The 56318-nt window shown below is 69.0% G+C and carries 56 protein-coding genes (2 of these 56 only partly in view); 33 read left to right on the top strand and 23 right to left on the bottom strand.

The genetic code is table 11. The features are described 5' to 3' along the window. Positions 1–979 carry the 3' end of a DUF3320 domain-containing protein gene (locus tag KF889_11115; protein MBX3499986.1) on the top strand. The gene continues 3794 nt to the left of window position 1, outside the view, so 979 of the gene's 4773 nt are visible here — the last part of the coding sequence; the start codon falls outside the window, past its left edge; its stop codon occupies positions 977–979. A gap of 55 nt (positions 980–1034) precedes the next feature. Continuing rightward, positions 1035–1838, top strand: coding sequence for an alpha/beta hydrolase (locus tag KF889_11110; protein MBX3499985.1), 804 nt, complete (start codon positions 1035–1037; stop codon positions 1836–1838). A gap of 99 nt (positions 1839–1937) precedes the next feature. On the opposite strand, the gene KF889_11105 is transcribed toward KF889_11110, so the two are convergent. After that, complete coding sequence (locus KF889_11105) at positions 1938–2909, bottom strand: tetratricopeptide repeat protein (protein MBX3499984.1); 972 nt, start codon at positions 2907–2909, stop codon at positions 1938–1940. Positions 2910–3070: 161 nt separating this feature from the next. On the opposite strand from KF889_11105, the gene acnA reads away from it, so the two are divergent. From acnA to KF889_11080, 5 genes are all read left to right on the top strand, one after another. Next, positions 3071–5761 (top strand): aconitate hydratase AcnA, encoded by a 2691-nt coding sequence (acnA, locus tag KF889_11100; protein MBX3499983.1) that lies wholly within the window; start codon positions 3071–3073, stop codon positions 5759–5761. 243 nt (positions 5762–6004) lie between these two features. Continuing rightward, positions 6005–6997: an NADP-dependent oxidoreductase gene (locus KF889_11095; GenBank protein ID MBX3499982.1), complete on the top strand. Its 993-nt coding sequence runs from the start codon at positions 6005–6007 to the stop codon at positions 6995–6997. A 3-nt stretch (positions 6998–7000) separates the two neighbouring features. Continuing rightward, on the top strand, positions 7001–7294 hold the full coding sequence (locus KF889_11090; GenBank protein MBX3499981.1) for a hypothetical protein: 294 nt from the start codon (positions 7001–7003) through the stop codon (positions 7292–7294). A gap of 73 nt (positions 7295–7367) precedes the next feature. Continuing rightward, positions 7368–8510: a S9 family peptidase gene (locus KF889_11085; protein ID MBX3499980.1), complete on the top strand. Its 1143-nt coding sequence runs from the start codon at positions 7368–7370 to the stop codon at positions 8508–8510. Between the two features lie 587 nt (positions 8511–9097). Continuing rightward, on the top strand, positions 9098–9766 hold the full coding sequence (locus KF889_11080) for a nitroreductase (GenBank protein ID MBX3499979.1): 669 nt from the start codon (positions 9098–9100) through the stop codon (positions 9764–9766). Positions 9767–9879: 113 nt separating this feature from the next. On the opposite strand, the gene KF889_11075 is transcribed toward KF889_11080, so the two are convergent. After that, positions 9880–10338, bottom strand: coding sequence for a DUF1203 domain-containing protein (locus KF889_11075; protein ID MBX3499978.1), 459 nt, complete (start codon positions 10336–10338; stop codon positions 9880–9882). A gap of 109 nt (positions 10339–10447) precedes the next feature. On the opposite strand from KF889_11075, the gene KF889_11070 reads away from it, so the two are divergent. The 6 genes from KF889_11070 (at position 10448) to KF889_11045 (ending at position 20111) form a co-directional block, all read left to right on the top strand. Then, complete coding sequence (locus KF889_11070) at positions 10448–11500, top strand: aryldialkylphosphatase (protein ID MBX3499977.1); 1053 nt, start codon at positions 10448–10450, stop codon at positions 11498–11500. A gap of 25 nt (positions 11501–11525) precedes the next feature. Then, complete coding sequence (locus KF889_11065) at positions 11526–12746, top strand: cytochrome P450 (GenBank protein MBX3499976.1); 1221 nt, start codon at positions 11526–11528, stop codon at positions 12744–12746. 217 nt (positions 12747–12963) lie between these two features. Then, positions 12964–14664: a glycosyltransferase family 4 protein gene (locus KF889_11060; GenBank protein ID MBX3499975.1), complete on the top strand. Its 1701-nt coding sequence runs from the start codon at positions 12964–12966 to the stop codon at positions 14662–14664. A gap of 182 nt (positions 14665–14846) precedes the next feature. Then, positions 14847–15827 carry an adenosine kinase gene (locus tag KF889_11055; protein MBX3499974.1) on the top strand — a complete coding sequence of 327 codons (981 nt, stop codon included), beginning with the start codon at positions 14847–14849 and terminating at the stop codon, positions 15825–15827. 175 nt (positions 15828–16002) lie between these two features. Beyond that, entirely contained in the window at positions 16003–17409 is a 1407-nt protein-coding gene (locus KF889_11050; GenBank protein MBX3499973.1) for an MFS transporter, read from the top strand. Beyond that, on the top strand, positions 17406–20111 hold the full coding sequence (locus tag KF889_11045) for a bifunctional acetate--CoA ligase family protein/GNAT family N-acetyltransferase (protein MBX3499972.1): 2706 nt from the start codon (positions 17406–17408) through the stop codon (positions 20109–20111). The genes KF889_11050 and KF889_11045 overlap by 4 nt, the downstream gene beginning before the upstream one ends. Here KF889_11045 and KF889_11040 read toward each other — a convergent pair. Next, the gene (locus tag KF889_11040) at positions 20052–20825 is read right to left on the bottom strand and encodes an SDR family oxidoreductase (GenBank protein ID MBX3499971.1); all 774 of its coding nucleotides are present in this window, start codon (positions 20823–20825) and stop codon (positions 20052–20054) included. The genes KF889_11045 and KF889_11040 overlap by 60 nt on opposite strands. Before the next feature lie 231 nt (positions 20826–21056). On the opposite strand from KF889_11040, the gene KF889_11035 reads away from it, so the two are divergent. The 4 genes from KF889_11035 to KF889_11020 all read left to right on the top strand — a co-directional run bounded on the left by KF889_11035 (position 21057) and on the right by KF889_11020 (position 23563). After that, positions 21057–21275, top strand: coding sequence for a hypothetical protein (locus KF889_11035; protein MBX3499970.1), 219 nt, complete (start codon positions 21057–21059; stop codon positions 21273–21275). A 92-nt stretch (positions 21276–21367) separates the two neighbouring features. Next, positions 21368–21520 (top strand): DUF1127 domain-containing protein, encoded by a 153-nt coding sequence (locus KF889_11030; GenBank protein ID MBX3499969.1) that lies wholly within the window; start codon positions 21368–21370, stop codon positions 21518–21520. A 122-nt stretch (positions 21521–21642) separates the two neighbouring features. Further along, positions 21643–22857 carry a Bcr/CflA family multidrug efflux MFS transporter gene (locus KF889_11025; protein ID MBX3499968.1) on the top strand — a complete coding sequence of 405 codons (1215 nt, stop codon included), beginning with the start codon at positions 21643–21645 and terminating at the stop codon, positions 22855–22857. A gap of 37 nt (positions 22858–22894) precedes the next feature. Continuing rightward, positions 22895–23563, top strand: coding sequence for a DUF1028 domain-containing protein (locus KF889_11020; GenBank protein ID MBX3499967.1), 669 nt, complete (start codon positions 22895–22897; stop codon positions 23561–23563). Between the two features lie 4 nt (positions 23564–23567). Here the strand turns inward: KF889_11020 and KF889_11015 are convergent, their stop codons facing one another. The 3 genes from KF889_11015 to KF889_11005 are packed head-to-tail and all read right to left on the bottom strand — an operon-like array spanning position 23568 to position 26359. Beyond that, complete coding sequence (locus KF889_11015; protein ID MBX3499966.1) at positions 23568–24290, bottom strand: sulfite exporter TauE/SafE family protein; 723 nt, start codon at positions 24288–24290, stop codon at positions 23568–23570. Between the two features lie 15 nt (positions 24291–24305). Then, positions 24306–25328 (bottom strand): WD40 repeat domain-containing protein, encoded by a 1023-nt coding sequence (locus KF889_11010; protein ID MBX3499965.1) that lies wholly within the window; start codon positions 25326–25328, stop codon positions 24306–24308. Further along, positions 25325–26359 (bottom strand): GTP-binding protein, encoded by a 1035-nt coding sequence (locus tag KF889_11005; GenBank protein ID MBX3499964.1) that lies wholly within the window; start codon positions 26357–26359, stop codon positions 25325–25327. Before KF889_11005 ends, KF889_11010 begins: the two co-directional genes overlap by 4 nt. A gap of 133 nt (positions 26360–26492) precedes the next feature. On the opposite strand from KF889_11005, the gene KF889_11000 reads away from it, so the two are divergent. From KF889_11000 to KF889_10990, 3 genes are all read left to right on the top strand, one after another. Further along, entirely contained in the window at positions 26493–29207 is a 2715-nt protein-coding gene (locus tag KF889_11000; GenBank protein MBX3499963.1) for an ATP-binding cassette domain-containing protein, read from the top strand. Between the two features lie 18 nt (positions 29208–29225). After that, complete coding sequence (locus KF889_10995) at positions 29226–29678, top strand: cyclic nucleotide-binding domain-containing protein (protein ID MBX3499962.1); 453 nt, start codon at positions 29226–29228, stop codon at positions 29676–29678. Positions 29679–29754: 76 nt separating this feature from the next. Next, a complete protein-coding gene (locus tag KF889_10990; GenBank protein MBX3499961.1) occupies positions 29755–30312 on the top strand; it encodes a hypothetical protein in 558 nt (185 codons plus the stop codon). Between the two features lie 11 nt (positions 30313–30323). Here the strand turns inward: KF889_10990 and KF889_10985 are convergent, their stop codons facing one another. Continuing rightward, on the bottom strand, positions 30324–30575 hold the full coding sequence (locus tag KF889_10985) for a GlsB/YeaQ/YmgE family stress response membrane protein (GenBank protein ID MBX3499960.1): 252 nt from the start codon (positions 30573–30575) through the stop codon (positions 30324–30326). 145 nt (positions 30576–30720) lie between these two features. Between KF889_10985 and KF889_10980 the strand changes: the two genes are divergently transcribed. Next, positions 30721–31932, top strand: a complete 1212-nt coding sequence (locus KF889_10980) for a CoA transferase (GenBank protein ID MBX3499959.1) — start codon at positions 30721–30723, stop codon at positions 31930–31932. A gap of 99 nt (positions 31933–32031) precedes the next feature. On the opposite strand, the gene KF889_10975 is transcribed toward KF889_10980, so the two are convergent. Next, positions 32032–33609, bottom strand: coding sequence for a hypothetical protein (locus tag KF889_10975; protein MBX3499958.1), 1578 nt, complete (start codon positions 33607–33609; stop codon positions 32032–32034). Between the two features lie 112 nt (positions 33610–33721). On the opposite strand from KF889_10975, the gene KF889_10970 reads away from it, so the two are divergent. The 3 genes from KF889_10970 to KF889_10960 all read left to right on the top strand — a co-directional run bounded on the left by KF889_10970 (position 33722) and on the right by KF889_10960 (position 35973). Continuing rightward, positions 33722–34258 carry a response regulator gene (locus KF889_10970; protein ID MBX3499957.1) on the top strand — a complete coding sequence of 179 codons (537 nt, stop codon included), beginning with the start codon at positions 33722–33724 and terminating at the stop codon, positions 34256–34258. 79 nt (positions 34259–34337) lie between these two features. Next, a complete protein-coding gene (locus KF889_10965; protein ID MBX3499956.1) occupies positions 34338–35102 on the top strand; it encodes a DUF3883 domain-containing protein in 765 nt (254 codons plus the stop codon). Between the two features lie 55 nt (positions 35103–35157). Continuing rightward, complete coding sequence (locus tag KF889_10960; protein MBX3499955.1) at positions 35158–35973, top strand: N-acyl homoserine lactonase family protein; 816 nt, start codon at positions 35158–35160, stop codon at positions 35971–35973. Between the two features lie 114 nt (positions 35974–36087). Here KF889_10960 and KF889_10955 read toward each other — a convergent pair whose 3' ends face one another. After that, positions 36088–37383, bottom strand: coding sequence for an FAD-dependent oxidoreductase (locus KF889_10955; protein MBX3499954.1), 1296 nt, complete (start codon positions 37381–37383; stop codon positions 36088–36090). Between the two features lie 88 nt (positions 37384–37471). On the opposite strand from KF889_10955, the gene KF889_10950 reads away from it, so the two are divergent. Continuing rightward, on the top strand, positions 37472–38092 hold the full coding sequence (locus KF889_10950; protein MBX3499953.1) for a LysE family translocator: 621 nt from the start codon (positions 37472–37474) through the stop codon (positions 38090–38092). A 171-nt stretch (positions 38093–38263) separates the two neighbouring features. Here KF889_10950 and pcaF read toward each other — a convergent pair whose 3' ends face one another. Beyond that, the gene (gene pcaF / locus KF889_10945) at positions 38264–39466 is read right to left on the bottom strand and encodes a 3-oxoadipyl-CoA thiolase (protein ID MBX3499952.1); all 1203 of its coding nucleotides are present in this window, start codon (positions 39464–39466) and stop codon (positions 38264–38266) included. A gap of 222 nt (positions 39467–39688) precedes the next feature. Between pcaF and KF889_10940 the strand changes: the two genes are divergently transcribed. Continuing rightward, entirely contained in the window at positions 39689–41113 is a 1425-nt protein-coding gene (locus KF889_10940) for a malonyl-CoA decarboxylase family protein (protein ID MBX3499951.1), read from the top strand. Positions 41114–41232: 119 nt separating this feature from the next. Here KF889_10940 and KF889_10935 read toward each other — a convergent pair whose 3' ends face one another. The 5 genes from KF889_10935 to KF889_10915 all read right to left on the bottom strand — a co-directional run bounded on the left by KF889_10935 (position 41233) and on the right by KF889_10915 (position 44465). Beyond that, complete coding sequence (locus KF889_10935) at positions 41233–41856, bottom strand: hypothetical protein (GenBank protein ID MBX3499950.1); 624 nt, start codon at positions 41854–41856, stop codon at positions 41233–41235. Continuing rightward, positions 41853–42803 carry an SMP-30/gluconolactonase/LRE family protein gene (locus KF889_10930; protein ID MBX3499949.1) on the bottom strand — a complete coding sequence of 317 codons (951 nt, stop codon included), beginning with the start codon at positions 42801–42803 and terminating at the stop codon, positions 41853–41855. Before KF889_10930 ends, KF889_10935 begins: the two co-directional genes overlap by 4 nt. Before the next feature lie 39 nt (positions 42804–42842). After that, positions 42843–43268 carry a PIN domain-containing protein gene (locus tag KF889_10925; protein MBX3499948.1) on the bottom strand — a complete coding sequence of 142 codons (426 nt, stop codon included), beginning with the start codon at positions 43266–43268 and terminating at the stop codon, positions 42843–42845. Then, positions 43265–43597: a type II toxin-antitoxin system Phd/YefM family antitoxin gene (locus KF889_10920; protein MBX3499947.1), complete on the bottom strand. Its 333-nt coding sequence runs from the start codon at positions 43595–43597 to the stop codon at positions 43265–43267. Before KF889_10920 ends, KF889_10925 begins: the two co-directional genes overlap by 4 nt. A gap of 64 nt (positions 43598–43661) precedes the next feature. Further along, entirely contained in the window at positions 43662–44465 is an 804-nt protein-coding gene (locus KF889_10915; protein ID MBX3499946.1) for an enoyl-CoA hydratase/isomerase family protein, read from the bottom strand. A 140-nt stretch (positions 44466–44605) separates the two neighbouring features. On the opposite strand from KF889_10915, the gene KF889_10910 reads away from it, so the two are divergent. Further along, positions 44606–45052: a flavodoxin domain-containing protein gene (locus tag KF889_10910; protein MBX3499945.1), complete on the top strand. Its 447-nt coding sequence runs from the start codon at positions 44606–44608 to the stop codon at positions 45050–45052. Between the two features lie 67 nt (positions 45053–45119). Here the strand turns inward: KF889_10910 and KF889_10905 are convergent, their stop codons facing one another. Next, positions 45120–45785 (bottom strand): nitroreductase, encoded by a 666-nt coding sequence (locus KF889_10905; protein MBX3499944.1) that lies wholly within the window; start codon positions 45783–45785, stop codon positions 45120–45122. Positions 45786–45881: 96 nt separating this feature from the next. On the opposite strand from KF889_10905, the gene KF889_10900 reads away from it, so the two are divergent. The 5 genes from KF889_10900 to KF889_10880 all read left to right on the top strand — a co-directional run bounded on the left by KF889_10900 (position 45882) and on the right by KF889_10880 (position 51795). Continuing rightward, positions 45882–49046 (top strand): hypothetical protein, encoded by a 3165-nt coding sequence (locus tag KF889_10900; GenBank protein MBX3499943.1) that lies wholly within the window; start codon positions 45882–45884, stop codon positions 49044–49046. A gap of 10 nt (positions 49047–49056) precedes the next feature. Then, positions 49057–49311: an RNA-binding S4 domain-containing protein gene (locus KF889_10895; protein MBX3499942.1), complete on the top strand. Its 255-nt coding sequence runs from the start codon at positions 49057–49059 to the stop codon at positions 49309–49311. A 132-nt stretch (positions 49312–49443) separates the two neighbouring features. Then, on the top strand, positions 49444–49779 hold the full coding sequence (locus tag KF889_10890; GenBank protein MBX3499941.1) for a ferredoxin family protein: 336 nt from the start codon (positions 49444–49446) through the stop codon (positions 49777–49779). A 598-nt stretch (positions 49780–50377) separates the two neighbouring features. Next, positions 50378–50875 (top strand): CarD family transcriptional regulator, encoded by a 498-nt coding sequence (locus tag KF889_10885; GenBank protein MBX3499940.1) that lies wholly within the window; start codon positions 50378–50380, stop codon positions 50873–50875. An 89-nt stretch (positions 50876–50964) separates the two neighbouring features. Further along, entirely contained in the window at positions 50965–51795 is an 831-nt protein-coding gene (locus KF889_10880; protein MBX3499939.1) for a hypothetical protein, read from the top strand. A 124-nt stretch (positions 51796–51919) separates the two neighbouring features. On the opposite strand, the gene KF889_10875 is transcribed toward KF889_10880, so the two are convergent. After that, the gene (locus KF889_10875; protein MBX3499938.1) at positions 51920–52270 is read right to left on the bottom strand and encodes a DUF1801 domain-containing protein; all 351 of its coding nucleotides are present in this window, start codon (positions 52268–52270) and stop codon (positions 51920–51922) included. A 250-nt stretch (positions 52271–52520) separates the two neighbouring features. Between KF889_10875 and KF889_10870 the strand changes: the two genes are divergently transcribed. Continuing rightward, positions 52521–53393, top strand: a complete 873-nt coding sequence (locus KF889_10870) for a DUF2189 domain-containing protein (GenBank protein ID MBX3499937.1) — start codon at positions 52521–52523, stop codon at positions 53391–53393. 172 nt (positions 53394–53565) lie between these two features. On the opposite strand, the gene KF889_10865 is transcribed toward KF889_10870, so the two are convergent. The 6 genes from KF889_10865 to KF889_10840 all read right to left on the bottom strand — a co-directional run. After that, positions 53566–54057, bottom strand: coding sequence for an SH3 domain-containing protein (locus tag KF889_10865; protein ID MBX3499936.1), 492 nt, complete (start codon positions 54055–54057; stop codon positions 53566–53568). Positions 54058–54485: 428 nt separating this feature from the next. Beyond that, the gene (locus KF889_10860; protein MBX3499935.1) at positions 54486–54779 is read right to left on the bottom strand and encodes a hypothetical protein; all 294 of its coding nucleotides are present in this window, start codon (positions 54777–54779) and stop codon (positions 54486–54488) included. Continuing rightward, on the bottom strand, positions 54772–54984 hold the full coding sequence (locus KF889_10855) for a hypothetical protein (GenBank protein ID MBX3499934.1): 213 nt from the start codon (positions 54982–54984) through the stop codon (positions 54772–54774). The genes KF889_10860 and KF889_10855 overlap by 8 nt, the downstream gene beginning before the upstream one ends. Positions 54985–55252: 268 nt before the next feature. Further along, on the bottom strand, positions 55253–55648 hold the full coding sequence (locus KF889_10850; protein MBX3499933.1) for an Hsp20/alpha crystallin family protein: 396 nt from the start codon (positions 55646–55648) through the stop codon (positions 55253–55255). Positions 55649–55677: 29 nt separating this feature from the next. Then, entirely contained in the window at positions 55678–56103 is a 426-nt protein-coding gene (locus tag KF889_10845; GenBank protein MBX3499932.1) for an Hsp20/alpha crystallin family protein, read from the bottom strand. Between the two features lie 143 nt (positions 56104–56246). After that, positions 56247–56318 carry the 3' portion of a hypothetical protein gene (locus tag KF889_10840; protein MBX3499931.1) on the bottom strand. It continues 378 nt past the right edge of the window, so the window shows 72 of its 450 coding nt (coding positions 379–450); the start codon falls outside the window, past its right edge — the gene reads right to left on this strand; it ends in the stop codon at positions 56247–56249.

The raw sequence follows: 56318 nt of genomic DNA, 5'->3' as shown, positions 1-56318 counted from the left end.
GGTGATGGGCGCGCTGGCGGCGCGCGGCTATCAGGTCCGCGCGCAGGTCGGCGTCGCGGGCTTCTTCATCGACCTCGCGGTGGTCGATCCGCAACGGCCGGGACGCTATGTGCTGGGCATCGAGTGCGACGGCGCCTCGTATCATTCGGCGCGATCGGCGCGCGATCGGGACCGGCTGAGGCAGACGGTGCTTGAGGATCACGGCTGGCACCTGCACCGGATCTGGAGCACCGACTGGTTCCGCGATCCCGCTAGGCAGATCGAGCGCGCCGTCGCCGCCATCGAGGCCGCACGGCGCGAGCTCGCCGACATGGGCGAAGAGGAGGGAGAGGCGGAACCGACCACCCAGGACCTGCTCGCGGCGGCCACGCTGCCGCGCGAAGCGACACCGGTCGAGGCGCCCGCCGGGAAGGTCTCGACTCCCTATCGCGAGTCGACTCTGGCCGCGCCCGGCACATTCGGCGCGATTCTCGACGCCGATCCTGCCGACCTGCGCAAGGCCGTCGTGTCCGTGGTGGAACAGGAAGGCCCGATCCACGAGGACGATGTCGTCACCAGGCTTCGCACTAGCTGGGGCGCGAAGCGGTCGGGACCAAGGATCCAGGCCGCGGTCACGACGGCGATCAAGGGCGCCCTGCGCGCCGGGCAGGTCTCCGGCGAGGGACGCTTCCTGCTGCCGGTCCAATGGACACCGGCGTGCCGCGACCGCTCCGGCGTCTCTCTGGCGAGCCTGCGCAAGGCCGAGTCGATCCCGCCGATGGAAGTCGACCATGCCATCATTGCCCTGGTCCGCGCGAACCACGGGCTTCTGGACGAGGAGGTGCCGCGCGCCGTGGCACGGACGCTCGGCATCACGCTGACGTCGAGCGTCCGGGCACTGGTCGACCAGCGGACCCGCGAGCTGATCAGGGCCGGCCGCCTGGTCGTGCGCGACGAGATGATCGTCGCCACCGACAGGAACGCGGCCGCGGCCAACTGAGGCCGGCGAGGGGCAAACGCTGGCGACCCGCCAGGCGAGGCGCTACACCGGCGCGATGGAGTCCGACGACCTGTTCCTCGACCTGCCCGACCGCCGCATCCGTGGCCGCTGGATCGCGCGCGCCGCGCGCGACGACGGCTATGCGCGCCCGACGCTGGTGTTCCTGCACGAGGGGCTGGGCTGCATCGAGATGTGGCGCGACTTCCCGGCGAAGCTGTGCGCCGCGACCGGCTTCGCCGGCTTCGCCTACGACCGCACCGCCTACGGCCAATCCTCGCCGTGGCCGAAGCCGCCGGGCATCGCCTACATGCATATCGAAGCCGAGGCGGTGCTGCCGCGCGTGCTCGAGGCCGCAGGCATCGGCGAGCACATCCTGATCGGTCACAGCGACGGCGGCAGCGTCGCGCTGATCAGCGCCGGTCACGACCCTGAATCACTCCGGGCCGTGGTCACCCTGGCGGCGCATGTCGTCTGCGAGGCCGAAGGCGTCGCCTCGATCCGCAAGGCGCGCGCCGCCTATGACGGCGGCGACCTGCGTGCGCGGCTGGCGAAGTACCATCGCGACGTCGACGGCGCCTTCAACCTGTGGGCCGACGCCTGGCTCGATCCCGCCTTCATGGACTGGTCGATCGAGGACCGGCTGCCCGGCGTGCAGGTGCCGGTGCAGGCGATCCAGGGCGAGGACGACGAGTACGGCAGCGAGCTGCAGCTCGGCCTGATCGCCGGCAAGGTCTCCGGCTACAGCGAGACGCGGCTGATTCCGGCCTGCGGGCATTCCCCGCACCTGCAGCAGCCGCAGCGCACCCTGGCGGAGATCGCCCGCTTCATCGGCCCGTTCGCGACGATAGCCGAGGGCTGACGGGAACTGTCATCCCGAGCGTAGCGAGGGATCCAGGGAAACCGCCTGGATCCCTCGCTGCGCTCGGGAAGACAGGATGATGCTTCGACAGACGCAAGGCTACATCCGGCCCAGCTCGGCCGCGGCGGCGAGGTTGGCCGAGCTGTTGGGGCCACAGCGCGCCTGGCTGAGCCGAAACAGCTCGCGCGCGCGGTTGCGGTTGCCGCCGCGCAGCGCGTCGAGGCCCTGGAACAGCGCCGACAGGCAGCGGCCATTCGTGCGCCTGGCACCGGCATCGGTCTCGGCGGCGACATCGAGATCGCCCGCCGACATGCGGCCCAGCAGATGACGCACGATCGGCGCCGGCCATTCCGCAGGCTCGCCGTGGGCGCGGTAGTCCGCAGCCAGCGCACGCCGCGCGTCGCGCCGCAGCTTCACGTTGTTGGCGAAGCGCCAGAGCATCGGCAGCACCGGCGCCGCCCCACTCCAGTCGCGCATCAGCGCCTCGATATCGTCGGACGATTCGCGATGGCTGCCCTTGTTGTAGTAGGCCTGCACCCTGAGCCAGCGCGCGTGGGGGCTGCCGTCGACCAGCGACGACAGGTCGGCGATCGCCAGGTCGTTGTCGCCCAGCATGAGCCGCACCTGGGCCCGCGCCGTCAGCAGGGTCGGCTGGCCCGGGCGCTCCTGCAGCGCCTTGTCGAGCTGGTCGATGGCGGGCTGCGTGCGGCCGGCATTGGCATCGACCATGGCCGTGGCCGCGAGGATCCTGAAGCGGATGTCCGGCCAGACGCGCAGCGCCTCCTGGAAGTCGCGGCGCGACGCGGACTCCCGCCCCACCGACCGGAACAGCATCGAGCGCAGGACCAGGAGGTTGGCGCGGTTCTGAGGCGCGAGGTCCGTCCGCGCCAACTCCTTGTCGAGGCCGGCCATCGCGCCGCCGCCGATCTCGCCTGATGGCGGCGTGCCGCCGGGCTTGCGAAAATCGCGTCGCGCTGGATCCCAGTCGAGGCTGTCGCCATCGGATTGGGCACATGCCGTGCCGGCGGACAGGACCACCACCGTCAGCAAGGCTGCGAAGACCGACCGCATCCCAACTCCTCCGCGCCACCGCGCCACCGGCGAGGGCGGGCGCACATTATCGCGGTCTGGTCGACGACGGAATGTCCCTCGCGTTGCCTTCGCCCGGAGCGCGGCCTATGTTCCGGCCGATCTTTCCCGCGCCTCCCGCGCGCACGCCGGAGCATCACGACATGGCCGCCCATCCCAACAGCTTCAAGGCCCGCAAGACCCTCAAGGTCGGCACCAAAAGCTACACATATTTCAGCCTGGCGGCGGCCGAGAAGAAGGTGGGCGACCTGAGCCGCCTGCCCTACTCCTTGAAGGTCCTGATGGAAAACCTGCTGCGGCACGAGGACGGTACCTCGGTGCGCGCCGCCGACATCGCGGCCTTCGCCGGCTGGCTCAAGGCCGGCAAGTCCAGCCACGAGATCAACTTCCGCCCGGCGCGCGTGCTGATGCAGGACTTCACCGGCGTGCCCGCCGTCGTCGACCTCGCGGCGATGCGCGACGGCATGGCCAAGCTCGGCGGCGATCCCAGGAAGATCAATCCGCTGGTGCCGGTCGATCTCGTCATCGACCACTCGGTGATCGTCGACAATTTCGGCAACACCAAAGCCTTCGGCGAGAACGTCAAGCTCGAGTACGAGCGCAACGGCGAGCGCTATCGCTTCCTGCGCTGGGGCCAGCAGTCGTTCGACAATTTCCGCGTCGTGCCGCCGGGCACCGGCATCTGCCACCAGGTGAACCTCGAGTACCTGGCGCAGGTCGTGTGGACCCGCAAGGAAGGCAAGGAGACCGTCGCCTATCCCGACACGCTGTTCGGCACCGACAGCCACACCACCATGGTCAATGGCCTGGGCGTGCTGGGCTGGGGCGTGGGCGGCATCGAGGCCGAGGCGGCCATGCTCGGCCAGCCGCAGCCGATGGTGATTCCCGATGTCGTCGGCTTCAAGCTCACCGGCAAGCTGCCCGAGGGTGCCACCGCCACCGACCTCGTGCTGACCGTGACGCAGATGCTGCGCAAGAAGGGCGTGGTCAACAAATTCGTCGAGTTCTACGGCCCCGGCCTCGACGAGATGCCGCTGGCCAACCGTGCCACCATCGCCAACATGGCGCCGGAGTACGGCGCCACCTGCGGCTTCTTCCCGATCGATGACGAGACGCTGAACTACCTGCGCATCACCAATCGCGGCCAGACGGCCAAGCTGGTCGAGGCCTACGCCAAGAAGCAGGGCCTGTGGCGCTCGAGGAAATCGCCCGATCCGGTGTTCACCGACACGCTCGAGCTTGATCTCGGCAATGTCGAGCCCAGCCTCGCCGGCCCGAAGCGGCCGCAGGACCGGGTGCCGCTGGCCGCGGCGGCGTCCGAGTTCAAGGCCAACATGGAGAAGGAGTTCGGCCGCCGGGACGACGGCAAGCGCGTGCCCTGCGCCGGCGCCGAGCACGACCTCGGCCATGGCGACGTGGTGATCGCCGCGATCACCTCGTGCACCAACACCTCGAACCCCTACGTGATGCTGGGCGCCGGGCTGGTGGCGCGCAACGCGGTGAAGTACGGGCTGAAGGTCAAGCCGTGGGTCAAGACCTCGCTGGCGCCCGGCTCGCAGGTCGTCACCGAGTACCTCGAAGCCGCAGGCGTGCAGAAGGACCTCAACAAGATCGGCTTCAACCTGGTGGGCTATGGCTGCACCACCTGCATCGGCAATTCCGGCCCGCTGCCCGAGCCGGTGTCGAAGGCGATCAGCGACGCCGACCTCGTGGTCTGCTCGGTGCTGTCGGGCAACCGCAACTTCGAGGGCCGCGTCAACCCGCAGACGCGGGCCAACTACCTCGCCTCGCCGATGCTGGTGGTGGTCTATGCGCTGGCCGGCTCGATGAAGATTGACATCACCCGCGATCCGATCGGCCACGACAAGAAGGGCCGGCCGGTCTACCTCAAGGACATCTGGCCCACCAACATGGAAGTCGCCAAAGTGGTCGACAAGTGCGTGACGGCCAAGGCGTTCAAGAAGCGCTACGCCGACGTGTTTGCCGGCGACAAGTACTGGCGCTCGATCAAGACCAAGCCGAGCCTGACCTATGGCTGGGACAAGGATTCGACCTACGTGCAGAATCCGCCCTATTTCGAGGGCATGGGCCGCACGCCGGGCAAGCTCGGCGACATCAAGGGCGCGCGGCCGATCGGCCTGTTCGCCGACTCGATCACCACCGACCACATCTCGCCGGCCGGCTCGATCAAGAAGGACAGCCCGGCCGGCCAGTACCTGCTCGACCACGGCGTGGCGCCGGCCGACTTCAACCAGTACGGCACGCGCCGCGGCAATCACGAGGTGATGATGCGCGGCACCTTCGCCAACATCCGGCTGAAGAACGAGATGGTGCCGGGCATCGAAGGCGGCTTCAGCAAGCATCACCAGTCGGACGAGGCGCTGCCGATCTTCGATGTCGCCATGCGCTACAAGGCCGAGAACACCCCGCAGATCCTCGTGGCCGGCAAGGAGTACGGCACCGGTTCGTCGCGCGACTGGGCGGCCAAGGGCGTCAACCTGCTGGGCGTCAAGGCGGTGATCTCCGAGACCTTCGAGCGCATCCACCGCTCGAACCTCGTCGGCATGGGCGTGCTGCCGCTGCAGTTCAAGGAAGGCATGACGCGCAAGTCGCTGAAGCTCGACGGCAGCGAGACCTTCGACGTCGCCGGCATCGAGGGCGGGCTCAGGCCGCGCATGGACATCCCGGTCACCATCCACCGCCGCGACGGCTCGAGCGAGCAGATCATCGTCACCTGCCGCATCGATACCCTGGAGGAGATCGAGTACTTCAAGAACGGCGGCGTGCTGCACTACGTGCTGCGCAACCTCGCCGGCGAGCAGAAGGCGGCGTAGGCTCCTTCTGTCGACAATGACGGCGGGGCGGCTGCGAAGCCGCCCCGTCTTGCTTGCAAGGCCGTCGCATATGCCTGATGTGACTCGATCCTCCCTTCCCCCGGAGGGGGAAGGTGCCCGAAGGGCGGATGGGGGATGTCGAAGACGAACACCGATTTCGTTGAGACATCCCCCATCCGTCGCGCTGCGCGCGCCACCTTCCCCCTCCGGGGGAAGGCAAGAGACTTGCTTGGGAGGCATGACATGAACCGGCAATGGATCCTCAAGGAGCGCCCCTCGGGCATGGTCGGTCCGCAGCATTTCGAGATGCGCACGGTGCCGATGCCGACGCCGGGCGCTGGCGAGGTGCTGGTGCGCACGACTTTGCTGTCGCTCGACCCGGCCAACCGCGCCTGGATGGCGCCGACGCCGACCTACAAGGCGCCGGTGCTGCCGGGCGAGATGATGCACGGCTTCGCCATGGGCGAGGTGCTGGAGTCGAAGGCCGAGGGCTTCGCCAAGGGCGACCTGGTCGACGGCATGATCGGCTGGCAGGACCACGCGGTGATGAAGGCGGCGGACCTGACCAGGCGCGATCGCCGGCACAAGCCCGAGCACCTGATGGGCGTGCTCGGTGTCACCGGGCTCACCGCCTATCACGGCCTGCTCGATGTCGGGCAGCCCAGGGCCGGCGAGACCGTGCTGGTCTCGGCGGCGGCCGGCGCGGTGGGCTCGATCGTCGGCCAGATCGCCAGGATCAAAGGCTGCCGCGTCGTCGGCACCGCCGGCGGGCCGGAGAAATGCGCCTGGCTGACGCGCGAGCTCGGCTTCGACGCGGCGGTCGACTACAAGGCCGGCAATGTCCGGCGCGCGTTGCGCGAGGCCTGCCCCGACGGCGTCGACGTCTATTTCGACAATACCGGCGGCGAGGTGCTGAACGTCGCGCTGTTCCTGATGAACCTGAAGGGCCGCGTGGTGTGCTGCGGCAACCTCTCGCAATACAACGCCGAGAAGCCCGAGCCGGGTCCGGCGGCGGTGCCGGGCCTGCTGGTGGTCAAGCGCCTGCGCATGGAAGGCTTCATCGTCATGGATTTCGCCGACCAGCACGACAAGGCCGTGGCCGAGCTGGCGGGCTGGCTCGCCGCCGGCCGGATCAAGGCGGCCGAGGACATCGTCGAGGGCTTCGAGAACGCGCCCAAGGCGCTGGCCGAGCTGTTCCAGGGCCGCAACCGCGGCAAGCTGCTGGTGAGGGTGTAGTCGATGGCAAGTGAGCAGCTGTACTGGTTCATTACCGGCTACGAGGACAACCAGGTCATCTTCCAGTGCGGCATCGAGCAGGAGCGGTTCACGGACGACGGGATCATTGCTTCGCTCCGCTGCCTGGTGTCGCGGCATCTCGGGCCCGAGGACATCGTGGTCGCGAACATGGGCGGCAACGCCCTGCTGGAGGTCCGCCAGCACGAGGCCAATCCGCAGCGCGTGAAGTACTCCTGCGGCGGGAGGCACCAGTACACGGCCTCTCTCATACCCGCCGACAAATTCCCGCAGCCTTGAGGTTCGCCGATTTGACGCCATGTTTGTGTGGTGATTCACTGCCCTCGCGGCCGGCCGGCCGCCAACGGCTGACATGGCCAATCCGAGCTCTTCCCCCTTCGCGCGGCCGCCGGCGTCGTTCATCGGCGCCACCATCGAGGTCGCCGACCTCGCCGCCTCGACGGCGTTCCATCGCCGCTGGCTGCCGCTGCTGGGCTTCATGCGCATCGGCGCCGACGCCGATCGCGTGCTGTGGGCGCGACGCGACCAGCATCTGATGCTGCGCGAGGCGGCGGTCGATGCCGCCACCGGCGGCGCGATCCTGGCGCTGGCCGCCCAGGACCGCGCCCAGGTCGATGCGCTGCACGTGCACCTGCAGGGCATCGGCGCGGAGATCACCCAGCCGCCGGCCGAGCAGCCCTACACCGCGCCCGGCCACTACGGCTTCGCCTTCCGCTGCCCCGACGGCACGCGCTTCGAGATCGCCCATCGCTGGCAGGACCTGCCCGAGATCGAGGGCGTCGAGCATGTGCGCCTGCCGGGCGATGGCGTGATGCTCGGCGGCTATCTCTACAAGCCCGAGGCCGGCCAGCCGCCGCATCCGGCGCTGCTGCTGCTGCACGGCTTCGGCCGCAACGCCTGGACCGACCGGCATCTCGCCGAGCTGGCGGCGAATTCCGGCTACAAGGTGCTGTCGCTGTCGCTGCGTGGCTGGCTGGGCTCCGACGGCGACAACGACCAGGGCGGCCGCCAGGTCGACGACGTCATCGCCGCCATCGACTGGCTGCGCCGCCTGCCCTCGGTCGATCCCGGCCGCATCGGCCTGATCGGCGCCTCGATGGGCGGCCAGGTGGCGCTCCTGGCGGCGGCGCGCCGGCCGGCGATCCGCTGCGTCGCCGCGCTCTTCCCGCCCACCGACCTGCCGGGCTGGTACGAGGCCAATCCCTTCGTGCGGCCCTATCTCGACGACCTCGCCGACGCCGAGGGGCTGGCGGCGCGCTCGCCGATCAACCATGCCAACGAGATCGACGTGCCGGTGCTGATGATGCACGGCGACAGGGACGAGAACGTGCCGCTCGACCAGAGCCTGCGCATGACCGAGACCCTGCGCGGCCTGGGGAAGGAGGCCGAGCTGCTGATCGTCTCAGGGGCCAGCCACTTCTTCTCGATGCGCGAGAACACCATCGCGCGCCAGCGGCTGTTCGCGTTCCTCAGACAGAGCCTGGTGCGGCGCTAGAGGACGATCCGGACACCTGTCATCCCAGGCGCAGCGAGGGATCCAGGCGCACTCCCTGGATTCCTCACTGCGCTCGGGATGACGGCGGAGATTCAACGCGGCCGGATCTCGATCCGACATCCGTAAGGATGGCAAAAAAACCTTGTGCCATGGGCATCAAACCGCCCTTTTCGACAACCGTAGAGGTGGAAATCGACGGGACACGGCTTTCGTGGCTTGCTGGGCGCGAACCGAGAAAGGAGCGCGCATGAGTGACGATGGATGACGATAGTGCCGTTAGGGACGGTACCGCCCGGCGATTTACTGGCTGAGACGGCGCCGAACTCCGACCGCCGGTACCCCGCTGCGCCTGCACGGCGCGGCCGGTCCCCTCCCCCTCAAAAGTAAAAGAGGGCGACGTAACGGCACAAACGGCACAAACGGCACTAGCGTCACGACGAACGGCGGCCGCACGGCGCACTGGATGCGCGACAGCAGATCGCCCCCTGCTCCGCATCCCGGAATGACGCGGTCCGGATGCTTGCCGCTCAGGAGGTGGCGGGCAAGATGCGGTCCATCCATCGCCATCCGTTCGCAGGACAGCAGTCATGAAGGTCTCCGACGCCATCCTCTCGCGCCGCTCGATGCGCATCTTCAAGCCCGACCCGGTGCCGGAGGACACCATCCGCCGCATCATCGAGGTATCGAAGCGCGCCGCGTCGAACGTCAACCTGCAGCCCTGGCGGCTCTATGTGACCATGGGCGCGGCGCGCCAGCGGCTGAGCGCGGCGGTGCTGGCCGCGCTGGAGGCGGGCGAATCGCCGGGGCCGGAGTATCACGTCTACAAGCGGCCGATCCCCGAGCCCTATCGCGGCCGGCAGGTCGCGGTCGGCAAGGCGCTGTACGGCATGCTCAACATCCCCAAGGGCGATGCCGAGGGCATGGCGCGCCAGCACCGGCGCAACTATGTGTTCTTCGATGCCCCGGTCGGCCTGATCATGACCGTCGATCGCGCCCACGGTCAGGGCCAGTGGCTCGACTGCGGCGCCTTCCTCGCCAACCTCATGCTGATGGCGCGCGAGGAAGGCCTGCACACCTGCCCGCAGGCCGCCTTCGCCAACCATCACCCCGCGATCCGCCGCGAGCTGAAGATCCCCGACAACGAGATCGTCATCTGCGGCCTGGCGATCGGCCACGCCGACGAGAACGCCGTGCCCAACAACCTGGTCACCGAGCGCGCCCCGCTCGAGGACTTCGTCGCCTGGCATCGCGCGTAGCGCGCGCAATCGCAGACACGACACGACACTTCTGTCATCCCGAGCGCAGCGAGCGATCCAGTCGCCTTCCTGAATCCCTCGCTGCGCTCGGGATGACAGGTCACGGATCACCCTCATGCCCGCACCACCTTCGCGGCGTAGCAGCCGGGCGCGGCGAAGTGGATGTGCAGGTAGGACGCGGCCTGGTTGGCGAGCAGTCGCTCGATCGCCGTCTCGACGGCCGTGCCCTTGGACAGCTCGAAGCCGACCATCATGCCGTTGCTGTCGAAGGCACGGACGGCGAGCATGCGGCCGCGCAGCTGCTGCGGCACCGTGTCGACCTCGTCGAACGTGGTTTCGCCCGCCCGCACGAAGATCGCGAAGCGCATGCGATAGGGCGAGTCGACGGCGTGGTGCTCGTAGTTGACGAGGATCACCTCCTCGCCCGGCGTCGCGTCGGTCAGGCTGACCCGGCACGGGCTGCCGTTGTCGGCGACGCGCCGCACCGCGGCGTGCGCCGAAAGCTCCGCGTCGGACATCGCGAACAGGTGGGTGAAACTCTCGGCCGGCAGGCCCTGGATGCGGAAGCTCATGGCGTCACCTCGTGGTCAACGGCGCGAACATGAGGTTCGCGTGAGGCACGCGATATCCGTGTCGCGGCGCCGAATTGATCGGGCATGATGGCGGCACGAAGGAGCATCCATGACCCGTCTCACCCGTTCCGACCTCGGCGGCAAGGTCCAGACCGTGCTCGGCCCGATCGCGCCCGAGAGGCTCGGCCGCACGCTGATGCACGAGCACGTGCTGTGTGACATCCGCCCGCCTTCGACGCGCAACGAGAACGATCTCGGGCCGGAGATCACGCTGGAGAATGTCTGGCAGCTCAACTACGGCCACGGCATCGCGCGCGCCGGCCGCAAGTACATGCTCGACCTCGAGGACGTCGCCGTGCGCGAGGTCGAGGCGATGAAGCGCGAGGGCGGCGACGCCATCGTCGAGCTGACCTGCGGCGGCTTGAGCCCCGATCCGAGGGGCCTAGCGCGCATCGCCGCGGGCACCGGCGTCAGCATCGTCATGGGCTGCGGCTACTACGTGAACGACTACCAGGACCCGCGCAATCAGGGCCGGTCGGTCGACGATTTCGCGCGCGAGATCGTCGACCAGGTGCAGGTCGGCGCCTGGGGCACCGAGGTGCGCGCCGGCATGATCGGCGAGATCGGCTGCCAGTCGCCATGGACCGGGCTGGAGAAGCGCGTGATGAGCGCGGCGCTGATCGCCCAGAAGGAGACCGGCGCCTCGATCAACGTCCATCCCGGCCGGCACGAGGACCAGCCGCAGGAAGTCGCGGACTTCGTCGTGGCCAATGGCGGCGATCCGACCCGCATCGTCATCAGCCACATCGATCGCACCGTGTTCGACGTCGAGCGCCTGCTGAGGCTGGCCGATACCGGCGTCACCATCGAGTTCGACCTGTTCGGCCAGGAGGCCGCGTACTATGGCCTGTCGGACATCGACATGCCCAACGATGCGACGCGCCTGAAGCTGATCCGCGCGCTGATCGAGCGCGGCCATCTCGAGCGCGTCGTGATCAGCCACGACATCTGCTACCGCACGCGGCTGACCACCTTCGGCGGCCATGGCTACGGCCACATCTTCCGCAACGTCGTGCCGATGATGCGCAAGCGCGGCTATTCGGATGCCGAGATCGACGCCATCCTGGTCGACAACCCGCGACGGTTGCTGACATTCGTGTAGGATCGCGGCCGGGAGGACACGCGCGATGATGATGGCGGAGAAGACTTTCGATCCCGGCACGGTGTCGCGCCTGCCTGATCCGCTGCCGGCGCTGCGCGACCTGCAGGAGCGCGATCGCGTGCACTGGTCGCCGCGCTACAAGGCGTGGCTGGTGACGCGTTACGACGACGTGCGCGCCGGCCTGCACGATCCGCGCATGACGCCGGGCCGCGCCATGCCCGATCCCGGCGTCTTCGAGCCCGGCTTCCGCGAGGTCTTCGCCGACTATCGGCGCCTGCTCGATCCCTTCATGCTGTTCCGCGACCCGCCCGATCACACCCGCCTGCGCGGCCTGGTCAATCGCGGCTTCACACCCAGCGCCATCGAAGGCCTGCGCCCGCGCGTCGACGCCTTCGTCGAGGAGCTGCTGGCGGCGATGCCGGCCCACGGCACCTTCGACTTCGTGCCGGCCTTCGCCTATCCGCTGCCGGCGCGGGTGATCGCCGAGCTGATCGGCGTGCCCGAGACCATTCTCGATGATCTGAAGCGCTGGTCCGACGGCTTCGCCACCTCGACCGCCGGCACCGGTGAGGATCTGTTCCGCCGCGCCGCCGTCGCCACCAGCGAGATGGGCGCCTATCTGCAGGACTTCCTGGCGCGTCGCCGCGAGAACCCGGGCAATGCCATCATCGACGCCCTGATCGACGCGCGCGACGGCAAGGACCGGTTGAGCAACGACGAGCTGGTGGCCAACCTGATCCTGTTCCTCTTCGCCGGCCACGAGACCACGACCAACCTGCTGTCCAACGGCCTGCGCACGCTGCTGCGCAACCCCGACATGCTGGCCGACCTGCGCGCCAACCTCGACGACCGCGACCTGGTGCGCAACACGGTCGAGGAGATGCTGCGCCACGACGGCGCGCTGTTCATGAGCATGCGCGTGGCGCTGCAATCCTTCGAGTGGCACGGAAGGTCGATCGAGGCCGGCCAGCGCGTCTTCCTCTACCACCTCTCGGCCAACCGCGATCCCCGCGTCTTCGACGGGCCGGACCGCTTCGACATCAGGCGCAAGGACGCCTCGCGCCACATCGCCTTCGGCTACGGCATCCATTTCTGCCTCGGCGCGCCGCTGGCACGGCTCGAGGTCGAGGTCGCGCTGCCGGCGCTGCTGCGGCGCTATCGCGACCTCGCGCTGGCCGACGACCAGGTGCGGTGGAAGACCAACTTCGTCCTGCGCGGCCCCACCTCCCTGATGCTCGGCGCATGAGCCGGGTTGTTCAATGTAGCGTCGGACACATTCCTTCTCCCCGCGCAGGCGGGGAGAAGGTGCCGAGCGTCAGCGAGGCGGATGAGGGGCTTCCTGGCGCAACACCATCGGCGATCGTCGTCGAGAGTCCGCGAAGCCCCTCATCCGGCGCTTCGCGCCACCTTCTCCCCGCCTGCGCGGGGAGAAGGGAAGACCCACAACCAACAGCCCTGCGCGCATGACGGCGAGCGCCGCGATCTACTACCGCGCGGAAGAGTTCGATCCCTACAAGCGGATGATGGGGCGCCAGGTCGCCAGCGACGCCTTCCTGCGCGCGCTGGCACGTCACGATCCCTCGACCGAGCTCTCGGTCTATGCCGCGCGCCAGGAGGACGTCGACAGCTTCCGCAAGCTGGTCGAGGCCGAAGCGCCCGCTGTCGGCGAGCGCGCGTACCGCCTGATCCGGCACGGCGACGCGCAGGGCCTGGCTCGGGCCGGCTGCCTGTTCCGGCCCGATCCGGTGCTGCACGACGAGGCCTGGACGCGTCGCTTCGGCGATGCGCGCGCCTACTCGCTGAGCGGCGTGACGCACACGCTGTCCTCGGTCGGCGCGCAGCGCGCGCTTGCCCAGTACATCACCGCGCCCTACGAGGAATGGGACGCGGTGATCTGCACCTCGCATGCCGTGCGCCGCGTCGTCGAGCGCATCGTCGAGGAGAACGCCGCCTACCTCTCGGAGCGCTTCGGCGCGACGATCCCGGCGAACGCCCGCCTGCAATTGCCGGTGATCCCGCTGGGCGTGCACCCGGATGCCTTCGACACCACCACGCCGGCGATGCGCGAGGCCCGCGTCCGGCGACGCCGCGAGATCGGCGCCGGCGACGACGACATCGTGGCGTTGTTCGTCGGCCGGCTGGCGTTCCACGCCAAGGCCAACCCGTTGCCGATGTACCAGGCGCTGGAGGCCGCCGCGAAACGCACCGGCAGATCCGTCCATCTCGTGCAGGCCGGCTGGTTCGGCTCCGATTTCATCGAGCGCGGCTTCAGGGAAGGCGCGGCGATATTCTGTCCCTCGGTGCGCTGCCACTTCCTCGATGGCCGCGACCCCGAAGTGCGCGCCGAGATCTGGGCGGTGGGCGATCTCTTCACGTCGCTGGTCGACAACATCCAGGAGACCTTCGGCCTGGCGCCGATCGAGGCGATGGCCGCCGGCCTGCCGGTGGTGGTCGCCGACTGGGACGGCTATCGCGAGACGGTGCGCGAGGGCATCGACGGCTTCCTCGTGCCCACGACCATGACCCCGCCGGGCTTCGGCGGCGTCATGGCCTATCGCCATTTCGGCGGTCTGGACAGCTACGACTCCTATGTCGGCGCCGCCGCGCTCAATGTCGCGGTCGATGCCGCGAAGGCCGAGGACGCCTATGTCTCGCTGATCGGCAACGCCGATCTGCGCCGGCGCATGGGCGAGGCCGGGCGGCGCCGGGCGCAGGAGACCTTCGGCTGGTCGCGAATCTACGGCCTCTATCGCGCGCTGTGGGGCGAGCTCGCCGAACGTCGAGCGATGGCCCCGGCGGCGGCGCGCGCGGGCAATCCGCTGCATCCCGACCCGTTCCGCCTGTTCGGTCACTACCCGACCTACGTCTTCGGCGCGCGCTCGCGCGTGCGCGCGGTCAGCGAGGACGCCGAGACATGGCGCCGCACCCTGGCCTCGCCGCTGCTCTCGGGCGGCCGCGGGCACTTCCTGCCGGCGGCCGAGACCGAGCGTTTGCGCACGGCGGTTGCGACAACGCCCGGCGCCTCGGTCGGCGAGCTGCTCGAAACCGTCGAGCGCGGCCGGCGCGACAGCGCCATCCGGACGCTCGCGCTGCTCGCCAAGGCCGGCCTGATCCTCATCGACGACCGCGTCGCCGTGCCCGACCGGCCCGAGCCGCTCGGCTGAGAGTTGCCTTCCCCCGGAGGGGGAAGGTGCCCGAAGGGCGGAAGGGGGATGTAGAAGACGAACTGAGGAGTCGGTCTTCGACATCCCCCATCCGGCGCTCCGCGCCACCTTCCCCCTCCGGGGGAAGGTAAGTTAAGACTGAGCCGCCCCGCCCCTCTGCTCCCACGGACAAGACAATCCCAATGACCGCTTCCGCCACCCACGACGTGCTGGGCATCGGCAATGCCATCGTCGACGTCTTCGCGCAGACCGACGACGAGTACCTGCGGCTCAACAAGATGGCCAAAGGCAGCATGTCGCTGATCGACACGGCGCGCGCCGAGGCGCTGTACCGCACGATGAAGGACGCGGTCGAGGTGCAGGGCGGCTCCTGCGGCAACACGGTGGCCGGAATCGCCTCGCTCGGCGGCAGGGCGGCCTATATCGGCAAGGTGCGCGACGACGCGTTGGGCTGGACCTTCCGCCACGACATCCGCCAGGCGGGCGTGACCTTCGACACGCCGCCGGCAACGGAGGGGCCGCCGACGGCCCGTTCGCTGATCTTCGTCACGCCCGACGCGCAGCGCACCATGAACACCTATCTCGGCGCCTGCATCACGCTGGGGCCGGAGGACATCGACGTGCAGCGGGTCGCGGGCGCCAGCGTGACCTATGTCGAGGGCTATCTGTGGGACCCGCCGCGCGCCAAGGACGCGGTGCGCAAGGCCTTCGCCGCCGCCCACGCCGCCGGCCGCAAGGTCTCGATCACGCTCTCGGACGCCTTCTGCGTCGATCGCTGGCGCGACGAGTTCAACCAGCTCATCCACGACCAGATCGACATCCTGTTCGCCAACGAAAGCGAGATCCTCTCGCTGTACCAGGTGAAGACCTTCGACGAGGCGCTGCAGCGCGCCCGCGCCACCGGCAAGATCGTGGCGCTGACCCGCAGCGCGAGGGGCTCGGTGATCGTGCACCACGACGAGATCCACGTCGTCGACGCGGCGAAGGTCGAGAAGGTGGTCGACACCACCGGCGCCGGCGACCTCTACGCCGCCGGCTTTCTCTATGGCTACACGCGCAACAAGCCGCTGGCGGAGTGCGCACGCATCGGCGGCATCGCCGCCGCGGAGGTGATCAGCCATGTCGGCGCGCGTCCGCTGGTTCCGCTGAAGACCCTGATCTGACGATGATAGGCCGCCCATGGCGCTCTTCCCTTCTCCCCGCGAAGGCGGGGAGAAGGTGCCGAGCGTCAGCGAGGCGGATGAGGGGCTTCGCGACCGAGCAACAAGCCCCTCATCCGCCCTTCGGGCACCTTCTCCCCGCATACGCGGGGAGAAGGAAAGATGGATAGGCCATGCCATGGCCGATGAAGCCGCGACAGCGCGCCGGCCAGGGTGGATCGAAGCGATCCTGTCGTATCGCCACGGCGTCGTGCGCGCCGCGCTGTTCCTCGGCTTTTCCAGTGGCCTGCCGCTGCTGCTGGTCTTCGGCACGCTCTCCGCAAGGCTGCGCGAGACCGGTGTCGATCGCACGACGATCGGGTTCATCTCGTGGGTGGCGCTGGCCTACGCCTTCAAGTTCGCCTGGGCACCGCTGGTCGATCGCCTGAGCCTGCCGCTGCTGACCAGGCTGCTGGGGCGGCGCCGCGCCTGGATGCTGCTGGCGCAGGCCATCATCATCGCCGGCCTGCTGGCGATGGCCCAGTTCGATCCGCGCAGCGAGCTGCAGCCGCTGGTGATCACAGCGGTGATCGTGGCATTCGCCTCGGCGACGCAGGACATCGCCGTCGACGCCTGGCGCATCGAGGCCACCGGCCCCGAGCTGCAGGGGCCGACCGCCGGCGCCTATCAACTGGGCTATCGCATCGCCATCCTCTCGGCGGGCGCCGGCGCGCTCTACGCCGCCGAGATCTACGATTGGACCACCGCCTATCTCGCGATGGCCGCGCTCGGGCTGGTCGGCGCCGCCGCAACCCTGCTGATCCGCGAGCCGCCGCGACCGGCGGCGGCGGAGAAGCCCCTGCTCGATGCATCCGCCGATCCGCTGTCGCGTGTCGGCGCCTGGCTGATGACGGCGGTGATCGGCCCGTTCGCCGACTACTTCCAGCGCATGGGCTGGCTCGGCCTGGCGATCCTCGCCTTCATCGCCCTGTTCCGCATCAGCGACATCACCCTGGGGGTGATGGCCAATCCCTTCTACATCGACATGGGATTCTCCAAGGCCGACATCGCCTCGGTCACCAAGCTCTACGGCTTCTGGCTGTCGGTGCTGGGCGCGCTGGCCGGCGGCGTGATCGTGGCGCGCTACGGCGTGCGCGCACCGCTGATCTGGATGGCGCTGCTGCTGCCGCTCACCAACCTGCTCTTCGCCCTGCTGGCGGGGCGCGGCACGCCCGATCTGTGGCTGCTGGCGGCGACGATCTCGGCTGACAATTTCGTCACCGGCATCTCCGGCTCGGTGTTCATCGCCTACCTCTCGGGTCTGACCAACACCGCCTATACCGCCACGCAGTACGCGCTGTTCACCTCGCTGATGCTGCTGCCCGGCAAGTTCCTCGGCGGCTGGTCGGGCGCGATCGTCGACTGGGCCGAAGCCAACAGCCGCAAGGTGCCGCTGATCGGCGATCTGCTGCTGGCGCTGTCCGTGACGCCCAAGCACGAAGGCTATGTCGTGTTCTTCATCTACACGACGCTGGTCGGCCTGCCGGCGGTGATCCTGTCGATCTGGCTGGCGCGCCGCACCATGAAGCCGGAGCCGGCGGGATGACCATCCGCAACTTCGAGGCCCTGTTCAGCCCGAAATCCGTCGCCCTGATCGGCGCCAGCTCGCGCCCTTCGGCGGTCGGCGCCCTGATCGCGCGCAACCTGCATGCCGGCGGATTCAACGGGCCTCTCTGGCTGGTCAACCGCAACGGCCAACCGAGCGACGGTCATCCGACGCTGAAGAACATCAAGGCGCTGCCTTCAGCGCCCGACCTGGCGATTCTCTGCGTCCCGGCGGCCCAGGTCGCGCCCTCGATCGCCGCGCTCGCCGCACGCGGCACGCGCGCCGCCGTGGTCATCACGGCCGGCCTCGACGAGACCACGCGCGGCGCGGCGCTGGAGATCGCTCGACCGACGACGATGCGCATCGTCGGTCCGAACTGCCTGGGCATCATGGTGCCGGCGCTGGGGCTCAACGCCACGTTCGCGCATCGTTCGGCGCTCAAGGGCGGGCTCGGCTTCGTCAGCCAGTCCGGCGCGGTGATCACGGCGGCAATCGACTGGGCCAGCGCGCGCAACATCGGCTTCAGCCATGTCGTGTCGCTCGGCGAGATGTGCGACGTCGATTTCGGCGACATGCTCGACTGGCTGGCGCTCGACGGCGCCACCAGCGCCATCCTGCTGCACGTCGAATCGATCACCAGCGCGCGCAAGTTCATGTCGGCGGCGCGCGCCGCGGCGCGGTCGAAGCCGGTGATCGTGCTCAAGGCCGGGCGCAGCGAGGCGGCGGCGCGCGCGGCGCACGCCCATGTCGGCGCGCTGGCCGGTGCTGACGCGGTCTACGACGCCGCCTTCCGCCGCGCCGGCATGCTGCGCGTCGAGGATCTCGACGGGCTGTTCGAGGCCACCGCCAGCCTGGCCTCGAGCCGGCCGCTGTTCGGCGACCGGCTGGCGATCCTCACCAATGGCGGCGGGCTGGGTGTGCTGGCCGCCGATGCGCTGATCGAGACCAAGGGTCGGCTGGCCGAGCTGGCGCCGGAGACGCTGGCGAAGCTCGAGGTGCGCCTGCCGCCCACCTGGTCGCGCGGCAACCCGGTCGACATCCTGGGCGACGCGCCGGCCGAGCACTACGAGCATGCCCTCGACGCATTGCTGGACGATCCCGGCGTCGATGCCGCGCTGGTGCTGAACTGCCCGACGGCGGTGACGCCGGGCGAGGACTCGGCGCGCGCTGTCGCCACCGCCGCTTCGCGCACGCGCAAGCCGGTGCTGACCAGCTGGGTCGGCGCCGACGCCCAGGTCGAGGCACGCAAGGTGCTGCTCGCGGCCAACCTGCCGACCTACGAGACGCCGCGCCAGGCCGTGCGCGGCTTCATGGATCTGGTGACGTGGCGGCGCAACCGCGTGGCGCTGATGGAGACGCCGCCATCGCAGCCCGAGGAGTTCGCCCTCGACATCGAAGCGGCGCGCGCCGTCATCGCCGCCGCGCGCGCGCAGGGGCGCGACGCGCTGAGCGAAGCCGAGGCCAAGGAGGTGCTCGACGCCTGCGCCATCCCGGTGGTCGACACCATCGTCGCGCGCAGCCCCGAGGAGGCGGTCGGCGCCGCCATGCGCATCGGTGCGCCGGTGGCGCTGAAGATCCTGTCGCCGGACATCGTCAGCAAGTCCGAGGTCGGCGGCGTCGTGCTGGACCTGCACGACGAGGGCCAGGTGTTCCGCGCCGCCTCCGACATGCTGGCACGGGTCGCGCGCCTGCGGCCCGGCGCGCGCATCGAGGGCTTCTCGGTCCAGCGCATGGTCGAGCGGCGCGGTGCCTGGGAACTCATCGTCGGCCTGGCCGAGGACCGCACCTTCGGACCGGTCGTGCTGTTCGGCCATGGCGGCACCGCGGTCGAGCGGCTGGCCGACCACGCGCTGGGCTTGCCGCCGCTCAACATGAAGCTGGCGCGCGACATGATCGAGGGCACGCGCGTCTGGCGGCTGCTGCAGGGCTACGGCCAGCAGCCGGCGGCGGCGATCGACGCCATCGCGCTCAGCCTGATCAAGGTGGCGCAGATCGCCGCCGAGCTGCCGGCGATCGCCGAGCTGGAGATCAACCCTCTTCTCGTCGATGCGCACGGCGTCGTGGCGCTGGATGCCCGCATCCGCCTGCGGACCGAGGATGCTCCGGCGCGCGCGCTGGCCATCCGCCCCTACCCGCGCGGGCTGGAGCGACGAGAGACGCTGCGGGGCGAGCGCGCCTTTCTCCTGCGACCGATCCGTCCGGAGGATGAAGGCGCCCTGCAGACCTTTGGCCGACGGCTCGACCGCGAAGACATCCGCATGCGCTTCTTCGCGCCGCTGGCGCATCTGACGCACGAGCTGGCCGCGCGGCTGACGCAGATCGACTACGACCGGCAGATGGCCTTCGTCGCGTTGGGCGGCGAGGGCGAGATCTGGGGCGTGGTGCGCCTGTCGGCCGATCCCGACAATGTCGGCGCCGAGTTCGCCATCATCGTGCGCAGCGACCTGAAGGGCAGCGGCCTGGGCCGCCTGCTGATGGCGCGCATCATCGGCTATGCGCGCCAGCGCGGCCTGGCGCGGCTCGAGGGCCTGGTGCTGCGCGAGAACGACGCCATGCTGGACTTCAGCCGGCGCCTGGGCTTCGTGATCGCCGGCGTCGCCGACGATCCCACCGTGGTGCGTGTCATGCTCGACCTCGGCGACTCAGTGCCGGGCGGCGAGCCCGCCATCGACGGTGAAGACGACGCCGCTGGTGTAGGCTGAGCGGTCCGAGGCGAGGAAGACCGCGAGATCGGCGATCTCCTGCGGCTCGCACGGCCGGCCCAGCGGCAGATGCCGGGTCAGCTCCGGCCAGCGGTCGGGGCTGCCCAGCTCCTTCTGCGCCTGCGAGCGCATCAGGGTCACCAAGCGGTCGGTGCGCGTCGCCGGCGGGTTGATCGCCACCACGCGCACGCCGTGCTCGATGCTCCTGGATCCCACCGTGCGGGTGAACATCATCAGCGAGGCGTTGCCCATGCTGCCGGCGGCATAGTCGTAGTTCGGCATCTCGCCGGCCAGGCCGATGACGTTGACGATCACGCCGCGCTTGCGGGCCTTCATCTCGGTGAGCATCGCACGCGTCATGTTGATGTAGCCGAAGACCTTGAGGTTCCAGACCTCGCGCCACTTCGCCTCGTCGATGCTCTCGACGTCGCCGCGCGGGATCGCGCCGGCGTTGTTCACCAGGATGTCGACGTCGGCGCAGCCCTTGACCAGGCCGCGCGCGGCATCGCCGTCGGCCAGGTCGACGGCGTGCAGGTCGACCGAGACGTTGAAGCGCTGGCGCAGCCTGTTGCGCGCTTCCTCGAGGTTCTGCCGGCTGCGCGCCGCCAGGTGGAGGTTGCAGCCCTCGGCGGCGAAGGACTCGGCGCAGGCATAGCCGATGCCCTTCGAGCCGCCCGTGATCAGGACCGATTTGCCGGTCAGCCTGAGATCCATCGCATCCTCCCCGTGAGTGGCGGCCATGATCGGGGACGCGCACCGAACGATCAACTGGTGCCCAGCCGTTGGCCAGTCATGCAAACGAAACACACATCATGACGTCTATGCATTGGTGCGATGCAGCATTATCGCTGATCAGGCAAGATGGCTGACCTATATAGTCCTCAACAACGGCCGAAGACGCCGAGAATCAATGGGAGGGGCGCTCTAACCTGGTTGGAGGTTAGTATGCACCCTGACAAGCTTTACGCTGACATCCAGAAGCGGATCGCCGATGGCAGCCTGGTCCGCTCGCCCGAGGATTTGACCGCGCTGCGCGCCCATGCCCACGCCATGCGCGCCAGGGAGATGAACCGGCTGATCGGCCTTGCCGTGCGCGGCTTGCGCGCGCGCGTCGCGGCCGCGGCCGCCGCCTTCGCCAAGACGCCCGACGCGGCCACGCGCTGACATCGGCGTTCGACACGAGGACCAGTACCATGGCTGCCACCACCGACTCATTCCTGGGCAGCGTCGCCCGGCGGCAGGCCTCGGCCTCGCCGCTGGCCGGCCTGCTCGGCACGTTGCGCCTGTGGCGTCGGCGCTCGATCGAGCGCGCGCTCCTGGCGCGCATGACCCAGCGCGACATCGCCGATCTCGGCGTCACCGAGGCCGACATCCGCTACGAGATGGACAAGCCGTTCTGGCGCGCGTGACGCCGCCCCGTTTCCCATCTGAAACCGCCAAGGCACGCGCGGCAGCAATGCCGCGCGTCCGTCTGTCTTTCGCGTCTCCAAGCCGCTAAACCCCGGGTCCCGTCATGCCGCGAGACAGCGACTTGCCCGCGCCTGCCCCAGCGATCGCCGATCGTCGTCTGACTCCCGGGCTGATCGCCGTGCTGGCGATGCTGACAGCGTTCACGCCGATGTCGATCGACATGTACCTGCCGGCGTTCCCGACCATCCGCGGCGATTTCCAGGCCAGCGCCGCCGAGATCCAGCTCAGCCTCTCGGCCTTCATGCTGGCCTTCGGCTTCGGCCAGATCTTCTACGGGCCGCTGGGCGACCACTATGGCCGCAAGCCGGTGCTGATCGCCGGCGTCGTGCTCTACATCGTCTCCAGCGCGCTGTGCGCGCTCGCCGACAACGCGCAGCAGCTGATCGCGCTGCGCGCCGTGCAGGGCCTGAGCGCCTGCGCCGCGCCGGTCATGGCGCGCACCATGGTGCGCGACCTCGCCGAGCGCGACCGCGCGGCGCAGGTGATGTCGATCCTCATGGCCTCGGTCAGCATGGCGCCGATGCTGGCGCCGCTGATCGGCAGCGTGGTGATGGAGTTGCTCGGCTGGCGCGCGATCTTCCTGACGCTGGCGCTGTTCGGCGCCGCGGCGCTGCTGGCCGCGAGCCTGAAGCTGAGCGAAACGCTGCGACCGGAGCTGCGCGGACCGCTGAACTTCGGCGGCATCATGCGCCGCTTCGGCGAACTCTTGAGCACGCGCACCTATATGGGCTACGCGCTGACCACGGGTTTCCTGTTCGGCGCCATGTTCTCGTTCATCTCGACCTCCTCCTTCGTGCTGATCGAGATCTACCAGCTCGCGCCAACGACCTACGCGCTGGTGTTCGGCTCCTCGGTGCTGGCGATGACCGCCGCCGCCACCATCAACAGCCGGCTGACGCGCCGCATCGGCGCCGACGTCATGCTGCGCCGCGCCTGCTGGCTGCCGGCGATCGCCGGCGTGCTGCTGATCGCCTATGGCCTGATCGAATCGCGCACCGGCGCGCTGGGCTGGGTCCCGATCCCCCTCCTGTCGATGGGCATGATCTCGGGCATGGCCTTCGTCGCACCCAACTCGACGGCCTGCGCGCTGCAGCGCTATCCCCACATGGCCGGCGCCGCCGCCTCGCTGCTGGGCGTGGTGCAGTTCGGCTGCGGCTCGCTGTTCGGCGCGCTCGTCGGCCTGCTGATGAACGGCAGCGTGCTGCCCATGACCGTGTTCATGGGCCTGGGCGGCCTGCTCTGCTTCGCCGCGCACCGGTTGCTCGTGCGCGAGTGAGGGCGCGATACTTCCGGCGACCGGCCGGGAGCAACGCATGACCTTCTCCATACTCGCCCGCTGTCCCGCCACGCGCATGCTGGGCATCGCCACCGCGACGCGCTCCTTCGCGGTCGGCGCGCGCGTGCCCTTCGCCGCCGCGCGGCTGGGCGTGGTGGCGATCATGGCCAAGGCCGATGCGCGGCTGGGCCACTTCGCCATGCGCCAGCTCGCCGCCGGTCACAAGGCGCAGGCGACGCTCGACGCCGTCGTGCGCAACGATTCCTGGCCCGAGTACCGCCAGCTCGCGGTCATCGACGACGACGGCGCCATCGCCGTGCGCACCGGCAGCGAGGCGGCGGCGTGGGCCGGCCACGACGCCAGCGACAACCTCGTGGTGCTGGGCAACGTGCTGCCGGGACGCGAGACCATCGATGCCATGAAGGCACGCTTTCTCGCTGTCTCCGACCAGCCCTTCGAGGATCGCCTGATGCTGGCGCTGGAGGCAGGTCGCGATGCCGGCGGTCAGATCGGCGGGCAGGTGTCGGCGGCGATCCTGGTCTACGACCAGGACCGCTTCGCGCGCGTCGACCTGCGCGTCGACCAGCACGAGGAGCCGGTGGGCGAGCTGCGCCGCGTCTTCGGGGCCTATCGCCCCTACGTCCCCTACTACGTCCAGCGCCAGCGCGACCCGCGCGTGCCGCCATGGCACGAATGGAAGCCGTAGCGCTTCAGCGGAACGCCATCCACAGCAGCGAGATGCCGGCGATCAGCATCACGCCGTCGATCAGCCGGCGGAACGTCTCGGGCCCCATGCCGAGCACGAATCGCCTGGCGACGAAGGCGCCGACCATGAGCGAGGCGCCGATGATCAGGCCGTTGACGATCGCCTCCATCGGCAGCGCGCCCGAGTACCGGAAGGTCACGACCTTGCTGAGGAAGACGAAGATCGAGGTCGCCGCCTCGGTGGCGATGAACGCGCCCTTGACCAGGCCGTAGGCGGACATCGCCGCGACGTTGAGCGGGCCGGTCGAGGCGACGATGCCGGTGAGAAAGCCGATCGCCGCGCCGATGACCGCCAGATGCCAGAGCCTGAGCCTGAAGTCGCGCGCCGCCAGCCAGCGCCGTCCCGGAATCATCAGGATGAAGAAAGCGCCCAGCACCGCATCGACGATCTGCGCCGGCAGCACCAGCAGCGTGCGCGCGCCCAGCGCAGCGGCCGGGATGCCGGTCAGCGCATAGACGGCAGTCGCCCTCCAGTCGGTCTCGCGCCACCACGCCATGACCTTGGCGACGTTACCCATCAGCGAGGCGATGGCCATGATCGGCACCGCCTGCTGCGGGCCGTACTGCGCCACCAGAATCGGGATCAGCACGATGGAAGCGCCGGTGCCGACGATGCCGCTCACCGTGCCGGCGACCAGTCCGACCGCCAGCACGAAGAGCAGCTCCAGCGTGCCAACCACCGATCAGCGCCTGAGGTCGATCATCTCGACAACGCCCTGATCGGTGCCCACGGCCAGGCTCCAGCCGCCCGGCGACCAGGCGAGCGCGCTGACCTGGCCGTCACCGGCCAGCTTGATCACCGCGCTGCGCCGCGTCTTGCTGTCGCCCAGCTGCACCTCGCCGGTGTCGAAGCCGGCGGCGATGAAGGAATCGGCGGGGTGGCCGGCGATCGCCGTCATGATGCCGGCGCCCTCGTCGCCGAACTGGATCGGCGGCTTGCCTTCCGGGCCCTTGCCGGCGAAGGACCAGCCGGTGAACAGGCTGGTGGCGGTGCCGAACAGGAAGCGCGAATCGTGCGACCAGGCGAGCTGCTTGACCTTGACCGGGTAGCCCGACATCTGCATGTCGCGCCCGGTCGCCAGGCGCCAGACATGCAGCGCGTTATCCTGCGTGCCCGTGGCGATGAACCTGGAATCCGGACTGTAGCGCACGGCGACGTGCGAGCCCTTCCATTGCAGCGAGCGCGGCGCGGCGTCCGCCGGTTTGAGCACGTGGATGGTGACGCCGCCGTAATGCGCGGCCACCAGGCGCGAACCGTCGGGGCTGAAATCGATGTCGGCCACGGTGCTGGGGTGCGGCCCCAGCACGCGCCGGCCGCCCGCGCCGTGCACGATGATTTCCTTGCCAGCGGCGACGGCGAGCGTGGCGGTCTTGGCGTGCGCGGCCAGCCTCTCGAGCCAACCTCCCTTGAAGAACTCGAGCTCGCGCGCCGTGTCGCCGTGGCGCAGCAGCCGGCCGTCGTCGCCTCCGCTGATAAAGCCATCGCCCGACGGATTCTCGACGATCGAGAGCGCCACGCCCTTGTGCGCCGGCTCCGGTGGCGACGGCGGTGCGTCGTTGGTGACGTCGATACACCAGACACGGCCATCACCGCCGGCCACGCCCAGCACTCGGCCTGCACGATCATAGGCAAGACCGCTGACCCAGGCGCCGGTCTCGAAGCGCCGGCGCGGCGGCAGCTGCTGCGCGAACCCCGGTGCGCTCATCGCGTGGCGCAAGCCGCGAAGCCGCGCCTGAGCTGCTCGGCATCGAGCTTGCGGCCGATGAAGACCAGCTTGCTCATGCGCTTCTCGCCGTCCTTCCAGGGATTGCCCCAGTCGCCATCCATCATCATGTGCACGCCCTGGAAGACGTACTTCTTCGGCGCGCCCGATATGTCGAGGATGCCCTTGCTGCGGAAGATCTCGGTGCCGAACTCGCGCAGGATGGTCGAGATCCAGCGCTGGAACTTCTGGTCATCGATCGGCTTGTCGCTGGTCAGCGACACGCTGCCGATATTCTCGAGATGGTCGTGCCCGTGATCGTGATGGTGGTGATGGTCGTGCGTGGGATCATCGCAATGCTCGTGGTCGTGATCGTGCAGATGATCATGGCCGGCTTCGAGGAAGTCCGGCTCGATCTCGAGGATGCGCTTCAGATCGAAGGCGTGGCGGTCGAGGATCTCGGCCAGCGCCACGGCGCTCTTCTGCGTGCGGTGCAGCCGGGCGTAGGGGTTGATCTGGCGCAGACGCGACTCGACCCGGACCAGCTCTTGCGGGCTCACCAGGTCGGTCTTGTTGAGCAGGATCACGTCGGCGAAGGCCGCCTGCTCGCGCGCCTCGGCGCCGTCGTCGACATGCAGCAGGAAGTGACGCGCGTCGATCACGGTAACGATGGCGTCCAGGCGCGTGCGGTTGCGCACCTCGTCGTCCTGGAAGAAGGTCTGCGCCACCGGACCGGGATCGGCCAGCCCAGTGGTCTCGACGATGATGCCGTCGAGCGTGCCCGGCCGCTTCATCAGCCCGCCGATGACGCGGATCAGATCGCCGCGCACCGTGCAGCAGATGCAGCCGTTGTTCATCTCGAAGATTTCCTCGTCGGTGCCGACGACGATGTCGTTGTCGATGCCCAGCTCGCCGAACTCGTTGATCACCACGGCGTACTTGCGGCCGTGGTTCTCGGTGAGGATGCGGTTGAGCAGGGTGGTCTTGCCGGCGCCGAGATAGCCGGTCAGCACGGTGACGGGGACTTGGGACATCGGAAACTCTCCAGGGAGGTCGACCACGAGATAGCGTTGGCCGCCGGTCCCGTAAAGACGCGATCCCCTTTCGCGGACGCCGCCGAATCGGGGTAAGCTGACGGCCGGGGACGGGAGTCACCGCGGCAGGGGCATGGACAGCAACCTTTTCAAGTACGTCTGGCGCAACAGCAGGAGTGAGCAGCTCATCATCCTGGGCCTGGTCATCCTGGCGCAAGTCTTCTACTTCGCCTCGCTCAACATCCCCAAGACCATCGTCAACGACGGCATCGAGGGCAAGGCGTTCCGGAACGTCCAGACCGTGCCCTTCCTGCGCATCGACCTGCCGATTCCGTCCTTCATCTCGGATGCCGGCTCGATCCGGCTGTTCGACGGTCTGTCCCTGGCGCAATGGCCCTACCTGGTGGGCATGAGCTGCCTGTTCCTGGTGATGGTCACCATCAACGGGCTGTTCAAGAAGACCATCAACACCCAGAAAGGTCGCATGGGCGAGCGCATGCTGCGCCGCCTGCGCTACCAGCTCTACGACCGCATCCTGCTCTTCCCACCGGCCCATTTCCGCAAGGTCAAGCAGGCCGAGCTGGCGGGCATGATCAACAACGAGATCGAGCCGCTGGGCGGTTTCATCGGCGACGCCTATGTGCAGCCCGCCTTTCTCGGCGGCCAGGCCATCACCGCCCTGCTGTTCATCATGCTCCAGAACATCTGGCTGGGCGTGATCGTGATTTCCATCCTGGCGGTGCAGGCCTTCGTCATCCCGAAGCTGCGGCGCAGGATCGTCGCGCTGGCCAAGCAGCGGCAGATCACCGCGCGCCAGTTCTCGGGGCGCGTCGCCGAAACCGTGGACGGCGTGCAGGAAGTGCATGTGCATGCCGCCTCGAACTACGAGCGGGCCGACATCGTCGACCGGCTGGGGCGGATCTTCCACATCCGCTTCGAGCTGTTCCAGCGCAAGTTCACGGCCAAGTTCCTCAACAACCTGCTGGCGCAGACGACGCCGTTCCTGATCTACCTGATCGGCGGCTATTTCGTGCTGTTCGGCGACATGCAGGTCGGCGCCGTGGTCGGTGTGCTGCTCGCCTACAAGGACCTGCCCGGCCCGGTGAAGGAGCTGATCGACTGGGACCAGCAGCGCCAGGAGATGCAGCAGCGCTACGAGCAGGTGATCGAGCAGTTCGAGCCCGAAGGCATGCTGCCGCCCGACCTGCAGACCATGCCCGACGCGGCCGCGCCGGCGCTCGGCGGCGAGGTCAGGCTCAACGGCGTGGTCGTCGCCGAGGAGGGCGGCGCGCGCGCCCTCGACGGCGTGACGCTGAGCTTCCCCCTCGGCCGCAAGGTCGCCGTGGTCGGCGGCCCCGGCGGCGGCAAGGAGGCTCTGGCCCAGGTCGTAGCCCGGGTGGTGTGGCCAACGGGCGGCGGGGTGGCGATTGGCGGCAAGGAGCTTTCGACACTGCCCGAGGCCACGGCCGGAGCCCGCCTTTCCTATGTCGGCCAGGACGTCTACCTGCTGCCGGTGACGATCCGCGACAACATCCTCTATGCCCTGAAGTTCCGGCCGCGCGGGCCGGCGGCCTACAATGGCGACGCCGCCAAGCATCGCGAGATCGAGGAGCGCGAGGCGAAGCGCGCCGGCAACCCTCCACTCGACGTCGCCGCCGACTGGGTCGACTACGAGGCCGCCGGCGCCAGCGGCCCGGACAACATCGACCAGCGCATCATCGAGGCGCTGCGCGTCGTCGAGCTCGAAGGCGACGTCTACCGCTACGGCCTGCGCGGCACGATCGACCCGGCGGCGCGACCCGCGGTGGTGTCGGCGATTCTCGAGGCGCGCCGCGAGCTGCACAAGCAGCTGGAGGACTCCGCCTTTGCCGGCCTGGTCGAGCCGTTCGACCGCAACCGCTACAACCGCAACATGTCGGTGGCCGAGAACGTGCTGTTCGGCACGCCGATGGGCCGCACCTTCGACCCCGAGAACATCACCGCCAATCCCTACATGCGGCGCGTGCTGAACGAGCTCGATCTCGCCACGCCGCTGGCCGAGATGGGCGTCGAGATCGCCAGGACCATGGTCGAGCTGTTCGCCGACCTGCCGGCCGGACATCCCTTCTTCGAGCAGTTCAGCTTCCTCACGGCCGAGGAACTCCCGGAGTTCCGTGCCCTGATCACCCGGCTCAGCGGCCGCACCGTTGGCGACCTGTCGGCTGACGAGCGCACGCGCCTGCGCTCGCTGCCGTTCCGCTATATCGAGGCGCGCCATCGCCTCGGCCTGATCGACGAGGCAATGGAGGAGCGCCTGCTCGCCGCCCGTCACGCCTTCGCCAGCGGGCTGCCGGCGGAATACGCGAGCGCCATCGAGTTCTACGACAAGGAGCGCTACAACGGCGCCGCCACCCTGCAGGACAACATCCTGTTCGGCCGTCTGGTCTATGGCCAGGCGCAGGGCGCCGATCGCGTCGGCGACCTGATCACCGAGGTGCTCGACGGCCTGCAGATGCGCCACGCCGTCGTCCAGGTCGGGCTCGACTACAATGTCGGCGTCGCCGGCAAGCGCCTGTCGGCCGGCCAGCGCCAGAAGGTCGGCATCGCCCGCGCCCTGGTGAAGCGACCTGACCTGCTGGTGCTCAACGAGCCCACGGCGGTGCTCGATGCCGCAACGCAGCAACGCCTGCTGGACAAGATCCTGGCCGCCCGCGGCGAGCGCGGCGTGCTGTGGACGCTCAGCCGCACCGCGCAGGCGGAACAATTCGACGAGGTGATCGTCATGCAGGGTGGGCGCATGACGGCACGCGGCGTGCCGTCGGAGCTGTCGAACGACAAGACCTTTACCGACCTTCTGGCGGCCGGGTGATTGCACAGGGGACGAACCATGAGCATCCACGAGGAAGTCGAGTTGCTGAAGGGCGTACCGCTGTTCTCCAAGCTCGAGCCCAACAAGCTCAAGCTGCTGGCCTTCACCAGCGAACGCCTGACCTTCTCGCCCGGCCAGGATCTGTGTCGGCAGGGCGACATGGGCGATGCGATGTATGTCGTGCTCGGCGGCACCGCCGACGTCATCATCGAAACACCCTCGGGTCCGCTCAAGGTGGCGGAGCTGGAGAAGAACGGCTTCGTCGGCGAGATGGCGATCCTGCTCGATGTGCCGCGCACCGCCACCGTCACCGTGCGCGAGACGCTGACGGCGCTGAAGATCACCAAGGAGCAGTTCTTCCGCATGGTCACCGAGATCCCGACCATGGCCGTGGAGATGATGCGCGAGCTCGCCCATCGCCTCGACGACACCAACCGCCAGCTCAGCGCCATGAGGGCCAGGGCCGCATGATTCCCCGGGACCGCCGGCGTCCCGCCGACCCATCATCAGGAGGCCGGCGGGCCGCCGCAGCACCCATCAAGAGCCCATGAGCCGCCTCGACTCCTTCATCCGCCGCATGCAGGCGCAGCGCGATTGCCTGAATCACGTGGCGCCCCTGGTCCGCGCATTGCCGGGACCGATCCTCGAGATCGGCCTCGGCAACGGCCGCACCTACGATCATCTGCGCGAGCTCTTCCCCGGCCGCGCCATCCATGTCTTCGAGCGCGAGGTGCGTGCGCACCCCGATTGCATACCGCCCGACGCGCTGCTGTTCCTGGGTGATGCGCGCGAGACCACGACGGCGGCCTGCCGCCGGCTCGAGGGCAAGGCGGCGCTGATCCACTCCGACCTCGGGACCGGCGATCACGCTGCCAACACCGAGCTGGGCCATTGGCTGGGTCCGGCGCTCGACCGGCTGCTGGCGTCCGGCGGCTATGTCGTCGCCAACCAGCCGCTCGACGTCGCGCGCTGGGTACGGCTGCCGGAGCCCGAGGGCGTGCCGAAGGACCGGTACTTCCTCTATCGCGCCGACCACACGGTATCGTCCCGAGCGCAGCGAGGGATCCGGGCGTCTTCCCTGGATCCCTCTCTGCGCCCTGAATGACGGGCGCCGATCTAGCGCCGGATCAGGCGCAGCAGCACCAGGAGCACGATCGCGCCGAGCACGGCGCCGAAGAACCCCGCCGTCTGGCCGGGGCGGTAGATGTTGAGCGCCTGGCCGCCATAGGTGGCGATGATCGAGCCCACCACGCCCACGACCGTGGTGGCGATGAAGCCGCCGACGTCCCGCCCCGGCGTCAGGAGGCGCGCCACCAGACCGACGAAGAAGCCGATGACGATCGTGATCAGAAGCGCGCCGAGATCCATGCCTTCCTCCGGTCGGTCCCGCCGACGGCTCACCCTATCATCCCGCGTCCGGCGCATCGCTTCCGTGACAGGATCGCGTGGCCCGCCCGCCGCGGGCACGGCTACAGTCGCGTCAAGCAAACGCGATGCGACGGAGATCAACGCAGTGACCGATGAAGCGCTCCCGCTGCAGGGCCTCAGGGTGCTCGATGTCAGCTCCTTCATCGCCGCGCCCGCCGCCGCCGTGGTGCTGGGCGACTGGGGCGCCGACGTCATCAAGATCGAGCCGCCGGGCGCGGGCGACCCGCATCGCCAGAGCTGGCGCAACACCAGCTACCCGCAGGCCAACGTCAACTTCACGTGGCAGCTCGACGCGCGCAACAAGCGCTCGCTGGCGATCGACCTGAAGGCACCCGAGGGCCGCGCCGCATTGCTGCGCCTGGTCGCCCAGGCCGACGTGATGCTCATCAACTTCCCGCCGCCGGTGCGCGAGCGGCTGAAGCTCGGCTGGGAGGATATCGAGCCGGTCAATCCGCGCCTGATCTACTTCTCACTCACCGGCTACGGCGAGAGCGGACCCGACCGCGATCGGCCGGGCTTCGACGTTACCGCCTTCTTCGCGCGCTCCGGCATCCTCGACGCGGCGCGCTACGAGGGCCAGCCGCCGCATTTCTCGCTGCCGGCCCAGGGCGATCGCGCCACCGCCATGACCATCGTCTCGGCGATCATGATCGGCCTGTTCCGCCGCGAGCGCACCGGCAAGGGCGGCTGGGTCGGCACGTCGCTTTATGCCAACGGCGCGTGGTCCAACGGCACGCTCACCCAGGCGGCGATGATCGGCGCCACCCTGCCGCCGCGCCCACCGCGCGAGCGGGCAAGGTCGGCGCTGGGCCAGCAGTACGTCACCAGGGACGGCCGCTGGTTCCTGCTGATCGCCAATCCCGAGGAGAAGCACTGGCCCAACATCGCCCGCGCGCTGGGCCACGAGGAATGGATCGGCGATCCGCGCTTCGTCGACCGCGCCGCGCGGCGCACCAACGCCGTGGCCCTGCTGCAGATGATCGAAGCTGAAATCCTGAAGCGCGACTGGGCGTACTGGTCGGACGTGCTGAGCCGCATCGGCGTGCCGTTCGGCGAGATCGGCCGGGTGATCGACGTGCCCGACGACGAGCAGGCGACGCACGCGGGCATCGTCGTGCCCTGCGACGGCGAGGGCATCGCGCGCACGCTGAACAATCCGATCCGCCTGGGCTTCGCGCAGCCGCGCCGCGCCGGCAAGCCGCCGGCCGTGGGCGAGCACAGCGCCGAGATCCTGAAGGAAGCGGGCTACGGTGACGCCGAGATCGCGGCGATGAAGGCCCGGGGCGTCGTCGGCTAGAGCATCGAGCGGTCAATCGGACCCACCTGTCATCCCGAGCGCAGCGAGGGATCCAGGCGCGTGGTAGATCCCTCGCTGCGCTCGGGATGACAGTGAGGATCAGCTCGAGCGCAGCGAGGGCGTCAGCGCAGGGGATGCCGCTCGCAGCACGCTTGCCTCGTCCCTGGCCGCGACAATGACCGGCGCCGCCGGCAGATAGAGCGAGATCGTCGTGCCGCGTCCGCTCTCGCTCTGGAGAGTCACGAAGCCGCCGGCGTGGCGCACGAAGTCGCGCACCATTGCCATTCCCAGGCCGGTGCCCTTGCCGACCGGCTTGGTGGTGAAGAACGGCTGGAACACCTTGGCCTGGATCTCGGGCGACATGCCGCTGCCGGTGTCGACGACGGCGACGACGACCCAGTCGCCGGGCCGCATGTCCGAAGGCAGCACCGGATCGCCGGCGCCCAGGCCGCGATTGCGGGCGCTGACGCGCAGGCTGCCGCCATTGGGCATGGCGTCGCGCGCGTTGACGACAAGGTTGAGGATCGAGGTCTCGAGCCCGGTGCGGTCGATCACCGATTCGCGCAGCCCAGGCTCGATCTCGACCGACAGCTTGACGGTGCGCGGCACCGCCGTCGCCAGCAGGTCCTTGAACTCGGCCAGCAGTCCCGCGATGTCGGTGCGGACCGCATCCTGCGGACGGCGGCGCGAGAACGCCATCATGCGCGCCACCAGGGCGCCGCCGCGCTCGGCCGCGGCCAGGGCGGCGTTGATCTTCGGCAGGTAGGGTGAATCGGGCGGCAGCTCGTCGATCAGCCCTTCCATCTTCATGCTGATCACGGCGAGCAGGTTGTTGAAGTCGTGCGCGATGCCGCCGGTAAGCTGGCCGACGACCTCCATCTTCTGCGACTGTGCCAGCTGCTGGCTGGTGCTCAGCACGCGATCGGCCGCCTCCTGCCGCAGCGCGATCTCCTGGCGCACCTTGCGGTCGAAGATCACGATCGCCAGCGCCAGCAGGATCAGCAGCACTGTGATGATGGTGGTCACCGTGCCGAAGACGCCGGGATCGAGGTCGTCGACGCCGCGGCCGCTGCCCGGCACGGCGAAGCAATAGGTCGAGGCCATCGCCGTGTAGTGCATGGCGGTGACGGCGAAGCCCAGGATCAGCGCCGCGCCCGTCTCCTGCCAGACCGTGCCCTCGCCGTTGTCCTTGATGACCCAGAAGCGGACCTTCAGCGCCACGATCGCCAGCGCCACCGCGACCACGATCGAGGCGGCGAACAGCGTCGGCTCGTAGCGCACGATGCCGTCGAGCCGCATCGCCGCCATGCCGGTGTAGTGCATGACGCCGATGCCGGCACCCATCAGCACGCCGCCGAGCAGCAGGCGGCCGGTCGACAGGGTCGGGCGCGAGATCAGGTGCAGGGCGATGGCGGCGGCGAGCATGGCCGGCAATGCCGAGGCCGCCGTGATCAGCGGATCGTAGGACACCGGCACCGGCAGGTCGTGCGCCAGCATGCCGATGAAGTGCATCGACCAGATGCCGACGCCCATGGTCACCGAGCCGGCGACAAGCCACAGGCCGCGCAGGGAGCGCATCTCGCTCAGCCGGCCGGCGAAGCGCAGGAACGTGAAGGCGCCGAACGAAGCGATCAGGAAGGACAGGACGACAAGCGATGGCCGGAACGTCGCCGGCATGGCCTGGGCAGTGTCCAAACCGATGGTGAAATAACCAGCTAGGTTCATTTGTCCCTGGCGGCCACGGGCCAAATTATCCACGGAATTTATCACAGCTACGTACGAAAGCCCCATGCCGGTCGGCAAATCAGATCGCATCCAAATCGACATGGTCAGTGAAAAGCTTCCGCACTCCCTCTGCGGAATGGCCCGGGATGTGATAGATAAGGGGCGGACGCCGGCCAAACCGGTGCGGGATGTGGTCTGGGGACCGTCTATGTCGGCTAATGCGCTGAAAATACTGGTTGTCGAGGATGAGGTCGGCATCCTCGAGGAGATCGCCGAATTCCTGCGCCGCCGACGCTACGACGTATCGACCTCCGGCGACCTGGGCGGCGCCCGCCGCGCCCTGGCCGATTCCAGCGCCTGGCCGGATGTCGTGGTCACTGACGTGAAGCTGCCGGACGGCGATGGCCTCGAGCTGGTGCGCGAGATCGGCGCCAACGCCGCGCCGCGTCCGCGCCTGATCGTCATGACCGGCCATCTCGACCAGGATTCGGCCCGCGACGCCCGCCAGCAGGGCGCCGAGGCGGTCCTGATGAAGCCCTTCGCCCTGCGCGCCCTGCTCCGGCAGATCGACGGCAGCGGGGCCGTGCCGGCACCGGCCTGACAGTTTGGTCGACGAGTCGAAGCGCGGGACGGACTGGACCGCCGACGAGCTCGACGCGATCGTCGCCGACTATTTCGCCATGCTGGCCGAGGAGCAGCTTGGCCACCGCTACAACAAGGCGCGGCACAACGCGGCCCTGGTCCAGCGCATCGGCCGAACCCGGGCCTCCATCGAGTTCAAGCACCGCAACATCTCCGCCGTCCTGCGCGAGCTCGGCATGCCCGACATCGCCGGCTACAAGCCGGCGACGAACTATCAGGACGCCATCTTCGGGGCGATCGATCGCCACCTGACGAGCCGGCCCGATCCGCTCCCGCTCGTTCGCGAGTCCGCCATGGCGCTCGCGGAGTCGACGGAACTATACCTTGAGGCGCCGCCGCCCCTGGTGCCGGCCAGGCCTCGGCCGGCCGCCCTCGAGCGGCTGGTCAGGAAGTTCGATCCGGCGCTCCGCGACGAGCGCAATCGTTCGCTCGGCAAGGCCGGCGAGCAGCTGATCTACGATTTCGAGCGCCGACAGCTCGAGCTGCAGGACCGTCCCGATCTCGCGCGCAAGGTCCGCTGGGTTGCGCAGGAGGATGGCGACGGCGCCGGCTACGACATCCGCTCCTTCGACGCCCGCGGCACCGAGCGGCTGATCGAGGTGAAGACCACGCAAGGCATGGAACGGACGCCGTTCTATCTGACGCGCAACGAGCGCACGCTATCCGACGAGCGTCCGGACGCGTTTCGGCTCTATCGGCTCTATCAGTTCTCGAAGCAACCGCGACTTTTCGAGCTGAGGCCGCCGTTGGACTCCGTGCTGGCGCTGGAGCCGCTGGTCTTCAAGGCGTCGCTGACCAGTTGACCCGTCCCCTTGGGTCGCGGGAGGCTGCGGGCGCGAGGAAACACCCGAGGACGAGATGCCCAACCTGCCGACCTACGAAGTGCACGCCTGCAAGTACGCCCATCTGCCGCGCAAGGCGCACGAGGTGCAGATCATGGCCGATCCGCACGACGCGGATCATCCCATGGACTATTTCGTCTGGGTGGCGATCCCGCTGGGCGAGGACGGCAGGCGCCTGGTCGGCGGACAGCCGATCGTCATCGACACCGGCTTCAGCGAGGCGGTGGGCGCCCAGCGCGGCCGCCAGATGCTGCGCTCGCCGGTGCTGACCCTGCGCGATCTCGGTGTCGAGCCCAACGACATCCAGGACGTCGTCGTCACCCACCTGCACTACGATCATGTCGGCGGCTGGGCGCTGTTCCCCAGCGCGCGCTACCACGTGCAGGACAAGGAGATGCAGTTCGTCACCGGCCGGCACATGACGAAGAAGCCGTTCCGCCACGCCTACGAGGTCGAGGAGGTGGTGGCGATGGTACGCCATCTCTACGGCGATCGCGTCGTGTTCCACGACGGCGACGGCGAGATCGCCCCGGGCCTGAGCGTGCATCACATCGGCGGCCACACCATGGGCATCCAGTCGGTGCGGGTGTGGACGCGCAACGGCTGGCTGGTGCTCGCCTCCGACGCGGCGCACTACTACTGGGGCGTCGAGGACGACAAGCTGTTCGCCATCGTCTTCAACGTCGCCGACATGCTGGCCGGCTACGACAAGCTGAAGAAGCTCGCCGACGGGCGCATCGAGATGGTGGTGCCCGGCCACGACGCGCGGGTGATGGAGCGCTATCCGCCCTCGAGCGAGGCGTTGAAGGGCTGGGCGGTCAGGCTGGACTAGACGCCGCGCGCACCCTGTCATCCTCGGGGCCGTCCGCGGCCCCTGTAGCGCAGCGAGGGATCCAGGGACGCCGCCTGGATCCCTCGCTGCGCTCGGGATGACAGTTCCGCTTGATTAGCCGCACGTGGCTCTCGACGCCGCGCGCAACGCCGCCCAGGTCGCAAGCTTCACGCGCGGCCGTCCCTCGCGCGCGCCGGCCTCGCCTTCGGCTTTGTCGATGCGCTGCCAGCCCGCGGTGTCGATGATCGCGATGCCGCGTGACGCCAGCAAGGCGTCGAGGCCGGCGGGTCCCGGCCTGGACGACGGCGCGAGATCGCCGACCAGCCGCTCGGCAACGGCGAAGGAGTCGGCGCGATTGGTCGGGATGGTGCCGCTGGGGCCGCGGCGCGCCCAGCCGACGACGTAGACGCCCGGCAGGCCGCGCACGCGGCCCTCCTCGTTGGCGACGCGGCCGCGTTCGGCCGGCAGGCCCTCGCACAGGATCGCATCATAGCCGATGCAGGTGATCACCAGATCGGCGGGCGCATAGGAGCCGTCGGCGAAGTTGATGCCGACGACCCGGCCGTTCTCGCCGCTGAGCGCCAGCGGCGCGCGGTGGAAGCGGAAGGCCAGCGCTACCGGCCTGGCGCCCGCCACATTGGCCGAGAAGCCGCGCAGGCTCTCGATGTTCTTCTGCTTGCGCAGCCGCTCGGGCGTGGGATCGCTGTCGGGCGCGACGGCATCGGCGACGTCGCCCGGATCAACCAGCGCCACGGCGCGCGCCAGCCGGCCCATCTCGTTGAGCTCGTTGATGGTGAAGCTTGCCTCGGCCGGCCCGCGCCGGCCGTAGAGCGTCACCGTCTGCAGCTTCATGGCGGCGATGGAAGCCTGGGCGCGCGGATCGATGTCGGATTTCGCCATCTCGTCCTGTGTCTTGGCGAAGACGCGCGCGACGTCGATGGCGACGTTGCCGTTGCCGATCACCGCGACGTGGCGCGCCTCGGCGATCGTCGCGGTGAGGTCGACGGCGTCGGGATGGGCGTTGAACCAGTCGACGAAGCGCATCGAGCCCATGACGCCCTCGAGGTCCTCGCCGGGAATGCCCAGCCTGCGATCGCGGCCGCACCCGGTGGCGATGAGCACCGCATCGTAGAGGCCGCGCAGCTCCTCGAGCGAGACGTCGCGGCCCAGCTCGACACCGCCGACAAAACGCACGCCGGGCTTGGCGAGCAGCCGGTCGAACTGGCGGGTGACGCCCTTGGTGCCCTGGTGATCGGGCGCCACGCCGTAGCGCGCCAAGCCGAACGGCGCCGGCAGGCGGTCGATGATGTCGATGCGCGCGTCGGGCCGCGCGCGGCTGAGCGCGTCGACGGCATAGAAGCCCGAGGGGCCGGCGCCGACGACGGCGATGGAGGGAGACGATTGGATCATGGCGTTGGTCGCGACCTTGGCCGAGGCGTCGGTTGACGGCAAGCGATGTCGCTGTCTTGAGTGCCGCTACCATCGACAGGAGCATGCAATGTCATTCGAGCTGTGGCTGGCCTTTTGTGCGGCGGCAATGCTGGTGCTGGTCATTCCCGGGCCAACCGTGGCGCTGGTGATCGGCTACGCGCTGGGCGAGGGCAGGCGCGCGGCACTGGCCATCGTCGCAGGCGTGGCGCTGGGCGATCTGACGGCGATGACCTTGTCGCTGCTGGGCGTCGGCGCGCTTCTCGCTGCGTCCGCTGAACTATTCACCGTGCTGAAATGGATCGGCGCGGCCTATCTGGTGTGGCTGGGCATCAAGCTGTGGCGCGCGCCGGTCGGCGCGGAAGCCGACGCGGCGATCGAGCGCCGGCCGGCCTGGACCATGCTGGCGCATGCCTATGCCGTGACCGCACTCAACCCCAAGAGCATCCTGTTCTTCGTCGCCTTCGTGCCGCAGTTCATGGATGCCGGCGCGCCGATCGCGCCGCAGGCGGTGCTGCTGGTCGTCACCTTCGTGAGCCTGGCGGCGCTCAACGCCGGCCTCTACGCCCTGCTCGCCGGTCGCGCGCGCGGCGCCATCCGCGAGCCCGCCGTGCGCCGCGCGGTCAACCGGGTCGGCGGCGGCGTGCTGATCGGCGCCGGCGTGATGACGGCGATGATCAGGCGGGCGTGAAATCGCCACTCTGTCATCCCGAGCGGAGCGAGGGATCCAGGCCAACCCTGGATCCCTCGCTCCGCTCGGGATGACAGATCACATGAAAAGAGGGCGCCTTGCGGCGCCCCCTGAGTTGGCCGGCTACGTCCCGGCGCTCTCCCGCGAGACGGGAGAGGGAGATCGTGTCGATCAGACGCGCTCGATCACCATGGCGATGCCCTGGCCGACGCCGATGCACATGGTGCACAGCGCGTAGCGGCCGCCGGTGTCCTCGAGCTGGCTGAGCGCGGTCATGATCAGGCGGGCGCCGCTGGCGCCCAGCGGATGGCCGATGGCGATCGCGCCGCCATTCGGATTGACGTGGCAGGCATCGTCGGGCAGGCCGAGCTGGCGCATGACCGCCAGGCCCTGCGCGGCGAAGGCCTCGTTGAGCTCGACGACATCCATGTCGGTGATCTTGAGCCCGGCGATCTGCAGTGCCTTGCGCGACGCCGGCACCGGGCCGATGCCCATGACGCGCGGCGGCACGCCGGCCGAGGCCGTGGCGAGGATGCGACCGCGCGGCTTCAGCCCGTACTCCTTGGCCGCCTTCTCGGAGGCGACGATGATGGCGGCCGCAGCGTCGTTGATGCCCGAGGAATTGCCGGCGGTCACCGAGCCGCCCTCCCGGAAGACGGCCGGCAGCTTGCTCAGGCCCTCCATGGTGGTGTCGAAGCGCGGATGCTCGTCGGTATCGAAGACCTTCTCGGTCTTGCCGACCTTCACCGTGACGGGGATCAGCTCCTTCTTGAAGAAGCCCTTCTCGGTCGCCTTCTTGCAACGCTGCTGGCTGCGATAGGCGAAGGCGTCCTGGTCGACGCGGCTGACCTGGTGCTCCTGCGCGACGTTCTCGGCCGTCTGGCCCATGGCGTCGACGCCGTAGCACTTGGCCATCGCCGGATTGACGAAGCGCCAGCCCAGCACCGTGTCTTCCATTTTCATGCCACGGTCGAAGGCCGATTGCGGCTTGCCCATCACGTAGGGCGAGCGGGTCATGCCCTCGACGCCGCCGGCGATCATCACCTGTGCCTCGCCCAGCCGCACGGCGCGCGCCGCCATGCCGGTGGCCTCCATGCCCGAGCCGCAGAGGCGGTTCACCGTGGCGCCCGCCACTTCGACCGGCAGGCCGGCGAGAAGGCCGGCCATGCGCGCGACATTGCGGTTGTCCTCGCCGGCCTGGTTGACGCAGCCATAGATCACATCATCGACCGCGCCCCAGTCGACGCCCGTGTTGCGTTCCATCAACGCCTTGATCGGCAACGCCGCGAGATCGTCGACCCTAACCGAGGCCAACGCGCCGTTGTATCGGCCGACGGGGGTGCGAACGGCGTCGCAGATGAAAGCGTCTGTCATGATCTCGCTCCCGGTGGTCCGGCTCTGTCGCGATACCGCCCCGATATCACTCGCTCCGGCCGGAGTCGAAGCCTCATTGGCGGCGGTTTCGCGGGGGCGGCCATGCACGGAAGTGGCGCGCTCCTTGCGGACCCCGCGACGGTCGCCCACATCGTGTCGTCGTCGCGTCTCGGCCATAGTATGGCGGCTGCATTTGCCTGGCGCGCAGGAGGGATCAAACCCATGGCTTTCACCGGCCTCGTCGATCGTGCCCTGGACCGGGTTTCGCGCACGTTCAGGGATGTCGCGACCGGCGCGCGCGAGGCGGTGGGCGCCCCGCTGCGCCCCGACCTGCCGGACGACGACCTGCCGCGCCTGAGGGCCCGCATCGAGGCCTGCCTGTCCGGTCCGGGCGGCGAGACCGCCGCCCGCGCCCGCGCCGCCGAGCTGGGCACCGCCTATCTGGCGTTGTCACAGGAAGGTCGCCGCCGCTTCCTGCTGATCCTGGCGCGCGACTACGCGCTCGATCGCGATGCCCTGGCCGCCACGGTGGCACGCTGGCAGGAGGCCGCCGACGACCGGGCGCGCGTCAGCGCGGAGGCCGAGATGCGCGAGGCGCTGGAGACGCCGGCGACGCGGCTGCTGGCGCTGTTCAACGGCCTGCCCGAGGGCGTGAAGTTCATCGTCGATCTGCGCGCCGAGCTCCTGAAGCTGGGCAGGGGCGATCCCGCCGTGGCGCGGCTGGCCGACGATCTGCGGCGCCTGCTGGCGATCTGGTTCGATGTCGGCTTCCTCGATCTGCGGCGCATCGACTGGCGCACGCCGGCCTCGCTGCTGGAGAAGCTGATCACCTACGAGGCGGTGCACGCCATCCATTCCTGGAGCGATCTGAAGAACCGTCTCGATTCGGATCGCCGCTGCTTCGCCTTCTTCCACCCCCGCATGCCCGAGGAGCCGCTGATCTTCGTCGAGGTGGCGCTGGTCGACGGCATGGCCGGCGACGTGCATCGCCTGCTCGACGAGAAGGCGCCTACGCGCGACCCTGAAGAGGCCAACACCGCGATCTTCTACTCGATCTCGAACTGCCAGGAAGGCCTGGCGGGCGTCAGCTTCGGCAATTTCCTGATCAAGCGCGTCGCCGCCGAGCTCGGGCGCGACCTGCCCAACATCAAGAGCTTCGCCACGCTCTCGCCGGTCCCCGGCTTCCGCTCCTGGCTGCTCAAGACGCTGGCAGCCGAGGGCGACACGCAGCTGTCGGCCGACGAGATCGAGCATCTCGCGTCGGTCTCGCCGCCGCCTGCCGACGCGCCCGACCTGCCGCGCGGCGCCGGCGCGATCACGCGCCTGGTGAACAGCGGAGACTGGACCAAGCAGCCGGCGGCCGAGATCGCGCTCAAGCCGGTGCTGATCCGTCTTTGCGCACGCTACCTGCTGGGCAGCAGGGACGGCCGCGCGCTCGATCGTGTGGCGCATTTCCATCTCAGCAACGGCGCGCGCGTCGAACGCATCAACTGGCTGGGCGACACCTCGCCCAACGGCCTGCGCCAGAGCTGTGGCCTGATGGTCAACTACCGCTACCGCCTCGAAGAGGTCGACGCCAACCACGAGGCCTACGCCGACGGCGCGATCGTGGCATCGGGCGAGGTCAAGAGGCTGGCGAAAGGCTAGTCTAAATCACCCACTCTGTCATCGCGAGCGGAGCGAGGAATCTACGGCTGCCCTGGATCCCTCGCTGCGCTCGGGATGACAGCAAATCAAGAGCATGAACATCCGCCCGATGAAGCAGGTCAGGCCGGCACGCCGATCACGACCCGCGTCCAGGTCGTGACGTCGAGGCGCTTCGACAGGTTGGCCTTGGCCTCCGGCGCGCCGGCATCGCCGCCGGTGTGCAGGGTGCGCAGGCGCGACTTCTCCCACACCGCCATCGACGGGTAGTTGGTCAGCAGCAGCATGCGCCGGCGCGGCGGCGAGACCGCGAGATTGCGGAAGAGGCCGTAGACGCGCGCATCGTAGGTCGGCTCGAAGGTCGGCCAGACACCCAGCGACAGGTCGCGGAAGGTGGGCCAGTCCGCTTCCGCCAGCTCGAAGGTGCGGAAGGCGTAGACGCCGGGACGGTCGGGCGGTGTCGACTCGGTCGGCCGCACCGTGGGCTCGAGCAGGTCGAGGGACGTTTCGACGATGTCGGCGCAGTCGGCCAGCGCCTTGCCCGCGTGCGCGGTCGCTTCGTTGGCGTCGGGCCAGGCCGACATCACCATGCCCTGCGTCGAGGCCAGCCCGAGCAGGCCCCACCAGACGCCGTAGAAGACGCCGCCGGCCTCGCGCACGGCCGCGCCGCCTTCCCCCTTCACCACGCGCGCCACCTCGGGCCAGCGCCGCGGCGCCGCCGTGACGGTGTGCAGCGTGTAGATCACGGCCGGTTGAGGTGCTTCAGCGCATGGCCGGCGCGCGGCCATTCGAAGCTCACCAGCTTGCCGGTCATCGACAAGGTGGCGTAGGCGGTGCGCAGGTCCTTGCCGCCGAAGCAGACATTGGTGACCATCGGATCGGGCAGCTTGAACTGATCGACGCGGCTGCCGTCGGGCCAGATGTCGGACACGGCGCCGGTGATCAGGGTGGCGACGCAGATATGGCCGTCGCCGTCGACCGCCATCGAGTCGAACATCTGGTAGCCGCCCAGGCCGACGACCACGCGGCCTTTCTCGCCGCGATAGGGACCGTTGGCCGATTCGATCTCGCCCGGACCGGACAGCTTGAACGACCAGCAGCGCGCCGTCGGCGTCTCGACCACGTAGAGCGTCCTGTCGTCGGGCGAGAGCCCGCAGCCATTGGGCCGCTCGAGCGGGAAGATCTTCTGCTCGATCTTCGAGCCGTCGGCCCTGGCGTAGTAGACGGCGCCGCGGTCGCTGTCGTGCTCGCGCGTCTTGCCCAGATCGGTGAACCAGAAGCCGCCCGCGCTGTCGAAGACCAGATCGTTGGGGCCGTTGAGCTTCCGCCCGTCGCAGGAATCGTAGAGCGTCTCGAACTTGCCGGTCTGCGGATCGACCACCTGGATCGAGCCGCCCCGATAGTCGGCCGGCTGCGTGCCGGGGAACAGCCGGCCGTCGGGCCGCTCGATCCAGTTGAAGCCGCCGTTGTTGGTCACGTAGATCTTGCCGTCCGGCCCCATCGCCGCGCCATTGGGGCCGCCGCCGAGGTTGGCGATGACGTGGTTCTTGCCGTCAGGCGCGATGCGCGTGAGCGTCTGGCGCGCGATCTCGACCAGGATCACCGATCCGTCGGGCATCGCGATCGGTCCTTCGGGGAACTTCAAGCCCGAGGCGAGCTCCTTGAACTTCGGCTCGACGGTGTTGGTCTGCATGGCGTTGTCTCCCCTGACTATTCCAAATTCTTCAGCGCCTTAGGCAGCGCTCCACGGATCGACGACACGGACGCCGTAGATGTCGAAGTCCCGGACATTCCGGGTAGCCAGCGCCAGGTCGAAGCATTTCACTGTCGCGGCTAGAACGACGTCGACGAGGTCCGGCGTACGGCCTGCGCCGACGGCCTGGGCCCAAAGGCGACCGACGGCGTCTGCGACGGCGCTGTCGAGTTCCACGATCCGCCCCTCGAACTGCACCGGAATTTCTACGTCGAGCCAGCGCGCCAAACCTTCGCGCCGTTTCCCGGGCGGCAACCGGTCGATGCCGAAGCGCAACTCGATCAATGTAACGACACTGAGATGGATGGTGTCGAACGGCTGCGCGTTCGTCCACGCGACGACGCCGCGATGCGGAGTCGCCTTCACCATCTCCGAAACGACGCTGGTATCCAGCAGATATCTCATCGCCGCCGCTTCGGCGGCATCCCGCGCGCGTCAGGTCCGAACGGATCGCGCAGAACCGCCTTCGGCCGCGAGAGGTCCAGACCTGACCGCCAAAGCGGCGAACGGCGAAAGAAGTCGCCCAGCGTCTCGGGCTTATCCTCCGTCGATGCGGCACTGCCCCGCCGCCCCATGCGCTGCTCGAATTCCTCATGCGACACAAGCACCGCAATCTGGCGGCCATGGCGCGTAATTCGTTGCGGGCCGACGTTCAATGCCAAGTCGAGAACTTCGCTGAAGTGCGACTTTGCTTCCGCCGCCCCCCAGCTCTTGCCTCCGGCTCGGCGTGCCATGGCGTTCTCCGAATTAGTCAATCTGACTACAATTTAGGGACACCTCTCCGCGCCGGCAAGCAGCTCACCGTCCGGCGAATTTCGGCGCGCGCTTCTCGCGGAAGGCGGTGACGCCCTCGATGTGATCCTCGCTGGCGGCGCAGCGGCGCTGCAGGTCGCGCTCGGCGTCGAGCTGCTGGTCGAGCGAATTGGCGGCCGACTGCTCGTAGGCGCGCTTGATTGCGGCGTAGGTGCCGGTCGGGCCGGCGGCCAGCTTCAGCGCCAGCTTGCGCGCCTCCTCCATCAGCTGCGCATCGTCGTAGACCTTCCACACCATGCCCATGCGCTCGGCGTCCTCGGCCATCACCGGCTCGCCCAGCATGGCCAGCGCCTTGGCCTTGCCCTCGCCGACCAGGCGCGGCAGGAACCAGGTGCAGCCCATGTCGGGCACCAGCGCGATGCGCACGAAGGCCTGGTCGAAACGCGCCGAACGCGCCGCCAGGATGATGTCGCAGGCCATCGCCAGGCCGGCCCCGCCACCCGCCGCCACGCCATTGATGGCGCCGACCACCGGCTTCTGCAGGCGGCGCACCGAGCGGATCAGCGGGTTGAACAGACGATCCATGCCCGGCCCCGGATCGGGCCGCTGCTGGGCGTTGCCGGCCAGCGGGCCGTCCTTGCTCGGCGCAATGTCGGCACCGGCGCAGAAGCCGCGCCCGGCGCCGGTCAGGATCACGGCGCGCACGTCGGAATCGGCGCCGGCCGCGCCCAGCGCGGCGATCAGCTCCTCGACCAGCTTCGGGTTCAGCGCGTTGAGCCGCTCGGGCCGGTTCAGGGTGATGGTCGCGACGCCATCGGCAAGCGCATAGGTCAGGGTCTCGTAGGCCATGGGATCTCTCCTTCGGCCGCGGAGAGTGGCATGGCCGCCGGGACCGGTGAAACCGCCGGTTCCGCGCTGCGACCGCTTGGCCCCTTGCGCCGGACGCCCGTCTTGGCTAATTCGGTACCGGGATACCGAATTAGATGACCATGTCGAACATCCTGATCCTGATCGGCACCGAATCGGGCAACGCGCAGATGGTGGCGGAGGCGATCGAGCCCGAGCTGGCCGGCGCCGGCCACGAGGTGAAGATCACCGACAAGGCCACCACGGCGGCGGATTTCGCCGACCACGACACACTGCTGTTCGTCTGCGCCACGCACGGCTCGGGCGACATCCCCAGCAACATGTTCCCGCTGCACGAGGCGCTGGGCCGCGAGAAGCCCGACCTGTCGTCGCTGCGCTACGGCGTGATCGCGCTGGGCGACATGACCTACCAGGACACGTTCTGCGGCGGCGGCAAGCAGATGGACAAGCGGCTCGCCGAGCTGGGCGCGCGGCGCATCGGCGAGCGGCTCGAGGTCGACGCCTCGACCCAGCCGTTGCCCGACGAGGACGCACTGACCTGGGTGAAGGACTGGGTGAAGCTGGTTTAGCGCACCCTGTCATCCCGAGCGAAGCGAGGGATCTCGAGATTCCTCGCTTCGCTCGGAATGACAGAGGTCACTCGAACCACGTCGCAAAGTCGCCGAGCGGCGCGCGTTCGGCGATCAGGTTGTTGGGCGGCTCGTTCTCGTCGGCGTAGCCCAAAGCCAGGCCGCACAGCACGATCTGGTCGTCGGGAATGGAAAGCTCGCGGCGCACCACGGCCTGGTAGCGGCCGAAGGCGGCCTGCGGGCAGGTGTGCAATCCCTTCTCGCGCGCCAGCAGCATCAGCTGGTCGAGGAAGATGCCGCAGTCGATCCACTGGCCGTCGCCCATGTCGCGCTCGATGCACAGGATCATGCCGACCGGCGCATCGAAGAAATCGTAGTTCTTGCGGAACTGCTTCTCCATGCCCGCGGAATCGCCGCGCGGCACGTTGAGCAGGGTGTAGAGCTGCTTGCCCACCGTCTTGCGCCGCGCGTCGTACACCGGCCGGAAGTTCCTGGGATAGACATCGTACTCGCGCGTGTCGGGCTCCTGGGCGTCGATCGCCTTCTGGATCGCCGCCGACAGCCGCTTGCGCGCCGCACCCATGGTCACGTACAGCTTCCAGGGCTGCAGATTGCCGTTGGACGCCGCGTGGTTGGCGGTCTCGACGATCCATTCGACGGTGGCGCGCGGCACGGCATCTGGCTTGAACACGCGCATCGACCGGCGCGAGAGAACCGCTTCGGAAACCTTCATCACGATACCCCGTTCTTCCTGCCGGCGAAGATACACAGCGCCAGGGCCGCGTACAGTGGCGCTTGCGCTTCGCCACGGCGCTTGGAATCCTGAGCCATGAACGCGACGCCCGCGCAGGGCCGCCTGACGGCGGTGCTGGGCCCTACGAACACCGGCAAGACCCACCTCGCCATGGAACGCCTGCTTGGCCACGAGTCGGGCATGATCGGCTTTCCGCTGCGCCTGCTGGCGCGCGAGAACTACGACCGCGCCGTCAAGCGCGTCGGCGCGGCCAGGGTGGCGCTGATCACCGGCGAGGAGAAGATCCAGCCGCCCAACGCCCGCTATTTCATCAGCACCGTCGAATCGATGCCGGTCGAGCGGCCGGTGCAGTTCCTCGCCATCGACGAGATCCAGATGGCGGCCGATCCCGACCGCGGCCACATCTTCACCGATCGTCTGCTGCATGCGCGCGGCCTGTCGGAGACCATGGTGCTGGGCTCCGACACCATGCGGCCGCTGCTGCAGCGCCTGATTCCCTCGATCGAGACCATCGCCCGGCCGCGCTTCTCCAAGCTGTCGTACGCCGGCACCAAGAAGCTCAGCCGCATCCCGCGCCGTTCCGCGGTGGTCGGCTTCTCGATCAGCGAGGTCTACGCCATCGCCGAGACGGTGCGCCGCCAGCGCGGCGGCACCGCGGTCGTGATGGGCGCGCTCAGCCCGCGCACGCGCAACGCCCAGGTCGGCATGTTCGAGGCCGGCGAGGTCGATTACCTGGTCGCCACCGATGCCATCGGCATGGGCCTGAATCTGGATGTCGGCCATGTCTGGTTCGCGGGGCTGCGCAAGTTCGACGGCCGCAACCTGCGCGTCCTGCGCACCGACGAGCTGGCGCAGATCGCCGGTCGCGCCGGCCGCCACATGAGCGACGGCGGCTTCGGCACGACCGCCGAGGTCGGCCCGCTCGACGGCGAGATCGTCGAGGCGATCGAGAACCACCGTTTCGATCCGGTGCGCGTCATCAACTGGCGCAACAGCGATCTCGACTTCCGTTCGCTGCAGTCGCTGCTGTCCTCGCTCAACGCGCGGCCGGCGCATGTCGTGCTGCAGCAGGCGCGCGAGGGCGAGGATCACATCGCGCTGCAGAACCTCGCCGACAAGCGCGATATCGCCGACGCGGCGCGCTCGAGCCAGCGCGTGCGCCTGCTGTGGGAAGTCTGCCAGATCCCCGACTTCCGCAAGACGATGAGCGAGGAGCACGCCACCCTGCTGGCGCAGGTCTTCAGCCATCTGACGTCGCTGGCCGAGCGCCTGCCCGAGGATTGGGTCGAGAGCCACGTCAAGCGGCTGGAGCGCTACGACGGCGACATCGACACCCTGATGGCGCGCATCGCCCATACGCGCACCTGGACCTACATCTCGCATCGCGCCGGCTGGCTCGATCGCGCGCCGCACTGGCAGGAGCGCACGGCGGCGATCGAGGAAAGACTGTCGGATGCGCTGCACCAGCGCCTCACACAACGCTTTGTCGACCGGCGCACCGCTTTGCTGGTAAAGAGATTGAACGTTTCGGAGGAGTTGATGACGGGGGTGTCGGATAACGGCGAGGTCACGGTCGAGGGAGAATCGCTCGGCCGCCTCGAGGGATTCCGCTTCGCGCCCCAGACCGCCAAGGACGAGGCCGAGCGCAACGCCGTGCTGACCACGGCGATGCGGGCGCTGCGCGACGTGATCCCGGCGCGCGTCGAGAAATTCTCGGCCGCGCCCGACCAGGAGATCTCGATCGATCCGCAGCTGCGCCTCGTCTGGGGCGGCGGTCCCGTGGCGCGCCTGATGGCGGGACCAGATCCGCTGTCGCCCAAGGTCGAGCCGATCGCCAGCGACCTGCTCGACGGCCCGCAGCGCGAGGCGGTGCGCGTGCGCTGCGCGAGCTGGATCGAGGCGCGCATCCGCGCCACCCTGCCCGACCTGATGGCGGCGCGCGACGCGGAACTCTCGGGCCCGGCGCGCGGCTTGGTCTTTCAACTCAGCGAGAAGCTCGGCGCCATGGCGCGCGAGCCGGCCGAGGAGCAGATCGCGGCGGTCAGCGACGAAGACCGCAAGGCGCTGGCGCGCGTCGGCGTGCGGGTCGGCGTCTATACCGTCTACATCCCCACCATGCTGAAGCCGGCGGCGATCCGCATGCGCGCCATGCTGTGGGCGATCGCCAATGGTCGCGAGGAGACCCCGTCGATGCCGGGCGAGGGCCGCACGTCGATGGTCATGGGTCCGGAAATGGATCGCGGCTTCCTCGCCGCCGTCGGCTACATGCCGCTGGGCGAGCGCGCGATCCGCGCCGACATCGTCGAGCGTCTGGCCTGGGCAGCGCGCCAGGCGGTGCGCGCCTCGCGCGAGGGCCAGCGCAAGGATCGCGAGCCGCCGCCGGCGAAGCGTCAGCCCAGGGCCGGGCGCAGCGAGGCGAGCGACACGCCGGTCGTCACCGAGTGGATGATCGCCGCCGCGGCGCTGGGCGAGGATCCCGGCATGGCCGCGCCGACAGCGGCGCCGGCGGCCGAGCCCGAGCCCGCGGCGGAACCGGTCGACGACGGCTCGGCGCTGGCCTCGCGCGAGACCGACGGCTCCATCCCGGTGCCGCTGGCGTGGTCGACGGCCGAACGCCGCTGGATCGAATACGACGAAAGCGCCAAGCCCAGGGCGCCGGTGCTGCAGCCCGGGCATTTCCGCGCCACGGCCGAGATGCTGTCGCTGGTCGGTTGCACCGAGAAGGAGATGACCGAGATCCTGCGCGATCTCGGCTATCGCGTGCATCAGCCGTCGGAGCAGACCGGACCGCAGCCGAGCTTCTCGATGAAGCCGCGCTTCGTGCGCGAGCGCGAGGAGCGCCGCGGGCCCGACAATCGCGAAGGCCGGCCGCAGCACCATCGTCGCCGCGAGCGTCGCGGCGATGGCGAGCGCGGGCCGCGACCGCAGGACGGCGCGCCGCGCGGCGAGCGCCCGCCGCGGGCCGAGGGCGAGCAGCGTCCGCCGCGGGCACGCGAGGCGCAAGCCGCCCAGCCCAACGGAGCGCGCGCCGATCAGCCGCGCCGGGAAGGGCCGAGGCAGGATGGCCCGCGTCGGGATGGGCCGCGCCGCGACGGTCCACGTCGTGAAGGCGCGCGCGATCGCCGCGATCCCGGCGGGCCGGAGTTCCGCCTGGTCGCCACCACCGAGAAGAAGAGCGACACGCCCGAATCGGATTCGCCCTTCGCCAAGCTGCTCGAACTGAAGCTCGGCAAGAAGTAGCGCCGGCGCGATGCGACTCGACAAGTGGCTGTGGCAGGCGCGGTTCTACCGCAGCCGCGCCATGGCCACGCGCGCGGTCGAGACCACGCCCTTCCGCATCGACGGCCGGCCGACCGACAAGCCGCATGCCACCGTTGCGCCGGGCATGGTGCTGACCTTCGCGCATGGCGGCGGCGTGAAGGTCGTCCGCGTGCTGGCGCTTGGCGAGCGGCGCGGCCCGGCGACCGAGGCGCGCACGCTCTACGAGGAGGTCGACGGGTCCTGATCGCGACGGGCCGCGGCGCTGCGCTCATGCGATCGGGACAATTCTGCGTCTGTCCGCGCCTTGCGCCTGCCCGGCCTAAAGGTTAGTAACGGCCCGCTTTTTTGCGACATCGCGCATTTTCGGGAGGGCCCGATGGCCTACGTGGTCACCGAAGCCTGCATCAAGTGCAAGTACATGGATTGCGTAGAAGTATGTCCGGTGGACTGTTTCTACGAAGGCGAGAACATGCTGGTGATCAGCCCCGAGGAGTGCATCGATTGCGGGGTGTGCGAGCCGGAATGCCCGGTCGACGCGATCAAGCCCGACACCGACGGCGATCTCGAGCGCTGGCTCGAGCTCAACCGCGAGTACGCCGCCAAGTGGCCGAATATTACCCGCAAGGGCACCCAGCCGGACGACGCCGACGAGTTCAAGGACCTCGACGGCAAGTTCGACAAATTCTTCAGCCCCGAGCCGGCCAAGCGCTGATTTGCTAGCAAGCCCTCACTTTTAGTGGGTGATCTGCGTCCTGTGCATAACGGGACGCGCCCATTGCGTTGCTTTTCTGCAACATTGCCCGCGACTCCCTATCGATCTTGTGGTAAAACTTCCCTCGCCGATGGAGGTCCATGCGGGACCCCGCCGCCCGGTCGTCAGGCTGGTTTCTGCCCAATCCCGGTACCCCGTACGCCGCTTTATCGCGGAGAGGGGTGTTTTGCCTCCTGTGAGGCGCCGGAATCGGGGCGGAAGCCGGAACCGCCGACCGGATACCGCGTAAAGGGGGCGCGGGGCGGGCGTGTCTGCGGGGGCTGCCCTGAGGCGTACGGGATATCGTACGAGGAACCGGAAGATGCCGACCAAGAGCAGCAGGAAGGCGGCGGCCAAGCCAAAGGCCGACGCCCGCAAGAAGGCCGCTGCCAAGCCAGCGCGGGTGCAAGCCCGGGCCAAGCCCGCCGCCAGGGCTGTCGTGAAACTCGTCGCGTCGAAGCCCAAGCCCCCCGCGTCCAGGCCGGAGACCCCCAGGCCGAAGGTCGTCGAGGCGCCCCCCAGGGTCGACGCCAAGCCGAAGATCGAGGCCAAGCCGAAGATGGTTGAGTTCGTGTTCGAGAAAGGTGATTTCGTGGTCTATCCGACGCACGGCGTGGGCCGTGTGGTCGATATCGAGGCCAAGCTGATCGCCGGCCAGACGCTGGATCTGTTCGTGATCTCCTTCGAGCAGGACCGCATGACCCTGCGCGTGCCGGTCGCCAAGGCGCGCACCTCGGGCCTGCGCAAGCTCAGCTCGCGCAAGATCATGGACACCGCCCTGGTGACGCTGAAGGGCCGCAGCCGCGTGAGCCGCGCGATGTGGAACCGCCGCGCCCAGGAGTACGAGGCCAAGATCAACTCCGGCGACCCGGTGTCGATCGCCGAGGTCGTGCGCGACCTGCACCGCAACGCCGGCCAGCCCGACCAGTCCTACAGCGAGCGCCAGATCTACGAGGCGGCGCTCGACCGGCTGGCGCGCGAGCTGGCGGCCGTCGAGCGCATCGACAAGGACGCCGCGACGCTCAAGCTGCAGAGCGTGCTGAAGCAGGCCGCCTAGGGGCGCCGCCCAGCGAGACCAAGCCCGAGGGGCGGCCGGCGGAATCCCGTCGCGCCGCCCCTCCTGCGTCTGGGGGTGCCATCCCGCCCATGACCGACACGATCACCGACACGATCGCGCGACTGAGAGCCGGCGGGCGGATCTGGGCGATCGCCTCGGTCCACGGCGTGGCGCCGCGACTGGCCGCCCTGGCGGCGCGCATCGTGGCGCGGCTGGAGCCGGGCGACCACTTGGTTTTCATGGGCAACCTAGTCGGCGGCCCGCCCGGCGGCGAGCCTCCCGATGTCGCCGCGACCCTCGATATCGCCCTGCGGCTGCGCCGTACCGTGCTGGCGCGGCCCGGCGCGCGCGCCTGCGACGTGGTCTTCCTGCGCGGTGCGCAGGAGGAGATGTGGAGCAAGCTCGACCAGCTGCACTTCGCGGTCAATCCGCGCGACGTGCTGCGCTGGATGCTGCATCACGGCGTGGGCGCCACCATCGAGGCCTATGCCGGCCGCGAGGCGATCGCCGAGGGCCTGCGCGCGGCGGGCGCCGGGCCGATGATGACGGCGCGCTGGACCGGCGCGCTGCGCCAGGCGGTGCGCGGCCATGCCGGCCACGAGCCACTCCACACCGCGGTCAAGCGCGCGGCGCTCAGCGAGGACGGCCGCCTGCTATTCGTCAACCACGGCGTCGATCCGGGCATGCCGCTCGAGCGCCAGGGCGATGCGTTCTGGTGGGGTACCGCGCATCCCTTCGAGCAGATCGCCGCGCCTTTCGCCGGCGTCGAGCGCGCCGTGCGCGGCTTCGACCGCGCGCATCCGGGAATCGTGAGCGGCGCCGTGGGCGTGACCGTCGATGGCGGCTGCGGCTTCGGCGGCCCGCTGCTGGCGCTGCTGCTCGACCGCGGCGGGCGCGAACTCGATCGGCTGGCGGTTTGATCGACAGCGGCATCCGACTCTCGTCGGCCACGGCACCACCTACCGCGCGGTCGGCACCTTGATCGTATCCCGGGCGGCAATACGCCAGGCAGATATGTCCATCCGTGATTCTCGGAACGGATTCTCAGCGACTTTGATCCCTTCGAGAAGCCAGGGCGAGCTTCTTGACCAGCCCGTCAGGGATTGGCTGGCTCGGCGAGAAGGTGACGCCAGTCTTGGTCGACTTGAGCCCGGCCGCGGCAATGTCGTCGGCATGTGACTTGATGGCGGAAGGAGAAACATAAAGGCCGCATTGCCTACTGAACGCTGCGTAGCCCGCGACGATGGATGGTCCGATCCTGAACCCTGGCATTCTATAGGCGATGACTTCTTCGGCGTCGGGCAGCGCGCGCGCAAGTTGAGCGCGCAATCGAGTGAGCAGCGGGCGGAGGACTTCTGGAGCCTCGGCAATGTAGGCGTCGTGATCGGCAAACATGGTCGGAGCGGCCTGTGCTGGCGTGACGTTCGAGGCAAGCGCCCATATCCCAGCGTTGACCGGTTGGATGACTGAATCAAGCCGATCGGGAGGACGGCCCACCATGGGTCGTCCCGCGCCCTCGCGGAACGCGCTCATGCCCCTCTACACGGCCGCCGAACAGGCGTAGACTCCTCGCGTGGTGGATCGCGGCACGTTCGTGATCTTTGTCGCCGCGATCCTCGAATTGCCGGTTCGAGAGGAGGCAGACATGCCCATGCAGAACCAGATCCGCAATCCCGCCGAATGGGTTTGGGATCAGCTCAAGCACACCGGCCAGGCGATGGAGACGACGGCGCACACGGTCGAAGGCGCCTGGGAAGGCGGCGACGCCGCGGCACCGGTGGTGCGGCGCATCCACGCCGCCGACATCGGCGATGCGCTCGCCCGGGGCGTCAGGGATTTCGGCGCCTGCCGCACCGACGTCATCTTCCTCTGCCTCATCTATCCGATCGCCGGTCTCGTCATATCGCGCATGGCCGTCGACTACGGCATGGTGGCGCTGATCTTCCCGCTGGTCGCGGGCTTCGCCCTCGTCGGCCCGCTGTTCGGTCTCGGCCTCTACGAGATGAGCCGGCGGCGCGAGAAGGGCATCGCCACCGGCTGGGCCGACGCCTTCGCCGTGCTGCGCGCGCCGGCGATCGGCTCGATCGCGGTGCTGGGCGCGCTGCTGTTCGCGCTGTTCTGCCTGTGGCTGTTCGCGGCCGACCTCATCTACACCCTGACCCTGGGGCCCGAGCCGCCGGTCTCGGCCGCCGTCTTCGCCCGCGATGTGCTGACGACCCCGGCGGGCTGGACGATGATCGCGGTCGGCTGCGGCGTCGGCTTCGTGTTCGCCCTCGTGGCGATGGTGATCAGCGTCGTCTCCTTCCCGCTGCTGCTCGACCGCAACGTCGGCGTCGGCACCGCCGTCGCCACCTCGGTTCGCGCCGTGCGCGCCAATCCCGGACCGATGGCGATGTGGGGCCTGATCGTCGCCGGCTCGCTCGCGATCGGCGCCATTCCCCTGCTGGTGGGCCTTATCGTCGTGCTGCCCGTGCTCGGGCACGCGACCTGGCACCTCTACCGCAAGGTGGTGGGTTAGCGCAGCAAGGAATCTCTTCTGGGAGCGCCGGCGTCCCGCCGGCATCATGAGCCGGCGGGACGCCGGCGCTCCCAGAAGAGTTGCGCATTTCCTCGTTCGCCCGGCGCCGCTCGCGCACCGCCTGCCTTGTCCGAGGCGAGCCGCTTGTATCCGGACGCGGGCCCGCCCGGCCCTACCACCCCCACAGGAGTCGCCGCGCGATCCAGCCCTTCATCTTGTTCTCGCGCTGGACCTGGACCCAGCTGTCGCGCTTCTCGAGCGTCCTGACCGTCTCGCCGTACACCGCCTGTCCGAGAACCCGGCTGCTCTCGCTCGGCGTGGCGCGCAGGTTGGCCACGCGCGCGGTGACGATGTGATACGCCACGCCGCCGGTGAGCGACCTGAGAATCCAGCCGACATCCTTCTCGAAGTCCTGAACCTTCAGCCAGTCCCCCTCGCGGCCGATGACCACGAGGGGATAGCCCTTGCTGAGCATCCATGTCGCCTGGTGGTTGGTCCCGGGGCCCGCCCGCATGTTGACCTTCTCCCGCGACACGCTGACCATCTCCTGGGCGGAAGCGGAGGCGGAGGCCGGAAGGTCGGGCAGGACCAGGGCGGTCGCGGCGAGGCCGGCGAGACAGATGCGGGCGAACCTGAGCAATGGAAAAAGGAAGTCAGCGCGCATTAAAGGCCCTCGCTCGGAACGTGACGGGAAGTCGGGACTGCCGTGATGCCGGAAGGGCGGGCCGCCGCCGATACTCGAGCGGCGCGCCCGGCCGACGCGAAGAGACGAAAGCGTGAACGTCTCTCCCATCCGGAGCGCCATCGTAGCACAACGCGCGCCGCCCTGAAGCCCCGATGGCCAGCGCTCGACCGTCGGGCCTGTGGAACCCGCAGAGCCCGGGCGTCAGGCCCCGGCCCGGGTGGCCTTGGTCGGGGCCATGGTGTCATGGGCGTTGGGCGTGGGTGTCAGGCTTGCGTTATTGCGTTGTTTGGCAACGCGGCGCTGACGGGGAACAACGCAACAACGCAAGCCTGACACGCGCGCATCACGCGCGCATGCGTGCCACGCGTGCATGCCGGACCGACGCCCTTGCCGTGCCGCGCCGCCGGTCAGGCGAACAGGTTGGGCACCCGGCGCTGCCGATGACGACGCGTCGGGGCGTGTGCCCGAACGCCGTGCCGCGCCGCGTCGAAGGCCGCCTCGGTCATCACCAGCGAACGTCCATCGAGTTCCACCCAGCCGCGCCGCTGAAACGCCCGGATGGCCTCGCCGGCATCGCGACCGTTGAGCCCGCGCTGATGCAGGCGCAACAGGAACTCGTTCTTCGGGATGTCGCGCCGGCCGAAATCGGCGATGATCTCGAGCGCGATCGCGGCGTGATCGGGCAGCTGTCGCCTAGCCATCCGAAGCCTCCTCCGCGCCGCGACCGATTTCCTGCACGACATCGCGCCCGCACTTCGAGCAGTGGAAGCGTTGCACCACGCGGTCGGGCTTGCCGATGACCGCTTCGCGACCGGCAATGATCGTGGGAATTCGGCATTCAGGACAGTCCGGCCCGGCGGCCGCGGCAGCCTGGAACAGGGGCAAAGTCGCCTTGGATGCAACCATCGCGTACTCCTGCTCTTCAGGCGGGAGCGCGCGTACCTCTCTCGGCCACCAGCGCCTGCAAACAGCGGAGACATGCTGGTGATGGTGAATCAAGCGCAGGGAACGGTGATGCTGTCCAGTGCATCGAGCAGCTTTTGCATCGGCCGCATGCCGCAGGGCGCCCGGCTGCCTTTGCACCCACCACGGCGAACGGTACGAATACACCAGTGAACACCTCCCGTCATTGCCTGCACGCGAGGCCAACGGCGCGTCACGCTGGGAACCGGCGTCATCGGATCTCGATCTGCCGCGGCTGCGCCTTCTGCACCTTGTTGAGCGTCAGTGTCAGGACGCCATCGTTGAGCGCGGCGTCGATCCGGCCCTGGTCGACCACGTGCGGGAGCGAGAACGAGCGGGTGAAGTGGCCGACATTGTACTCGGTGTAGAGCGGCTCCATGCCCTCGTACTTGGCAGGGTCGATGCGCGCCTCGACCCGCAGGACGTCGTCCTCGACCTTGACGTCGATGCTACCGCGATCGACGCCGGGCACTTCCATGGTCACGATCAGCGCGTCGCCGGTCTCGTGGATGTCGGTGGTGGGAACGTAGTAGCGGGCCGGCGTCGTCTTCTCGCCCTTCGACACCAGCTCCTTCTTCTCCTGGACCTCGAGCGGCTGGCTGGCCATGTCTGCCTCCTGTCGTTGACGGTGGATGGTCAGGCGACCGAGATGCTGCGCGGCTTGTCGCTCTCGGCGCGCGGCACGAAGAGCGCCAGGATGCCGTCGCGGCATTCCGCCTTGATGCTCTCGGCGTCGATCTCGATCGGCAGGGTGACGGCGCGGTCGAAGCTGCCGCCGCGTCGCTCCAGGCGGTGCACGCTCGCCTTGTCGTCGCGGCCGACATCCTTGGTGCCGGCGATGCGGATGGTGCGCCCCTTGGCCTCGATGCGCAGGTCCGACTTCCTTACGCCGGGCACCTCGATGACCATCACCAGGTCGTCGCCCTTGCGGAAGACGTTGAGCGGCGGATAGGCGCCCTGGGCGCTGGGCCCGCTGGCGAGCCAGTCGCTGGAGCGAAGCTGGTCGAGCGCGTTCTGGAAATCCAGCAGCGCGCCGAACGGATGCGCGTACAGACCCGCCATGACGGCCTCCTGCGATGCTCGTCCGACGCAGACCGCGCAGCCGCCGCGGGTCTGCCGGACGGATGGTGAAGACGAAAGGAACGGGACGAATGCCCCGCGAGCGACGATTTAGGCGGAGCGTCCGTCCCTTCAAGAGGCGCGCTTCACGAATCCAGACGACTGCGGGGCGGCGGCTCGCGCGTCACCCGGCGCCGCACGGCCTGATGGATCGCACG

This window comes from Alphaproteobacteria bacterium, from assembly GCA_019635875.1.
GTDB lineage: Bacteria > Pseudomonadota > Alphaproteobacteria > Reyranellales > Reyranellaceae > JAFAZJ01.
This window is presented reverse-complemented; position numbering and strand designations above follow the sequence as displayed.

Bases quoted from the DNA above. Each gene is read 5' to 3' on its own strand.
- KF889_10880 (MBX3499939.1), top strand. From the start codon at position 50,965: ATGACCGACACGATCACCGACACGATCGCGCGACTGAGAGCCGGCGGG.
- KF889_10950 (MBX3499953.1), top strand. From the start codon at position 37,472: ATGTCATTCGAGCTGTGGCTGGCCTTTTGTGCGGCGGCAATGCTGGTG.
- KF889_10875 (MBX3499938.1), bottom strand. From the start codon at position 52,270: ATGTTTGCCGATCACGACGCCTACATTGCCGAGGCTCCAGAAGTCCTC.
- KF889_10845 (MBX3499932.1), bottom strand. From the start codon at position 56,103: ATGGCGGGTCTGTACGCGCATCCGTTCGGCGCGCTGCTGGATTTCCAG.
- KF889_10855 (MBX3499934.1), bottom strand. From the start codon at position 54,984: ATGGTTGCATCCAAGGCGACTTTGCCCCTGTTCCAGGCTGCCGCGGCC.
- KF889_11010 (MBX3499965.1), bottom strand. From the start codon at position 25,328: ATGAGCGCACCGGGGTTCGCGCAGCAGCTGCCGCCGCGCCGGCGCTTC.
- KF889_11060 (MBX3499975.1), top strand. From the start codon at position 12,964: ATGACGGCGAGCGCCGCGATCTACTACCGCGCGGAAGAGTTCGATCCC.
- KF889_10970 (MBX3499957.1), top strand. From the start codon at position 33,722: ATGCCGGTCGGCAAATCAGATCGCATCCAAATCGACATGGTCAGTGAA.
- KF889_10965 (MBX3499956.1), top strand. From the start codon at position 34,338: ATGCTGGCCGAGGAGCAGCTTGGCCACCGCTACAACAAGGCGCGGCAC.
- KF889_11065 (MBX3499976.1), top strand. From the start codon at position 11,526: ATGATGATGGCGGAGAAGACTTTCGATCCCGGCACGGTGTCGCGCCTG.
- KF889_11005 (MBX3499964.1), bottom strand. From the start codon at position 26,359: ATGTCCCAAGTCCCCGTCACCGTGCTGACCGGCTATCTCGGCGCCGGC.
- KF889_10865 (MBX3499936.1), bottom strand. From the start codon at position 54,057: ATGCGCGCTGACTTCCTTTTTCCATTGCTCAGGTTCGCCCGCATCTGT.
- KF889_11105 (MBX3499984.1), bottom strand. From the start codon at position 2,909: ATGCGGTCGGTCTTCGCAGCCTTGCTGACGGTGGTGGTCCTGTCCGCC.
- KF889_10850 (MBX3499933.1), bottom strand. From the start codon at position 55,648: ATGGCCAGCCAGCCGCTCGAGGTCCAGGAGAAGAAGGAGCTGGTGTCG.
- KF889_10995 (MBX3499962.1), top strand. From the start codon at position 29,226: ATGAGCATCCACGAGGAAGTCGAGTTGCTGAAGGGCGTACCGCTGTTC.
- KF889_10955 (MBX3499954.1), bottom strand. From the start codon at position 37,383: ATGATCCAATCGTCTCCCTCCATCGCCGTCGTCGGCGCCGGCCCCTCG.
- acnA (MBX3499983.1), top strand. From the start codon at position 3,071: ATGGCCGCCCATCCCAACAGCTTCAAGGCCCGCAAGACCCTCAAGGTC.
- KF889_10990 (MBX3499961.1), top strand. From the start codon at position 29,755: ATGAGCCGCCTCGACTCCTTCATCCGCCGCATGCAGGCGCAGCGCGAT.
- KF889_11070 (MBX3499977.1), top strand. From the start codon at position 10,448: ATGACCCGTCTCACCCGTTCCGACCTCGGCGGCAAGGTCCAGACCGTG.
- KF889_10910 (MBX3499945.1), top strand. From the start codon at position 44,606: ATGTCGAACATCCTGATCCTGATCGGCACCGAATCGGGCAACGCGCAG.
- KF889_10890 (MBX3499941.1), top strand. From the start codon at position 49,444: ATGGCCTACGTGGTCACCGAAGCCTGCATCAAGTGCAAGTACATGGAT.
- KF889_11035 (MBX3499970.1), top strand. From the start codon at position 21,057: ATGCACCCTGACAAGCTTTACGCTGACATCCAGAAGCGGATCGCCGAT.
- KF889_11040 (MBX3499971.1), bottom strand. From the start codon at position 20,825: ATGGATCTCAGGCTGACCGGCAAATCGGTCCTGATCACGGGCGGCTCG.
- KF889_11045 (MBX3499972.1), top strand. From the start codon at position 17,406: ATGACCATCCGCAACTTCGAGGCCCTGTTCAGCCCGAAATCCGTCGCC.
- KF889_11075 (MBX3499978.1), bottom strand. From the start codon at position 10,338: ATGAGCTTCCGCATCCAGGGCCTGCCGGCCGAGAGTTTCACCCACCTG.
- KF889_10975 (MBX3499958.1), bottom strand. From the start codon at position 33,609: ATGCCGGCGACGTTCCGGCCATCGCTTGTCGTCCTGTCCTTCCTGATC.
- KF889_10860 (MBX3499935.1), bottom strand. From the start codon at position 54,779: ATGGCTAGGCGACAGCTGCCCGATCACGCCGCGATCGCGCTCGAGATC.
- KF889_10870 (MBX3499937.1), top strand. From the start codon at position 52,521: ATGCCCATGCAGAACCAGATCCGCAATCCCGCCGAATGGGTTTGGGAT.
- KF889_11095 (MBX3499982.1), top strand. From the start codon at position 6,005: ATGAACCGGCAATGGATCCTCAAGGAGCGCCCCTCGGGCATGGTCGGT.
- KF889_11020 (MBX3499967.1), top strand. From the start codon at position 22,895: ATGACCTTCTCCATACTCGCCCGCTGTCCCGCCACGCGCATGCTGGGC.
- KF889_11085 (MBX3499980.1), top strand. From the start codon at position 7,368: ATGGCCAATCCGAGCTCTTCCCCCTTCGCGCGGCCGCCGGCGTCGTTC.
- KF889_10985 (MBX3499960.1), bottom strand. From the start codon at position 30,575: ATGGATCTCGGCGCGCTTCTGATCACGATCGTCATCGGCTTCTTCGTC.
- KF889_11110 (MBX3499985.1), top strand. From the start codon at position 1,035: ATGGAGTCCGACGACCTGTTCCTCGACCTGCCCGACCGCCGCATCCGT.
- KF889_10925 (MBX3499948.1), bottom strand. From the start codon at position 43,268: ATGAGATATCTGCTGGATACCAGCGTCGTTTCGGAGATGGTGAAGGCG.
- KF889_11080 (MBX3499979.1), top strand. From the start codon at position 9,098: ATGAAGGTCTCCGACGCCATCCTCTCGCGCCGCTCGATGCGCATCTTC.
- KF889_11055 (MBX3499974.1), top strand. From the start codon at position 14,847: ATGACCGCTTCCGCCACCCACGACGTGCTGGGCATCGGCAATGCCATC.
- KF889_10900 (MBX3499943.1), top strand. From the start codon at position 45,882: ATGAACGCGACGCCCGCGCAGGGCCGCCTGACGGCGGTGCTGGGCCCT.
- KF889_11090 (MBX3499981.1), top strand. From the start codon at position 7,001: ATGGCAAGTGAGCAGCTGTACTGGTTCATTACCGGCTACGAGGACAAC.
- KF889_11000 (MBX3499963.1), top strand. From the start codon at position 26,493: ATGGACAGCAACCTTTTCAAGTACGTCTGGCGCAACAGCAGGAGTGAG.
- KF889_11050 (MBX3499973.1), top strand. From the start codon at position 16,003: ATGGCCGATGAAGCCGCGACAGCGCGCCGGCCAGGGTGGATCGAAGCG.
- KF889_10920 (MBX3499947.1), bottom strand. From the start codon at position 43,597: ATGGCACGCCGAGCCGGAGGCAAGAGCTGGGGGGCGGCGGAAGCAAAG.
- KF889_10940 (MBX3499951.1), top strand. From the start codon at position 39,689: ATGGCTTTCACCGGCCTCGTCGATCGTGCCCTGGACCGGGTTTCGCGC.
- KF889_10905 (MBX3499944.1), bottom strand. From the start codon at position 45,785: ATGAAGGTTTCCGAAGCGGTTCTCTCGCGCCGGTCGATGCGCGTGTTC.
- KF889_10895 (MBX3499942.1), top strand. From the start codon at position 49,057: ATGCGACTCGACAAGTGGCTGTGGCAGGCGCGGTTCTACCGCAGCCGC.
- KF889_10930 (MBX3499949.1), bottom strand. From the start codon at position 42,803: ATGCAGACCAACACCGTCGAGCCGAAGTTCAAGGAGCTCGCCTCGGGC.
- KF889_10915 (MBX3499946.1), bottom strand. From the start codon at position 44,465: ATGGCCTACGAGACCCTGACCTATGCGCTTGCCGATGGCGTCGCGACC.
- KF889_10960 (MBX3499955.1), top strand. From the start codon at position 35,158: ATGCCCAACCTGCCGACCTACGAAGTGCACGCCTGCAAGTACGCCCAT.
- KF889_10885 (MBX3499940.1), top strand. From the start codon at position 50,378: ATGGTTGAGTTCGTGTTCGAGAAAGGTGATTTCGTGGTCTATCCGACG.
- pcaF (MBX3499952.1), bottom strand. From the start codon at position 39,466: ATGACAGACGCTTTCATCTGCGACGCCGTTCGCACCCCCGTCGGCCGA.